At 48.9% G+C, this 57671-nt stretch carries 46 protein-coding genes, 16 tRNA genes, 3 rRNA genes, 2 pseudogenes and 2 other annotated features (2 of these 69 running past the window's edge); of the genes and pseudogenes, 56 read left to right on the top strand and 11 right to left on the bottom strand.

Annotated features, from left to right (window positions below):
- From NSQ19_RS11990 to trpA, 9 genes are all read left to right on the top strand, one after another.
- Nucleotides 1–409: the final stretch of a methyl-accepting chemotaxis protein gene (locus tag NSQ19_RS11990; RefSeq protein ID WP_340702895.1), read on the top strand. Its footprint begins 1568 nt before the window's first position; only the last 409 of its 1977 coding nucleotides appear in the window; its start codon lies beyond the left edge, outside the window; the stop codon is at nucleotides 407–409.
- A gap of 519 nt (nucleotides 410–928) precedes the next feature.
- Nucleotides 929–3340, top strand: a complete 2412-nt coding sequence (locus tag NSQ19_RS11985; RefSeq protein ID WP_340702894.1) for a glycogen/starch/alpha-glucan phosphorylase — start codon at nucleotides 929–931, stop codon at nucleotides 3338–3340.
- Between the two features lie 228 nt (nucleotides 3341–3568).
- A complete protein-coding gene (locus NSQ19_RS11980; protein ID WP_315958997.1) occupies nucleotides 3569–3994 on the top strand; it encodes an ABC transporter permease in 426 nt (141 codons plus the stop codon).
- A 272-nt stretch (nucleotides 3995–4266) separates the two neighbouring features.
- Nucleotides 4267–4509: a binding site (T-box leader), on the top strand.
- Nucleotides 4510–4554: 45 nt separating this feature from the next.
- Nucleotides 4555–4804, top strand: a binding site (T-box leader).
- A 172-nt stretch (nucleotides 4805–4976) separates the two neighbouring features.
- Nucleotides 4977–6359 (top strand): anthranilate synthase component I, encoded by a 1383-nt coding sequence (trpE, locus tag NSQ19_RS11975; protein WP_340702893.1) that lies wholly within the window; start codon nucleotides 4977–4979, stop codon nucleotides 6357–6359.
- Entirely contained in the window at nucleotides 6340–6939 is a 600-nt protein-coding gene (locus NSQ19_RS11970) for an anthranilate synthase component II (RefSeq protein WP_340702892.1), read from the top strand. The genes trpE and NSQ19_RS11970 overlap by 20 nt, the downstream gene beginning before the upstream one ends.
- The gene (trpD, locus tag NSQ19_RS11965) at nucleotides 6923–7948 is read left to right on the top strand and encodes an anthranilate phosphoribosyltransferase (protein ID WP_340702891.1); all 1026 of its coding nucleotides are present in this window, start codon (nucleotides 6923–6925) and stop codon (nucleotides 7946–7948) included. Before NSQ19_RS11970 ends, trpD begins: the two co-directional genes overlap by 17 nt.
- Nucleotides 7949–9373 carry a bifunctional indole-3-glycerol-phosphate synthase TrpC/phosphoribosylanthranilate isomerase TrpF gene (gene trpCF / locus NSQ19_RS11960; RefSeq protein WP_340702890.1) on the top strand — a complete coding sequence of 475 codons (1425 nt, stop codon included), beginning with the start codon at nucleotides 7949–7951 and terminating at the stop codon, nucleotides 9371–9373.
- On the top strand, nucleotides 9351–10556 hold the full coding sequence (gene trpB / locus NSQ19_RS11955; RefSeq protein WP_340703186.1) for a tryptophan synthase subunit beta: 1206 nt from the start codon (nucleotides 9351–9353) through the stop codon (nucleotides 10554–10556). The genes trpCF and trpB overlap by 23 nt, the downstream gene beginning before the upstream one ends.
- Nucleotides 10557–10687: 131 nt before the next feature.
- Nucleotides 10688–11479 (top strand): tryptophan synthase subunit alpha, encoded by a 792-nt coding sequence (trpA, locus tag NSQ19_RS11950; RefSeq protein WP_340702889.1) that lies wholly within the window; start codon nucleotides 10688–10690, stop codon nucleotides 11477–11479.
- Nucleotides 11480–11738: 259 nt separating this feature from the next.
- Here the strand turns inward: trpA and NSQ19_RS11945 are convergent, their stop codons facing one another.
- Both NSQ19_RS11945 and NSQ19_RS11940 read right to left on the bottom strand, forming a co-directional pair.
- The gene (locus NSQ19_RS11945) at nucleotides 11739–11921 is read right to left on the bottom strand and encodes a YfhD family protein (protein ID WP_061566697.1); all 183 of its coding nucleotides are present in this window, start codon (nucleotides 11919–11921) and stop codon (nucleotides 11739–11741) included.
- Between the two features lie 79 nt (nucleotides 11922–12000).
- The gene (locus tag NSQ19_RS11940) at nucleotides 12001–12123 is read right to left on the bottom strand and encodes a YfhE family protein (protein WP_073193833.1); all 123 of its coding nucleotides are present in this window, start codon (nucleotides 12121–12123) and stop codon (nucleotides 12001–12003) included.
- Between the two features lie 87 nt (nucleotides 12124–12210).
- Between NSQ19_RS11940 and recX the strand changes: the two genes are divergently transcribed.
- Both recX and NSQ19_RS11930 read left to right on the top strand, forming a co-directional pair.
- Nucleotides 12211–13026, top strand: a complete 816-nt coding sequence (gene recX, locus NSQ19_RS11935; RefSeq protein ID WP_340702888.1) for a recombination regulator RecX — start codon at nucleotides 12211–12213, stop codon at nucleotides 13024–13026.
- Nucleotides 13007–13324: a YfhH family protein gene (locus NSQ19_RS11930; RefSeq protein WP_013860285.1), complete on the top strand. Its 318-nt coding sequence runs from the start codon at nucleotides 13007–13009 to the stop codon at nucleotides 13322–13324. Before recX ends, NSQ19_RS11930 begins: the two co-directional genes overlap by 20 nt.
- Nucleotides 13325–13533: 209 nt before the next feature.
- Here the strand turns inward: NSQ19_RS11930 and mutY are convergent, their stop codons facing one another.
- A complete protein-coding gene (gene mutY / locus NSQ19_RS11925; RefSeq protein ID WP_328014284.1) occupies nucleotides 13534–14652 on the bottom strand; it encodes an A/G-specific adenine glycosylase in 1119 nt (372 codons plus the stop codon).
- 177 nt (nucleotides 14653–14829) lie between these two features.
- On the opposite strand from mutY, the gene NSQ19_RS11920 reads away from it, so the two are divergent.
- The 5 genes and pseudogenes from NSQ19_RS11920 to NSQ19_RS11900 form a co-directional block, all read left to right on the top strand.
- Entirely contained in the window at nucleotides 14830–15810 is a 981-nt protein-coding gene (locus NSQ19_RS11920) for a metal-dependent hydrolase (RefSeq protein ID WP_328014283.1), read from the top strand.
- An 86-nt stretch (nucleotides 15811–15896) separates the two neighbouring features.
- A complete protein-coding gene (locus tag NSQ19_RS11915; protein ID WP_014097362.1) occupies nucleotides 15897–16055 on the top strand; it encodes a small, acid-soluble spore protein K in 159 nt (52 codons plus the stop codon).
- Between the two features lie 582 nt (nucleotides 16056–16637).
- Nucleotides 16638–16964 carry a phospholipase A2 family protein gene (locus NSQ19_RS11910; RefSeq protein WP_328014282.1) on the top strand — a complete coding sequence of 109 codons (327 nt, stop codon included), beginning with the start codon at nucleotides 16638–16640 and terminating at the stop codon, nucleotides 16962–16964.
- A gap of 33 nt (nucleotides 16965–16997) precedes the next feature.
- A complete protein-coding gene (locus NSQ19_RS11905) occupies nucleotides 16998–17252 on the top strand; it encodes a hypothetical protein (protein WP_003352739.1) in 255 nt (84 codons plus the stop codon).
- A 154-nt stretch (nucleotides 17253–17406) separates the two neighbouring features.
- Nucleotides 17407–17589: pseudogene (locus tag NSQ19_RS11900) on the top strand (IS1380 family transposase); the annotation flags it as partial.
- Between the two features lie 270 nt (nucleotides 17590–17859).
- Here the strand turns inward: NSQ19_RS11900 and NSQ19_RS11895 are convergent.
- Together NSQ19_RS11895 and gltB are read right to left on the bottom strand one after the other, a co-directional pair.
- On the bottom strand, nucleotides 17860–19317 hold the full coding sequence (locus NSQ19_RS11895) for a glutamate synthase subunit beta (protein ID WP_340702887.1): 1458 nt from the start codon (nucleotides 19315–19317) through the stop codon (nucleotides 17860–17862).
- 289 nt (nucleotides 19318–19606) lie between these two features.
- Nucleotides 19607–24172 carry a glutamate synthase large subunit gene (gene gltB, locus NSQ19_RS11890; protein WP_340702886.1) on the bottom strand — a complete coding sequence of 1522 codons (4566 nt, stop codon included), beginning with the start codon at nucleotides 24170–24172 and terminating at the stop codon, nucleotides 19607–19609.
- Nucleotides 24173–24305: 133 nt separating this feature from the next.
- Between gltB and NSQ19_RS11885 the strand changes: the two genes are divergently transcribed.
- From NSQ19_RS11885 to NSQ19_RS11840, 10 genes and pseudogenes are all read left to right on the top strand, one after another.
- On the top strand, nucleotides 24306–25211 hold the full coding sequence (locus tag NSQ19_RS11885) for a LysR family transcriptional regulator (protein ID WP_206691610.1): 906 nt from the start codon (nucleotides 24306–24308) through the stop codon (nucleotides 25209–25211).
- 187 nt (nucleotides 25212–25398) lie between these two features.
- Nucleotides 25399–26148, top strand: a complete 750-nt coding sequence (gene fabL, locus NSQ19_RS11880) for an enoyl-[acyl-carrier-protein] reductase FabL (RefSeq protein WP_013860274.1) — start codon at nucleotides 25399–25401, stop codon at nucleotides 26146–26148.
- Nucleotides 26149–26243: 95 nt separating this feature from the next.
- Nucleotides 26244–26474, top strand: coding sequence for a gamma-type small acid-soluble spore protein (locus tag NSQ19_RS11875; protein ID WP_017551407.1), 231 nt, complete (start codon nucleotides 26244–26246; stop codon nucleotides 26472–26474).
- Between the two features lie 147 nt (nucleotides 26475–26621).
- Nucleotides 26622–26876 (top strand): YgaB family protein, encoded by a 255-nt coding sequence (locus tag NSQ19_RS11870; RefSeq protein WP_207368572.1) that lies wholly within the window; start codon nucleotides 26622–26624, stop codon nucleotides 26874–26876.
- A 154-nt stretch (nucleotides 26877–27030) separates the two neighbouring features.
- A complete protein-coding gene (gene ntdP, locus NSQ19_RS11865; RefSeq protein WP_061566747.1) occupies nucleotides 27031–27561 on the top strand; it encodes a nucleoside tri-diphosphate phosphatase in 531 nt (176 codons plus the stop codon).
- A 101-nt stretch (nucleotides 27562–27662) separates the two neighbouring features.
- Nucleotides 27663–29411 (top strand): ABC transporter ATP-binding protein, encoded by a 1749-nt coding sequence (locus tag NSQ19_RS11860; RefSeq protein WP_340702885.1) that lies wholly within the window; start codon nucleotides 27663–27665, stop codon nucleotides 29409–29411.
- 475 nt (nucleotides 29412–29886) lie between these two features.
- Nucleotides 29887–30966, top strand: coding sequence for a MupG family TIM beta-alpha barrel fold protein (locus NSQ19_RS11855; RefSeq protein WP_340702884.1), 1080 nt, complete (start codon nucleotides 29887–29889; stop codon nucleotides 30964–30966).
- Entirely contained in the window at nucleotides 30957–31844 is an 888-nt protein-coding gene (gene murQ / locus NSQ19_RS11850; protein WP_019721552.1) for an N-acetylmuramic acid 6-phosphate etherase, read from the top strand. The genes NSQ19_RS11855 and murQ overlap by 10 nt, the downstream gene beginning before the upstream one ends.
- An 18-nt stretch (nucleotides 31845–31862) precedes the next feature.
- A pseudogene (locus NSQ19_RS11845) lies at nucleotides 31863–33331 on the top strand (PTS transporter subunit EIIC).
- Nucleotides 33331–34197, top strand: a complete 867-nt coding sequence (locus tag NSQ19_RS11840; protein ID WP_340702883.1) for a MurR/RpiR family transcriptional regulator — start codon at nucleotides 33331–33333, stop codon at nucleotides 34195–34197. Before NSQ19_RS11845 ends, NSQ19_RS11840 begins: the two are co-directional and overlap by 1 nt.
- 153 nt (nucleotides 34198–34350) lie before the next feature.
- Here NSQ19_RS11840 and NSQ19_RS11835 read toward each other — a convergent pair whose 3' ends face one another.
- Nucleotides 34351–35430 (bottom strand): aromatic acid exporter family protein, encoded by a 1080-nt coding sequence (locus tag NSQ19_RS11835; RefSeq protein ID WP_234969646.1) that lies wholly within the window; start codon nucleotides 35428–35430, stop codon nucleotides 34351–34353.
- Between the two features lie 236 nt (nucleotides 35431–35666).
- On the opposite strand from NSQ19_RS11835, the gene NSQ19_RS11830 reads away from it, so the two are divergent.
- On the top strand, nucleotides 35667–35942 hold the full coding sequence (locus NSQ19_RS11830; protein WP_340702882.1) for a YqhV family protein: 276 nt from the start codon (nucleotides 35667–35669) through the stop codon (nucleotides 35940–35942).
- A 218-nt stretch (nucleotides 35943–36160) separates the two neighbouring features.
- Here the strand turns inward: NSQ19_RS11830 and NSQ19_RS11825 are convergent, their stop codons facing one another.
- On the bottom strand, nucleotides 36161–36541 hold the full coding sequence (locus tag NSQ19_RS11825) for a hypothetical protein (RefSeq protein WP_327077038.1): 381 nt from the start codon (nucleotides 36539–36541) through the stop codon (nucleotides 36161–36163).
- Between the two features lie 130 nt (nucleotides 36542–36671).
- Between NSQ19_RS11825 and NSQ19_RS11820 the strand changes: the two genes are divergently transcribed.
- On the top strand, nucleotides 36672–37304 hold the full coding sequence (locus NSQ19_RS11820) for an MFS transporter (RefSeq protein ID WP_328014285.1): 633 nt from the start codon (nucleotides 36672–36674) through the stop codon (nucleotides 37302–37304).
- A gap of 416 nt (nucleotides 37305–37720) precedes the next feature.
- Here NSQ19_RS11820 and NSQ19_RS11815 read toward each other — a convergent pair whose 3' ends face one another.
- Nucleotides 37721–39013 carry a glutamate-1-semialdehyde 2,1-aminomutase gene (locus NSQ19_RS11815; RefSeq protein ID WP_013860259.1) on the bottom strand — a complete coding sequence of 431 codons (1293 nt, stop codon included), beginning with the start codon at nucleotides 39011–39013 and terminating at the stop codon, nucleotides 37721–37723.
- Between the two features lie 143 nt (nucleotides 39014–39156).
- Here NSQ19_RS11815 and NSQ19_RS11810 point away from each other — a divergent pair, with 143 nt between their 5' ends.
- From NSQ19_RS11810 to NSQ19_RS11795, 4 genes are all read left to right on the top strand, one after another.
- On the top strand, nucleotides 39157–39561 hold the full coding sequence (locus NSQ19_RS11810; RefSeq protein WP_013860258.1) for a potassium channel family protein: 405 nt from the start codon (nucleotides 39157–39159) through the stop codon (nucleotides 39559–39561).
- Nucleotides 39562–39878: 317 nt separating this feature from the next.
- Complete coding sequence (locus NSQ19_RS11805) at nucleotides 39879–40433, top strand: cob(I)yrinic acid a,c-diamide adenosyltransferase (RefSeq protein ID WP_061566713.1); 555 nt, start codon at nucleotides 39879–39881, stop codon at nucleotides 40431–40433.
- A gap of 202 nt (nucleotides 40434–40635) precedes the next feature.
- Nucleotides 40636–41091, top strand: a complete 456-nt coding sequence (gene perR, locus NSQ19_RS11800; RefSeq protein WP_017551387.1) for a peroxide-responsive transcriptional repressor PerR — start codon at nucleotides 40636–40638, stop codon at nucleotides 41089–41091.
- A 446-nt stretch (nucleotides 41092–41537) separates the two neighbouring features.
- Nucleotides 41538–42065: a Crp/Fnr family transcriptional regulator gene (locus NSQ19_RS11795; RefSeq protein WP_340702881.1), complete on the top strand. Its 528-nt coding sequence runs from the start codon at nucleotides 41538–41540 to the stop codon at nucleotides 42063–42065.
- A 46-nt stretch (nucleotides 42066–42111) separates the two neighbouring features.
- On the opposite strand, the gene alsR is transcribed toward NSQ19_RS11795, so the two are convergent.
- The gene (gene alsR / locus NSQ19_RS11790) at nucleotides 42112–42999 is read right to left on the bottom strand and encodes an acetoin biosynthesis transcriptional regulator AlsR (RefSeq protein ID WP_013860250.1); all 888 of its coding nucleotides are present in this window, start codon (nucleotides 42997–42999) and stop codon (nucleotides 42112–42114) included.
- A 191-nt stretch (nucleotides 43000–43190) separates the two neighbouring features.
- Between alsR and alsS the strand changes: the two genes are divergently transcribed.
- Complete coding sequence (alsS, locus tag NSQ19_RS11785) at nucleotides 43191–44879, top strand: acetolactate synthase AlsS (RefSeq protein WP_029713893.1); 1689 nt, start codon at nucleotides 43191–43193, stop codon at nucleotides 44877–44879.
- 81 nt (nucleotides 44880–44960) lie between these two features.
- Nucleotides 44961–45710, top strand: coding sequence for an acetolactate decarboxylase (budA, locus tag NSQ19_RS11780; RefSeq protein ID WP_019720807.1), 750 nt, complete (start codon nucleotides 44961–44963; stop codon nucleotides 45708–45710).
- 123 nt (nucleotides 45711–45833) lie between these two features.
- On the opposite strand, the gene NSQ19_RS11775 is transcribed toward budA, so the two are convergent.
- Nucleotides 45834–46190 (bottom strand): YgzB family protein, encoded by a 357-nt coding sequence (locus NSQ19_RS11775; RefSeq protein WP_201029395.1) that lies wholly within the window; start codon nucleotides 46188–46190, stop codon nucleotides 45834–45836.
- 142 nt (nucleotides 46191–46332) lie between these two features.
- Between NSQ19_RS11775 and NSQ19_RS11770 the strand changes: the two genes are divergently transcribed.
- The 19 genes from NSQ19_RS11770 to NSQ19_RS11680 all read left to right on the top strand — a co-directional run bounded on the left by NSQ19_RS11770 (nucleotide 46333) and on the right by NSQ19_RS11680 (nucleotide 54192).
- A complete protein-coding gene (locus NSQ19_RS11770; RefSeq protein WP_013860246.1) occupies nucleotides 46333–47205 on the top strand; it encodes a nucleotidyltransferase-like protein in 873 nt (290 codons plus the stop codon).
- Between the two features lie 216 nt (nucleotides 47206–47421).
- Nucleotides 47422–48977, top strand: a 16S ribosomal RNA gene (locus NSQ19_RS11765).
- 319 nt (nucleotides 48978–49296) lie between these two features.
- Nucleotides 49297–52228: ribosomal RNA gene (locus NSQ19_RS11760) — 23S ribosomal RNA — on the top strand.
- A 568-nt stretch (nucleotides 52229–52796) separates the two neighbouring features.
- A 5S ribosomal RNA gene (gene rrf / locus NSQ19_RS11755) occupies nucleotides 52797–52912 on the top strand.
- The 16S, 23S and 5S rRNA genes sit together here with 15 tRNA genes alongside, the layout of an rRNA operon.
- Nucleotides 52913–52919: 7 nt before the next feature.
- A tRNA-Asn gene (locus NSQ19_RS11750) sits at nucleotides 52920–52994 on the top strand.
- A gap of 4 nt (nucleotides 52995–52998) precedes the next feature.
- Nucleotides 52999–53088: transfer RNA gene (locus NSQ19_RS11745), tRNA-Ser, on the top strand.
- Between the two features lie 13 nt (nucleotides 53089–53101).
- Nucleotides 53102–53176 (top strand) — tRNA-Glu (locus tag NSQ19_RS11740).
- Nucleotides 53177–53187: 11 nt separating this feature from the next.
- Nucleotides 53188–53263 (top strand) — tRNA-Val (locus NSQ19_RS11735).
- 9 nt (nucleotides 53264–53272) lie between these two features.
- Nucleotides 53273–53346, top strand: a tRNA-Met gene (locus NSQ19_RS11730).
- Nucleotides 53347–53358: 12 nt separating this feature from the next.
- A tRNA-Asp gene (locus NSQ19_RS11725) sits at nucleotides 53359–53434 on the top strand.
- Nucleotides 53435–53454: 20 nt separating this feature from the next.
- Nucleotides 53455–53530, top strand: a tRNA-Phe gene (locus NSQ19_RS11720).
- A 3-nt stretch (nucleotides 53531–53533) separates the two neighbouring features.
- Nucleotides 53534–53609: transfer RNA gene (locus NSQ19_RS11715), tRNA-Thr, on the top strand.
- 8 nt (nucleotides 53610–53617) lie between these two features.
- Nucleotides 53618–53699, top strand: a tRNA-Tyr gene (locus tag NSQ19_RS11710).
- Between the two features lie 7 nt (nucleotides 53700–53706).
- A tRNA-Trp gene (locus NSQ19_RS11705) sits at nucleotides 53707–53780 on the top strand.
- An 8-nt stretch (nucleotides 53781–53788) separates the two neighbouring features.
- A tRNA-His gene (locus NSQ19_RS11700) sits at nucleotides 53789–53864 on the top strand.
- 8 nt (nucleotides 53865–53872) lie between these two features.
- Nucleotides 53873–53944 (top strand) — tRNA-Gln (locus NSQ19_RS11695).
- 3 nt (nucleotides 53945–53947) lie between these two features.
- A tRNA-Gly gene (locus tag NSQ19_RS11690) sits at nucleotides 53948–54022 on the top strand.
- 5 nt (nucleotides 54023–54027) lie between these two features.
- Nucleotides 54028–54101 (top strand) — tRNA-Cys (locus tag NSQ19_RS11685).
- 9 nt (nucleotides 54102–54110) lie between these two features.
- Nucleotides 54111–54192: transfer RNA gene (locus NSQ19_RS11680), tRNA-Leu, on the top strand.
- A gap of 242 nt (nucleotides 54193–54434) precedes the next feature.
- On the opposite strand, the gene NSQ19_RS11675 is transcribed toward NSQ19_RS11680, so the two are convergent.
- Nucleotides 54435–54899 (bottom strand): DUF421 domain-containing protein, encoded by a 465-nt coding sequence (locus NSQ19_RS11675; RefSeq protein ID WP_237348454.1) that lies wholly within the window; start codon nucleotides 54897–54899, stop codon nucleotides 54435–54437.
- 176 nt (nucleotides 54900–55075) lie between these two features.
- Between NSQ19_RS11675 and NSQ19_RS11670 the strand changes: the two genes are divergently transcribed.
- The 3 genes from NSQ19_RS11670 to NSQ19_RS11660 form a co-directional block, all read left to right on the top strand.
- Nucleotides 55076–56095, top strand: a complete 1020-nt coding sequence (locus tag NSQ19_RS11670) for an LLM class flavin-dependent oxidoreductase (protein ID WP_133537495.1) — start codon at nucleotides 55076–55078, stop codon at nucleotides 56093–56095.
- Nucleotides 56096–56212: 117 nt separating this feature from the next.
- A tRNA-Leu gene (locus NSQ19_RS11665) sits at nucleotides 56213–56294 on the top strand.
- 391 nt (nucleotides 56295–56685) lie between these two features.
- A protein-coding gene (locus NSQ19_RS11660) for a zinc-dependent alcohol dehydrogenase family protein (protein ID WP_133537497.1) crosses the window boundary here: on the top strand, nucleotides 56686–57671 show its 5' portion. It continues 142 nt past the right edge of the window; 986 of the gene's 1128 nt are visible here — the first part of the coding sequence; it begins with the start codon at nucleotides 56686–56688; the stop codon falls past the right edge of the window.

The following is a 57671-nucleotide window of genomic DNA, read 5'->3' as shown; positions in this document are numbered from 1 at the left end:
GCAAAACTCGACCAAAGAAATTGAAAAGCTGATTACGCAAATCCAGCATGATACGGAAGATTCCGTCCGCGAAATGGAACAAGTGTCCAAAGATGTGGAAACCGGCGTGTCACGTTCCAAAGATTCGATCGGAAAATTTGACACGATCATGAACGGGATGAAAGAGATCACACCGCAAGTGGAAGAAATGGCGGCGATCTCGGAAGAAATTTCCGCCTCCGTCCAGGAAGTGACCTCGACTGCGAACGAACTTGCCCAAATTGCTGAAGAAAATGCGGCGGCAACCGAAGAAATGGCCGCTTCCATTGAAAGCCACCTGAAATCGATGGATGACATCAGCGATTCGGCCAGAGCGTTGTCCTATCTGGCGGAGTACTTGCAGGAAATGGTGAAGAAATACAAGTTTTAAAGAAGAAGCGCCCAAAGCAGGAATCTAGGCTTTGGGCGCTTTTTTTGGCGCATGGATTCAACTGAAAACGGGTTCCGCCCGGGCAAAGCAAAAGGCAATGCAAGTGCGGGAATTTTGGGGGATGAATTTTGCCCGCCGCACAACGGCCGTGGCAGTTGCCACGAGAGAAAACGATGGAGCAGCGGCCACAAAAGGGCTTCGGAGCGCCGGCAAAATATTTTCGGTGACAATGGCTCCGGCGTCCTTTAAAATAAAACTATGAAGCGGATGAACAAATTTTTTGAAAAAGGAAATGACCTTATATGGGGGGAGAGAAAAGCATGCATCAATATGTCAATTGGCCTGATGTGGTTTTTCAGTTGGGCTGGCTTATTTTTCTCTGTGCCGCCGGATTTGCGATTTATAAAATCTTGAAAATCAGGAAAATGAAGAATCAGCATTTGAAAAAATAGTGCAGGAACGGCTCTGGGCCTCTCCGGAGAAAGGGCTGCAGGACGGGCAAAAACGGGAGGAAATGGGATGGAACTCACAAAGGAACAATTTAAGGCCGATTTCGAAAGGATGCTGTCGGACTGCTTCACAATGGATGTGGAAAAATCTGATTTGACAGAACAGTATGTTACACTCGGAAAATTGATCGGTTCATATGCAGCGAAAGAATGGCGGAACACGAATCAGCGTTACTTGGAAAAAGGGGAGAAACAAGTTTACTATTTTTCAATGGAATTTTTGCTCGGCAGGATGTTGAAAAGCAATTTGTTCAACCTTGGCATTCTCGATACAGTCCGGGCGGGGCTTCAAGAAATGGGGATGGAACTCGAGGCATTGGAACAGGTGGAACTGGATGCCGGGCTGGGAAACGGCGGCCTTGGCCGGCTGGCAGCTTGTTTCATCGACTCAATGGCGACACATGCGATCCCCGGGCACGGAAACGGTATCCGTTTTAAGTACGGGCTTTTCAGGCAGAAGTTTGTCAACGGCTACCAGGTCGAACTGCCTGAAAATTGGCTGCGGAATGGCAATGTGTGGGAGACCCGCCGGCTGAACAAGGCGGTAAATGTGCGGTTTTACGGCAACGTCCGGCTTGAGAAAGACGCATCGGGACATTTTGTCCCCCATTATGAAAATGAAGAAACGGTGCTTGCCGTGCCGTATGATACCCCGGTAATCGGTTACGGGGACAACACGGTCAACACTTTAAGATTGTGGTCGGCAGAAATGCCGCTTGAGGATGCGAACACGGAGTACCATGCTTTTATTCAGCAGCAGAGCCGGATCGAAAGCATTTCCGAAGTGCTGTATCCGGACGATTCCAATTATGAAGGGCGCCTGTTGCGTTTGAAGCAAGAATATTTTTTCGTCTCGGCCGGCATTCAAAGCATTATCCGCACCTATAAAAAACTCGGCCTGCCGATTGCGCATCTGGCCGAAAAAGTCGCCATCCACATCAATGATACACACCCGGCATTGTGTGTCCCCGAACTGATGCGCATTTTACTGGATGAGGAAGGGATGGGCTGGGAACCGGCATGGGATGTGACGGTAAAAGTGCTCAGCTATACCAACCATACCATTATGTCCGAAGCGCTGGAAAGCTGGCCGACAGATATGATGGCACAGCTTTTGCCGCGCATTTATCAAATCATTTGCGAAATTGACCGCCGCTATATAGAGGATATGGCCCGTTTGTATGACCGGGATAAGATTGAGCGGACAAGGGTGATTTCGGACGGGAGCGTGAAGATGGCACACCTTGCGATCATCGGGAGCCACAGCATCAACGGGGTGGCAAAGCTCCATACGAATATTTTGAAAGAAAAAGTGCTTCGTGACTTCTATCACATTTTCCCGTCCAGATTTAATAATAAAACAAACGGCATTACCCATCGGCGCTGGCTGTTGCTTTCCAACGAACCGCTGAGCAGTTTTATTGACAGCAAAATCGGCAAGGAGTGGGCGACGAAGCCGACAGACCTGAAAATGCTGGAGCCATTTCGCCGGGATGAAAGCGTCCTGCGGCAACTTGCGGAAATCAAACAAATCAATAAGCAGCGGCTGGCAGACTATATTAGGAAAAGGACAGGGCTCACCGTCCGGACAGATGCCATTTTTGATGTGCAGGTCAAACGTTTCCATGCTTATAAAAGGCAGCTTTTGAATCTTTTGCATATTTTAAGCTTGTATTTTAAATTAAAGGATGATCCGGGAGCAGATATTTACCCGCGCGTTTTCATCTTTGGCGGCAAAGCGGCACCGAGCTACACTTACGCCAAGGAAATCATTAAGTTGATAAACGCCGCAGCGGATCTCATTAACCATGACCCGGCAGTCAGGGATATGCTGAAGATCGTTTTTATCGAAAATTACGGTGTGTCGCTGGCCGAGCGGATCATCCCGGCGGCTGACGTGAGCGAACAGATTTCACTCGCATCCAAGGAAGCGTCCGGGACGAGCAATATGAAATTTATGCTCAATGGCGCGGTCACATTGGCCACGCTGGACGGTGCCAATGTCGAAATCCGCGATCTCGTCGGGGAGGACAATATTATCCTCTTCGGGTTGACCGATCAGGAAGTTTTCCAATATTACCATGACCGTTCTTATCATTCTTATGATTATTATAAGAACAATCCGGTGCTGCACCGTGTGCTCGATGCGCTGATTGACGGCTCGATTCCCGGGGCGCAGGCGGAAGGGCGAGATGTCTTTGATTCCCTGATTAAATACGGGGATGAGTTTTTTGTATTAAGAGATTTCGAGGATTACGCGCTGGCGCAGAAAAAAGTGGACAAGCTTTACCGCGAGCCGCTCAAATGGCAGGAGATGGCACTCGTCAATGTTGCCAATGCCGGCGTATTTTCCTCTGATTATACCGTGCTCAAGTATGCCGGCGAGATTTGGAACGTGCATAGCAAAACAAGGCTTTTTTAACGGATTTCTGAAAGGCTTCCTGCAGGGGAAAACTCGAAAAGGACTGTTTGCTTTCAGCTGCTGCATACTGCCCGGAATTCTTCCGCTAAAAAGCAGCCGGCAAGGGCCGGGCTTTTCATGGGGGGACCGGGCATCCAGCAGCATAAGCCGTTTTCCGAAATTAAATTTTGTCCGAATTTTTGCTTTTCTGCAGGAAAAGATGCCGGCTTGGCGAGTATCATCCAATAGATTTCCGGCAGGAGGGGCTTAAACGGCATTGGATCAGTCATTAACAGTTTAACCTACTTCATTAGCGCAATTGCCGGGATTTCGCTGTTTATTGCTGGGATTGGGGTAATGAACATGATGTATATTTCTGTCTCTGAACGTACCCGGGAAATTGGCATTCGTCTCGCTATCGGCGCAACCCCAAAGAATATCTTATTCCAGTTCCTTTTGGAAGCGGTGTTGTTGACGGGAATAGGCGGCTTGATTGGTTTTGGGATAGGTGGTGGACTCGCGTGGCTCATTTCGCTCTTCTTACCTTTCCGTGCCGTGATCGGTGTAGGAAGCTTTTTACTCGCTTTTTGCGTCTCTACCTTTGTCGGCATTCTATTTGGCATATTGCCGGCTAAAAATGCAGCCAATAAGAACTTGATCGATATTTTGCGTTAGGATGTTGATTGGAAGAATACAGTGGTCTAAACAATGATGAATGTGCAAAGTAAAATGTCCTAACCGGACCCCTTCTTCGAACGAAGTGGCCATGCGTGCCCTTTCGCGTATTTTTTCCCGGGCAGGCTAAGCCACTTTTTCACAAGAAAGACAAGGTTTGTCCGCCAAATGTTACTTGGAAAAATGGGCTGAAAAAAATAAAAAATTTTTTGAAATGAAGGTTGACAATTCTTATTTTCAGCATTAAGATAATAATCAATCAATGAAACATTTTTCAGGCGATGAAGAAGAAGAGTAACCTGTATGGATTCCGAAGAGAGCCGGTGGGTGGTGCGAACCGGTGATGACGTGCAGGCGAATGGGCTTCCGAGCTTTCAAACCGAAACGATTCCGGAGTAGGCTTTGGCGAATGCCTTATCGTTACAAAAGGCAGGTATTACGGTTTTTCCCTGATACCGTCAAAGCCGGGCTGATCAAGCCAATAAAGGTGGCACCGCGGGTTCCCCGTCCTTTACATGGATTGGGAACCCTTTTTGCGTTCCGTTAAAAAATTCCATAAAAGAAAATCGCTGAGTAAGAAGAGTATGCAAATGGCAAGCGTTCCAGAGAGCCGGCGCGGGTGGGAGTCCGGCACGAACTGCCTTTGCAGAATGGGCTTACGAGAGGTTTCCTGAACGGTGCAGTAGGGAAATACGGCTTCCCCCGTTACAGGGATAGGGTATAAAGAGTGGCTTGCTCCGTACCCGAATGAGCGGAAAGGTTTTAAATCCTTTCAAGAGAGGTGGCACCGCGTTGGAAAACGTCCTCTGTCCTGCAGCATCTAGCTGCGGGCAGAGGACGTTTTTTATTTAGCCGGGACCCGGGATCTGTGATCGGAACCCGCCTGTTAAGCGAAGGATATACAGCCGGTGCAGAGGTGAAGAGCCGGAGCGCGAAAGACGGCCTGCTAGTTACCATTTCAATAAAAAAGGAGAGCGGACGGATGCAATACAAAATGGTTAAGCTAAACGGTGATGTGTTAACGCCGGTCATGATTTTTACGAGGCTGAGAGGAAAATGCAAGTTTTTGTTCGAAAGTTCGCTGCCAAATGACAGCAACGGCCGGTTTTCTTTTATCGGGGCTGATCCGGTAAAAGCGTTCATCGGGCGGGACGATGAGCTGGAAGTGATTGACCGGATGACGGGGCGGCGCGAAATAAAAAAAGGAAAGCCGCTCGATCTTGTCAAAGATCTGTTGCCGCGTCTTGGCATTCAGCTTCCTTTTCCGTTTTACGGCGGGGCGGTCGGCTATATCGGCTATGACGCCATCCGCCAGTATGAAGAGATCGGCTATGTGCCGGAAGATGAAACAGGAATTCCGGATCTGCATTTGATGCTGTACCAAAACATAGCTGTTTACGACCATAAAAGCCAGACCGTCTACCTTGTTTCAACCGGGGAAGACGGAGAAGCAATAGAAAAAAATCTTGCGGCAATGGAAAAAGCGATTCGCCAGCAGACGAGCGCAGAACCATTTGTCGACTATGGCCCGGTTGATTTTGCCCCGGCCATTCAAAAGCAGGCATTTATGAAGATGGTCGAAACCGCAAAACAGCATATCGAAAACGGGGACATTTTCCAGGTTGTCCTGTCACAGCGCATGAAAGGGACGCTCTCACACGACCCGTTCTATTTTTATCGGAAGTTAAGGAAAGCGAACCCGTCCCCGTATATGTTTTATCTCGACTTCGGCGGCTATGTCGTCCTCGGGGCATCGCCGGAAAGCCTGATCAAAACGAAGGGGCGTGTGGTATATACGAACCCGATTGCGGGAACGTGCCCGCGCGCCAATGCCTTAGAAGAAGATGAGCGCCTTGAAAACGAGCTTTTACACGATGAAAAAGAACTTGCCGAACATAAAATGCTCGTTGATTTGAGCCGGAACGACCTCGGCCGGGTGTGCGAGCCCGGAAGCATCCGGGTGCAAAAATATATGGAAGTCGAGCGGTTCCAGCATGTGATGCACATCGTTTCGGAAGTACGAGGAAAATTGCGGGACGGTTTTAGCGGAATTGACGCGCTCATCTCCTGTCTCCCGGCCGGCACGGTATCAGGTGCGCCGAAAATCCGCGCGATGCAAATCATCAACAGTCTGGAAAGCTTGAAGCGCGGCATGTACGCGGGAGCGGTCGGCTATATCAACCTGAACGGCGACATTGACTTTGCGCTCGCCATCCGCTCGCTCCTGATTAAAGACAACACCGCTTATTTGCAGTCGGGCGCGGGCATTGTGTACGATTCCGATCCGGAAAAAGAGTATGAAGAAACGCTCAACAAGGCGAGATCGATTCTGGAGGTACAGACGCATGATTTTATTGCTCGATAACTATGATTCGTTCACTTACAACTTGTACCAGTATTTATGCGAACTTGGGGAGGAAGTAAGGGTGTTCCGCAATGACCGGATCACCATAGATGAAATCAGAAGGCTCAAGCCGGAAGCGATTGTACTGTCACCGGGGCCCGGCGTGCCGGAAGATGCCGGCATTTCCATTGAAACTGTCAAAACATTTTACCGGCAAATCCCGCTGCTCGGCGTCTGTCTCGGCCATCAGGCAATTGCCGCAGCTTTCGGGGCAGGGATCACAAAAGCAAAAGAAATCAAACATGGCAAAACTTCCCTTGTACGCCATGGCGGGAAAGGAATTTTCAGCGGGCAGCCGGATCCGGTCGAAGTGATGCGCTACCACTCGCTTGTCATGGACCGGACAAAGATCCCGGAAGTTCTGGAAGTGGTTGCCGAGTCTCTTGATGACGGCGAAATCATGGCCATTCAACATCAATCCGCCCCGTGTTTCGGCGTCCAGTTTCATCCCGAGTCGATCGGGACGGAAACCGGTAAACAGATGCTTGAAAACTTTTTACGCGAAATCAGAAAGGATGAGAAAGTTGAAACCGTATCTTGAAAAAATTTTGGCACAAGAAGGGCTGACGGTTGAAGAAATGCGGGAAGCCTCTCGCGCACTGTTTTCTGATGAAGTGACAGAAGGGGAGATGGGCGCATTTTTAGCCGCCTTGAAATGTAAAGGCGAAACGGCGGAAGAAATTGCCGGGCTGGTCGAAGTGATCCGTGAAAAAGCCGTGCCGGTTCCATGCAACGTTCCAGGGCTTATGGACAACTGCGGGACGGGCGGGGACGGCAGCCACAGTTTTAACATCAGCTCGACCTCCGCGTTTGTGCTGGCGGCAAGCGGCGTGAAAGTTGCCAAACATGGCAATCGCAGCGTCTCAAGCCAGACCGGGAGCGCCGATGTCCTAGAGAAGCTCGGGATTTCCTTGTCTTTCCCGGCGGAAGAAATTGAAGGCTTGCTGAGAGAAATCGGCATCGTCTTCCTGTTTGCCCCGAATGTCCATCCGGCCCTCGGAAAAATGATGAAAATCCGGAAAGATTTGCGGATTCCGACGATTTTTAACCTGATCGGCCCGCTCACAAACCCGATGAACCTGGAAACACAACTGCTCGGGCTGTACCGACGCGATATGCTCAGGACAATGGCAGAAGTACTCGGCCGCCTTGGCAGAAAACGCGCGCTCGTTGTCAATGGCGCCGGCTATCTTGATGAAGCATCTTTATCGGGGGAAAACCATTTTGCGCTGCTCGACGGCGGGAAAATTACCACGTTTACGCTGACGCCGGAACAAGTCGGTTTGCCGTATTACCCGCTTGAAGCGATCCGCGGCGGCGATGCGCAAAAAAACAGCGATATTTTGCTGTCAGTATTAAAGGGGGAAAAAGGTGCTTATCGTGATACGGTGCTCTTCAATGCCGGGCTTGCGCTCTTTGCTGCAGGGCGGGCAGAGACGGTAAAAGAAGGGATCCAAATTGCGGAGCAGGCAATCGAATCGGGCGCGGCACTTGAAAAACTGCACGCGCTCATTGAAGCGAGCCTGAAACTCACACAGGAGGCGATTTAAATGGCATTTTTAGAAAAGATTTTAGCCGAAAAAGAAAAAGAAGTGGCCCGTATCAAAGCTGCAGGAAAGGCTTTTGCCCCAAACGCGCGCAAAGCCCCTTCTCTTTATGAAACATTTATGCAGGCCGAAAAAACAAGCATCATTGCTGAAATCAAACGGGCCTCCCCATCAAAAGGGGATATCCGAACGGGCGTGGATCCCATCGGGCAGGCGCTTGCCTACGAAAAAGCAGGCGCCGGCGCCATTTCCGTTTTAACGGACGAAATCTTTTTTAAAGGATCGGTGGAAGATTTGAAAGCCGTAAGCGATGCAGTCCGGCTTCCGGTTCTCTGTAAAGATTTTATCATCGACGAAATCCAGATCGACCGGGCAAAAGCATATGGTGCAAGCGTAATTCTCCTGATCGCAGCGGCTCTTTCCCCCGAAAGGCTCCGCCAGCTGTACGATTATGCCCGGGGCGCCGGCCTTGAAGTGCTGCTTGAAGTGCACAATGAAGCGGAACTGGAAACCGCTGTTAAAACTGGGGCCCGGATCATCGGCATCAACAACCGCAATTTAAAGACGTTTGAAGTTGATCTCGGCGTTGCCGAAAAGCTTGCGCCAAAAATCTCAAATCCGGATGTACTGGTGATCAGTGAAAGTGGCATCCGCACCCGGAAAGATGTCGTTCGCGCTGAACATGCCGGGGCAAAAGGGATTTTAGTCGGAGAAACGCTTATGCGCACAAACGACCCGCAAACGGCAATGAAAAAGCTGGCCGGTGTCCCGGAAAAAAGGAAGGTAAAGATTTGCGGCATTCGCACGCTTGAAGCGGCCCGGGCGGCTGTCTGCGCGGGGGCGGACATGATCGGCTTTGTCTTTGCCGAAAGCAAACGGAAGATTACACCAGAAAAGGCGGCACAGATTGCAAAAGCGTTGCCGGAACATGTCGAAAAAGTGGGCGTATTCGTTAATGAATCTCCCGAAAAAATGGCGGAAATTGCAGAGCGGGCCGGGCTCGATTACCTGCAGCTGCACGGCGATGAAACAGCAGAGGACGCCGCGCAAATGCCTTATCCGGTGATCAAGGCTTTCCCGGTAAGGACAGATGCTGATCTCGAAGCGATACACCATTATCGGTGCGATCTGGTGCTTTTGGACGGTGCCGGCGGCAAATACCGCGGCGGTAACGGAAAGGCGTTTGACTGGGAACTGGCAAAGGCGCTATCGGATGAGCGGGCGGTAGTGCTTGCCGGCGGGCTCACACCGGAAAATGCCGAAGCCGCGATCCTTGCTGTCCGGCCGCATATCGTCGACGTTTCAAGCGGGGTGGAAACAAACGGGGAAAAAGACCCGGATAAAATCAAAGCCTTTGTGCAAGCAGCAAGAAAAGCATTTCAAAAATTAGAGGAGCGTGACAATGATGCAAACATACAAACTGCCTGATACAAACGGCCGTTTCGGGACTTTCGGGGGGAGATTCGTGCCGGAAACCCTGATGCCGGCTGTAAACGAACTCGAACAGGCTTATCATGAAGCCATGAACGACTCGGCTTTTCATAGAGAATTGGAGAAACTGCTAAAGCAGTATGTCGGCCGTGAAACCCCGCTTTATTTTGCAGAAAACTTAACAAAGCTTGGCGGCGGCCCGAAAATTTTCCTGAAACGCGAAGATTTGAATCATACCGGCGCGCATAAAATCAACAACACAGTCGGCCAGGCACTGCTAACGCTTAGAATGGGAAAAAAGAAAGTCGTTGCTGAAACGGGCGCCGGCCAGCACGGGGTGGCAACAGCAACCGTGTGCGCATTGCTCGGGCTTGAATGCATGATTTTTATGGGGGAAGAAGACATCCGCCGGCAAAAGCTCAATGTATTCAGAATGGAATTGCTCGGCGCAAAGGTCGAAAGTGTGGCGCAGGGCAGCGGCACATTGAAGGATGCGGTTAACGAGGCACTCCGCTACTGGGTTGCCCATGTGGAAGACACGCACTATATTATGGGGTCAGCAGTCGGCCCTCATCCGTTTCCGCAAATTGTCCGCGATTTCCAAAGTGTGATTGGAAAAGAAACGAAAAAACAGATTACAGAACAGACAGGCAGACTTCCCGATGCAGTTGTCGCCTGTGTCGGCGGCGGCAGCAATTCGATCGGCATGTTTTATCCGTTTGTGGAAGATAAGGCCGTAAAATTGTTCGGTGTGGAAGCGGGCGGTGCCGGCCTTGGAACCGGAAAGCACGCGGCGTCTTTAAGTGACGGCAAACTCGGCGTGCTTCATGGCATGAAAACGTATTTGCTGCAAAATGATGACGGGCAAATCCAGGAAGCTTATTCGGTATCGGCCGGGCTTGATTATCCGGGAGTCGGGCCGGAACACAGTTATTTAAAAGAAACGGGCCGGGTTACGTATACGTCTGTGAACGACGATGAAGCATTAGATGCATTTCGCCTGCTTTCGAGAACAGAAGGCATTATCCCGGCACTCGAAAGCGCACATGCCATCAGTTTTGCGCTGAAAGTGGCAAAAACAATGGGGAAAGACGAAACGATCGCCGTTTGCCTGTCAGGGCGCGGGGACAAAGATGTAGAAGCGGCCAGCCATTTGCTTGGAGGGAAAAACAATGGGTAAAATTCCGGAACTGGAAAACGTATATGCCACCGATTTTGCGCCGAGACCGGCAAAAACGTTTACCGTTTGCCTGTCAGGGCGCGGGGACAAAGATAGATAAGCGGCCAGCCGCTTGTTTGGAGGAGAAAACAATGGGTAAACAAAAATTGGAAGCACAGTTTGAATCGGTTCTTGCACGCGGTGATCAAGCATTTGTCCCTTATATTATGGCGGGGGACGGCGGAATGGAAGAGACGGAAAAAAGGCTTGCATTTTTAGAAGCTTGCGGGGCAACGGCAATTGAACTTGGTATCCCGTTTTCCGACCCGGTCGCGGACGGCCCGGTCATCCAGGCGGCTGGACTCCGCGCTTTTAAAGCAGGCACAACCATGAAAAAAGTGCTGGGCCATTTAAAAACCCATCCGAGGCAAGTTCCGGTTATTCTCATGACGTATTTTAACCCGGTTTTTGCCTTTGGTCTGGAAAAATTTGCAGCAGACTGCGCGGATGCCGGTGTTGACGGGCTGATTATTCCGGATTTGCCAATCGAGGAAGAAGAGGTAATTGCCGGAGAACTGGCAAAATGCGGCCTGGCGCTCATCCGGCTGGCTGCGATTACAAGCCCGAAAGACCGGCTTAAGAAAATCGCCTCCCGCTCTGAAGGGTTTCTGTATGCTGTTACGGTCACCGGCACAACCGGCACCCGCACAAGTTTTCACGACAATATCGAGGATTACCTGGCTTTCTTATCAAGCATCAGCCGGGTACCTGTTCTCGCCGGCTTTGGCGTTTCCAGCCCGGGGCAAGTCCGCCGTTTAACCCGCTACTGCAGCGGCGTTGTGGCCGGGAGCAAAATCATCGAGCTCTTCCAGCGCGGGGAAACGGAAAAAATCCGTGCGCTTGTGGAAAGCGCAAAGCAACAAGCAGCACCAAACCAGCTGTAAAAATGCCTGGACGCACGCGCCGAACCGGTTGCGCACACAGGCGTCCATGCTGCAACCGGGTTTCCCACAGGTTTATACACATCCCGGGCAGGTAAAGAAAAGGGATTTTGCTGGTTATCCACAATATCCACATTTTATACACGAAAAATGTGCACAAATTTATGCACATCCAATCGTATTGGCAATAAAGGCATTGAAAGGTTTATGCACATCATCCACAAAAAACGGGGGCCTCATGGAAAGGCCGCCCGTTTTTATGTTACCGCCTGTTTTTCGCTCTTTTTTCCGCAGCCTCGGAACGGGCCTGTGCTTCCAAGTCTTCCCCGTCTGCGAGTTCCCTCGAATATTCAATGTCTTTCCCGTCTATTTTCATGTTCTTCGGTACTTGCGGCAATGTTGCTTTATTTTTATCGCGTGTTTTATGCTGATGCCCGCGGCCCATTTAAAAAACCCCTTTCAAGCAGTTTGCGGTTTTCCCGCAAAACTATTTTTTGCGCAAAAGGTTTTTTTTAAACAGGCAATTATTTGCGGCCTCTGTCTGTGTATCCTCCGGCCCGGTCGGCTTTTTTAAATTCGTGCTGGTAAGTCACTTCCTGCATGCTTCTTAATGTGCTTTTCGTCTGAACTTTTTTATCTTTCGGCATTCGCAAAACCTCCTTTTTTGGATTATTGTTCCCGGTAATACCGCTTTCTACACTTTCAATGGTAAAATAGACAAGGGAGGGTTGCGTGTGCCGGTCATTACAAAAATCTCGGTTCAAAAAAACAATAAAGAACGTTACAATATTTTTCTTGACGGCCAGTACCGGTTCAGTGTTGATGAAGAAGTGCTGGCACGGTACCAGCTTTTAAAGGGGAAAGAATTGGATGAGCTTGATATTGAAGCAATCCTTGCCGAGGATGATATCCGGAAAGGCGTCAATACCGCCATCCATTTTCTTTCCTACCGGATGCGGTCGGAAAAAGAAGTGCGTGATGATTTGATAAAAAAGGAATTTGCGCCGGAAGTCATCCGGAGTGTCATATTAAAGCTTTATGAAATGCAGTATCTTGATGATGCGGAATTTGCCGCAAGTTTCGTGCGGACACAAATGAATACAACCCATAAAGGGCCTGTTGTCATTGAAAGGGAACTTCAGCAAAAAGGCATTCCACCGGAGCTGATCGAAAGGGCGCTTGAAATTTTTGATGCTGATCAGCAAGTGGAACACGCCCTTGTCCTGGCAGAAAAGCTTTCCAGGCAGCATGCCCGGTTGTCGGAGAAGCTTTTAAAACAAAAAGTGAAGCAGGGGCTTACAGTAAAAGGCTATCCGCCTGAAGTGATTTCCGCTGCGATGGCGGCGCTTCATGTTGAAAAGGATGAAGAAGCAGAGTGGGAAGCCCTTCTTCAGCATGCGGAAAAAGCAAAGCGCAAATACGGAAAGTTTTCGGGATCCGCCTACAGGCAAAAAATGAAGCAGTTTTTATACCGGAAAGGGTTCCCGGTTGATTTAATAGACCGCTACTTGCGGGAAGAGGGGGATGGAGATGGAAAAAAGATACAGTGAAATGAGCGAGTATGAGTTAAAGCAGGAGATTGCACAATTGACGGAAAAAGCGCGCAAGGCCGAACAACTTGGTATTGTGAATGAGTTTGCCGTGCTCGAGCGGAAAATTGCGATGGCAAAGTCGTATTTGCTGGACCCGGCTTCTTTTCAAAAAGGGGAAATTTATGAAATTGAAGGAGACCCCGGCGCCTATTTTAAAATTGATTATATCGACGGCGTCTTTGCCTGGGGTTACCGGGTCAGCGGCGGCAAACCGATCGAAGCCCTCCCGATTTCGATGCTGAAACTGGTGGATTGAAAGCTTATTGGGCGTCTTTGCCGCCGGCTGGGAGGTCGTTTACAGGGTTAAAAGGGGGCGCGTTGCCGGGCGAAATGGTTTTAAAGGATTTAAGGGCCAACAGCGCGCTTGTCGCGGGAATGTCTTTTTACAGAGGTGCAAAAAGACGAAAGTGTGCTCACCCCCTTTTGTCTTTCATCCCGGTTATGAAAGACATTTTGAAACGAAGCCTATCCTTTGATGTCCTTCACCTTTTCGCTTTTCACCTGTTCCCGGAAGGCTTTCCAAATTTTTTGATGGGGCACAGGAAATGCAAACGTTTCAATCTCCCTTGGAGGCACACATTTTAATTCATCCGTTTCCTGCACCTGGTTTAATATTCTCCCGCGGTACACCCGAATATCCCAAATTAAATGGGTAAAAACATGGCGTATTTCCGTAAAATGTTCGGTTTCAAGCGCTGCTTCAATTTTAAAAATTTCTCCAAGATAGTCCTTCAGCACCTGTCTTGCCGGCAAAACGGCACTTTCTTCCACTTGAACAAATTCCCACATATTTGCAAGCAGCCCTTTATCCGGACGCTTATGGATCAAAATGCGCCCGTCTTCATCTTGCAAAACGGCTGCCTGAAGCCGGATCTGTTTCTGCTTTTTCCCTTTTGATTTCACAGGCAGCTCATCAATGGTTCCCTCTGCAAACGCCCGGCAATGCTCCCGGACCGGGCAAAGTAGGCATGACGGCGATTTCGGCGTGCAAACGAGCGCCCCGAGTTCCATTAAAGCCTGATTAAAAAAAGACGGATTCTCCCGGGAAATCAGCTTGCGGACGGCTTCTTCAAAAACCTTTCTTGCAGAAGGCTTTGCAATGTCTTCCCATATTGATAAAATTCTTGCCAGCACCCGCATCACATTGCCGTCCACAGCCGGTTCCGGCAAGCCGTATGCAATGCTCAAAATCGCTCCGGCCGTATATGGCCCTACGCCTTTTAGCTTTGAAACTTCTTCCGGCGTGTCCGGAACCATGCCGCCGTAATGTTCCTTCACTTCTTTTACAGCAGCGTGCAAATTCCGGACGCGCGAATAGTAGCCGAGCCCTTCCCACGCTTTTAGCACTTCGTTTTCACCGGCATCCGCCAGCGCTTCAAGTGTCGGAAATTTTTCCATAAAGCGCCGGAAATAGGGGATGACAGTGTCCACCCTTGTCTGTTGCAGCATGATTTCCGATACCCAAATTTTATACGGGTCGCGGTCCTCCCGCCACGGAAGTTTCCGCTGTTCCCTCTCAAACCAGGAGATCAGATCCTCTTGAAAAGATTGTATATCAAAGTCGTCGATTGGCAAATTTTTCAATGTTTAACTCCCCCAAATGATTGCTATAACATTTATGAACGGGAAAAATACAATTAGGAAATCCTGAATGGCCGCTTTTGTCTATTGCAATTCTTTTTAATTTACCATATGATGAAGGCATATGAAAGAAATAAGCGCTTTAACAAGGAGCCAGAACCATTTTTAGGAGGAATAAGATTGGATACAGGAACCCATGTTGTTATGGGATTTGCACTTGGAGGTTTGGCAACGTTGGACCCTGTGGTCGCACAAGATGCGGTTCATTTTCACAGCGTTCTCATTGCCACGGTTTTAGGTTCACAGGCACCAGACATCGATACTTTGCTTAAATTTAAAAATAATGCGGTTTATATTCGCAACCACCGCGGCATTACACATTCTGTTCCCGCCGTCTTGCTGTGGCCGCTTGCCATTACAGCTGTGCTCAGCATCTTTTTCCCTGGAACGGATGCGCTTCATTTATGGCTTTGGTCTTTTTTGGCTGTTTTTCTGCATGTGTTCGTCGATATCTTTAATGCGTACGGGACACAGGCATTGCGGCCGTTCTCATATAAATGGGTCGCGCTCGGCGTGATCAATACATTTGACCCTTTCATTTTCACCATCCATGTGATCGGCATTGCCGCCTGGTTGTTCGGGGCGCAGCCGGGGCCGACTTTTCTGGCCATGTACATCTTCATATTTTTATATTATATCGCCAGATTCGCGGCACGTCACGATGTAAAAAAAGCCGTGCTGGCCAGGATTCCGGATGCGGAAAGAATCATTATTTCCCCGACTGTCCGTTTTCACCAATGGAAGATTGCCGTAAGAACGAAAGATGCCTACTATGTTGCATCCGCATTTAAGTCGGCGGTCACCATTCTGGACAAATTCAAACGGCTTCCGGTACCGGAAAATGAAATTATTGAAGCGGCAAAGCAGGATAAAAATTTGTCAGCTTTCTTAAGCTTTTCCCCTGTCTATAACTGGCAGATCAAAGAGCTTGATAACGGCTGGGAAGTCCGCTTTACTGACCTCCGCTACCGGAAAAACGGGCATTATCCGTTTGTTGCTGTTGTGAAATTGAATGAAGATCTGGAAATAACCGGTTCTTATACCGGCTGGATTTTTAATAAAGAAAAGCTGAAGAAAAAACTTGATGTTGTACCAAGATAAGGCGCGGGTTTTCCGTCTGAAAACGCGCAAAATAACCGGTGCGGGGGCCATTCCCCACCGGTTATTTTGTTAAGGAGGGCGTTAACATGCGGAATAAAGAAAAAGGGTTCCCGTACCATCATGACAATGTATATGAAGGCAAGCCGCGGGCAAAAGCTGAATATGCTTCGAAACGCGCGGACGGCACAACCAACACGCACCCGCAAGAACGCATGCACGCATCCGGCCGCCGCGGAGAGTCTTGACAGAAAGGGGCTGCCGGGATTGTACCGGCAGCCTCTGCTTTTTCAAAACAATAGCGTTGTAAATGGCATTTCGCCCGGGGACCGCACTCCTTTTGGCCACTGGCTGCAAGTTTTTTACTAAGGATAAAAGCCAAAATGGCACGTGCTTGGATTTATTTTTATGCAATAACTAAAAACATGTTATTAAATTCACTATTAAAAAAATTCTTGACAGGAAAAATCTCGTAGACTATAATTTTTATCGAAAGCACTTACACTGTAAAAAAACCGCATAAGTCGATAATCCAAAATGTTACTCAAACCCCACAGTAATGCAGATAATATCACTCAATTCATTTCCCAAAAAAAGAGACCTGAATCCGTGACGAAATTTTCTCTCAATGTCAAATGGTTTCCTTAAATTGGAAGGCATTTGTTTGAATGAATGTTTGTTTTTTTACATATACTATTAGGAGGATAAGAGGACAAGAAAGGGGATGATGGTTAATTGAAAGATGTAAAACTTGTAATCTTTGATATGGATGGGCTGCTGTTTGATACGGAGCGGCTTTACTATTCGGCAATGAAGCAGGTATAGGTACCATGGTTAATCAAATAAGTGATCAAATGATTAATTATTCCGATGATCAAACAAACGAGAAAACGATTAAAAAAGCTAAAATAAGTATACCAGTTTGGGGAAATTGGTGTGGACCTGGTTATGGCAGTGGTAAACCTAAAGATGTACTAGATGCTGGTTGTAAAGCACATGACAAATGTTATGGTGACAGACATTATTTCAGCTGCGCTTGTGATAAAGCTCTTGTTAATTATATAGATAAGCACTTTAGTAAAATGAAGCTTAAAGAAAAGGCTGCTGCTGTTGCAATAAAAACCTATTTCAAAAATACTCTTTGTGTTCCTATTTAGTGAAAGGTAAACGTATAAGCAAGGAGGGAGTATATGGATACTATTATTAAAATTCTAGCTACAATTACGATAATTATTTCCTTATTGCTTTGGGTACCTAATATTGTATTTCAACAACCATCATTTTTATGGATTTTAACATTTGTTTTTTCCGGTATTGGGCTTCTTCTCGCGGTAAGTATAAAATCTAAAGTTTTAATCATAGGTAATACCATAACATTCTTTAGTTTTTTTCTAGTAATGTTTTTTGGTTATCTTTTAGATTTCTTAACAACTCAATTATTTTAGTTTTTGAGAACACACTTAAGTAGAAGTGTGTTCTTTTTGTTTTCCCTTGTTTTGGGGAGGTAGCTGGCTAGTCGTGTGGGGGCTAAACCTTTGCGATGCAAAGTGTGGGCTCTGCGAGGCTCTTTCGGCTCCGCCGAAGCACGCTAAAGCGTGCATCAAACCGTGGCTGGATTCCAATCTCATTCTTGACTTTGATTCAAGTGTCGAAACGGTTTATGGAAACCAGGAGGGAGCGAAAATCGGGGTGAACCCCCATAAGCCGGGCAGAAAAAGCTACCACCCCCTTCTCGTTTTTGAAGGAAAATCCCATCTTTGCTTAAACGGTGTGCTAAGCCCAATTTATGATTGGATTCCAATTTATAAAAGTCCGCAATTTAACTTAATATTTGTTATATGGAGCGCTATTTTGATCATAGATGGTCTGATTAGGATGTTGCCTAGACGTCAGACTTATTCACGATGAGAATTAATATTTGAATTGGCTTTATGAAATTTATGCCCCTTTTACGTTTAACCGCTATGAAGGACAAAAAAACAGGAACCGTAAGGCATAAAGCCATCCATACAACTCAACAAAAAACCCCAAGCTTTTGCTTGGGGCCATTTTTTATGCAGATGGCTGGCAGGCCGCCTTGTTTTTTTCTGAGAGATACAGGTCTATTTCTTTTGCGGCTTTTTTGCCTTCCTGCATTGCCCAGACAATCAGGCTTGCGCCGCGTTTCGCATCGCCGGCGGCAAAAATGCCTTCCCGGTTTGTCCGGAAACTCCCGGGCAAGGTGTGTATCAGCCCGTTTTGAAGTTCGATGCCGGCTGATTTGGCATCATCGACACCCTGGAATCCGATCGCGATGAGCACAAGATCCGCATCCCATACCTGCTGTTCCGCTCCCCGCTGATCTGAAAACGGCACGGTGGTAAGCCCTGTTACTTCGCCGTTATCATTACCGAGAAATGCTGTGGTTTGGATATAGTATTGCCGCGGATCTTCTCCAAACACTTTAAATGATTCTTCATATGCATAATCCAGCGTGAACAGGGAAGGGTTCACCGGCCATGGTTCGTGTTCCGGGCGTTCTTTCGGCAGTTCTCCGTGTTTTCCGAACTGTACAACGCTCTTGCACCCTTGCCGGATTGCGGTTGCCACACAGTCTGCGCCGGTATCGCCGCCGCCAATGACAATCACTTTTTTTCCTTTTGCCGATATTTGCGGTTCGCCGTTTTCCCCATGGTCAAGCAGGTGTTTCGTATTGGCTTTCAAATATTCCATCGCCGGGTAAATGCCTTTTAAATCGCGCCCCGGGATGTCCATGTCACGCTGTTTTTCCGCGCCGATGCAAAGCAGGACGGCGTCAAAAGCAGACTCCAGTTCTTTAAGCGTGATGTCTTTGCCAATTTCTGTATTGGCTTTAAACGTGATCCCTTCCGCCTGCAACAGGCCTACTCTGCGCTCTACGTACTGTTTTTCAATTTTCATATTCGGAATGCCGTACATGAGCAGCCCGCCAAAACGGTCTTCTTTTTCAAAGACGGTAACATCGTAGCCTGCCTGGTTTAAATCGTCAGCTGCCGCCAATCCGGCTGGCCCGCTTCCGACAACGGCTGCTTTTAAACCGTTCCGTTTCAGCGGGATTCTCGGTTTGATCCAGCCTTCTTCCCAGGCACGGTCAATGATGGCTCTTTCAATGCTTTTAATGGTGACAGGTTCACTGACCAGCCCGGCTGTACACGAGCCTTCACATGGAGCCGGGCAGGCGCGTGATGTAAATTCAGGGAAATTATTGGTTAAAAGCAGACGCTGGTAGGCCTCTTCCCATTTTCCCTGGGCGGCAAGGGTGTTCCATTCCGGAATTAAATTATATAAAGGGCAGCCGCTCGTTTGCCTGCCGATCAGTTCCCCCATCTGGCAAAATGGGGTTCCGCACTCCATGCAGCGGGATGCCTGCGTTCTCAATTTTTCTTCCGGGAAAGGCTGCACATATTCTTTCCAAGTAGCCACCCGCTTTGCGGCATCCAGTTCTTTCGGTTTTTCGCGTTTCTGTTCAATAAAATCTGTCGTTCCGCGCATGTCTCACACTCCTCACAAATCACCCGGCCGCTGCCGGAGGGATATAGATGCCGTACAATTTCAGCTTTTTTCTGTTTTGGATAAAACCTGCTATTACGAAAATGGCCCGGGCAGTACAATCCGGCTTTCTTCCGGAAAATTTGCGTGCGATGCCTTTTTCTTAAAAAGCAGCCATCTTTGTGCTTCTTATCCGGCCGCTGCCGGGACATGATAGGTCTCCGTTTTTTTCGTTTCAATCCACACACAATCCTGTAAATCCATCCGGACGCTTCCTGATGGATTTACCCGTCTACTTTACTTCTGTCGGGAAAGCTTTTTCTTTTTCAATTTCCGGCAGATGCTTTCCGGATTTTTTATATTCAAAAGCGGCAAGCCTCGCTTCATCAAGCGGCATTTGCTGATCCAGAAAGTACTGGATGAGTTCCATCATCGCTTTGTATTCGCGTGGAACAATCTTGATAAACTGATGCAGGGACAGCTCCCAATTTTTCAAAATCCGTTTGGCAACAGGGCTGCCGGTGTATTGATAATGTTTCTGGATCATATGATAAAGTTCGCGCATATCTTCATCAGAATCCACACCTTCAATGCTGACAAGTTCCTGGTTGATCCGGGATAAAACTTCATCTTCGCCCATTGCGCCGGTATAAATGTAGGCAATCCCGCCGGACATCCCGGCCGCAAAGTTTTTGCCGATCGGGCCGAGCACGGCAACGCGTCCGCCGGTCATGTATTCGCAGCCGTGGTCTCCGATGCCTTCGACAACGGCATGTACGCCGCTGTTACGGACACAGAAACGCTGGCCGGCTGTTCCGCGGATATACGCTTCGCCCGATGTGGCCCCGAAAAAGGCGATGTTTCCGATGATGGCCTGTTCTTCGTGCCGGATCCATCCGGCAACCGGCTTCACAACGATTTTTCCGCCCGATAATCCCTTTCCAACATAGTCATTGGCATCTCCTTCAAGGTTCAGTGTTAGGCCTTTTGGAATAAAGGCGCCGAGGCTTTGCCCTGCTGAACCGTGCAGATGAATGTGGATAAAATCTTCCGGCAGCCCTTCGTCACCGTATGTTTTTGTAATGATATGGCCCAAAGTGGTACCGATTGCCCGGTCGGTATTGCGCACAGGCAAGGTGACCGCTGTTTGCTGCCTGTTCCGGACGGATACGGATAAATGGTCCAATTCACGGCTGTCAAAGCGTTCTTCCAGTTTATGGTTTTGCGCCGTTTTGCCTTGCACAGCAAATGGTGTATCACCCGCTTTAAACAGTAATTTATCAAAATGAAGCTGTTTCGCTTTCCAATGGTTTTTAACCTCATCTTTCACTTTCAGCAAGCCGGTTTCGCCGACAAGTTCATCAAGGCTGCGGTAGCCGCATTCAGCCAATATTTCGCGGACCTCTTCTGCGATGAACCGCATATAGTTGACAACATATTCCGGTTTGCCCATGAATTTGGCGCGCAGCTTCGGATTTTGCGTGGCCACGCCGACCGGGCATGTATCAAGATGGCAGGCGCGCATCATGATACAGCCGAGGACAACAAGCGGGGCAGTGGAAAACCCGAATTCTTCGGCGCCAAGGCAGGCGGCGATGACGACATCACGCCCGGTCATCAGTTTACCGTCTGTTTCCAGTACGACACGGTCACGCAGGCCGTTCAGCGTTAGCGTCTGATGGGTTTCTGCAAGGCCGAGTTCCCATGGCATGCCGGCATGTTTGATGCTCGTTTGCGGGCTCGCCCCGGTGCCGCCGTCATGGCCGCTGATTAAAATCGTATCGGCCAGGCCTTTCGCTACACCGGCCGCGATGGTCCCGACGCCTGACTTTGCCACCAGTTTTACCGAAATGCGGGCGCGCGGGTTGGCGCTTTTCAAATCGTAAATCAGCTGCGCCAGGTCTTCAATCGAGTATATATCATGGTGCGGAGGAGGCGAGATTAAACCGACGCCCGGAGTGGAGCCGCGGACTTCGGCAATCCACGGATAAACTTTCGAGCCCGGAAGCTGGCCGCCTTCGCCCGGTTTCGCACCCTGAGCCATTTTAATCTGGATTTCGTCCGCATCTGTTAAATACAGGCTGGTGACGCCGAAACGGCCGGATGCCACCTGTTTAATGGCGCTCCGTCTTGAATCTCCGTTCGCATCAGGCGTGTAGCGTTCTTTTTCTTCGCCGCCCTCGCCGCTGTTGCTTTTTCCACCGATGCGGTTCATCGCAATCGCGAGTGCTTCGTGCGCTTCTTTGCTTAATGCCCCGTACGACATCGCGCCGGTTTTAAACCTTTTCCAAATCGATTCGACCGGCTCCACTTCATCCAGCGGAACAGGTTTCCGGTTGCTCTCGATGGCCAGCAGGCTCCGGATCGTGGCGTACGGCCCGTGGTGGTACGTTTCCGAAAATTTGCGGTACAGTTCCTTGTTGTTCGTTCTGGCTGCCTGCTGCAAAGTGTACATCATTTGCGGGTTGAACAAATGGTATTCGCCGTCTTTCCGCCATTGCAGCTCGCTTCCCGGATCAAGCGCTTTGTTGTGCTGGAAAAGCAATTTCTGCGCTTTTTCAAAACGTTTCAATGATTCCTGGCCGATTTCCGCGAGCCCGATCCCGCCAAGCTGCGAGACGGTGCCGGTAAAATAGCGGTCGCAGACGCTTTCCGCAATGCCGAGCGCTTCAAAAGTTTGCGCCCCGCGATAGCTTTGCATCGTCGTAATCCCGACTTTCGACATGATTTTGACGACGCTTTTCTTAAGGGTGGTTAAATAGTTTTCACTTGCTTTTTTATACGGCAGATCGATATGCCCTTCGCCGATTAAATTTTGAATCGTTTCAAGTGCGAGATACGGGTGTACCGCATCGGCACCGTAGCCCAATAGAGCGGCCATATGGTGTGAATCCCGCGGTTCACCGGAATCCAGCACGATGCTTGCTTTCGGCCTTGTGCCGGAGCGGATCATATGCTGGTGCAGGGCTGAAACGGCAAGCAGGGAAGGGATCGGCACGGCACGATGGCCTTGCGCACGGTCGGAAAGAATTAAAATTTCCACACCTTCCCCGATTTTTTCGTCCGCTTCCCTGAGCAATTGTTCCAGCGCCTGGTCAAGGCTGATATCCGGCGAATGGTACGCAGGAAGAAAAGCCGTTTTCATTCCCTGGTTTAAAATGGCGTTAAATTTGGCCGTGCTTAAAAACGGGTGTTCCAGCCGGATTTTTTTATGGGCGGTATCGTCATGGCCGTCAAGCGATACTTGCGGGCCGAGCCAGGTAACCGTAGATATGACGTATGCTTCGCGAATGGAATCAATCGGGGGGTTCGTGACCTGCGAGAAGCTTTGTTTGAAATAATGGAACAAAAGCTGCGGGCGCTCCGATAAAACTGCAATCGGTGTATCGACGCCCATTGCCCCGATCGGTTCATGCTTTTCCTGCGCCATTGGCACGATGGACTTTGTGCATTCTTCATAAGTGTAGCCGAATAATGTCTGCCAATAAGCCAGTTCATTTTTTTCAAGACAGGATGCAGCCGGGATAAAGTGGCTTTCCTCCAGGTCTATCACTGAATCTTCGAGATGCTCTGCATACGGTTTTTCAAGGCTGACCTGTGCTTTTAGTTCGTCGCTCGGGATAAGGGCCCCCTTTTCAAGATCCACGAACAACAGCTGACCCGGTTTTAAATGGCGCCGTTCTTTGACGTTTTCCGGCTCCACATCGACGACGCCGACTTCAGATGCAAAAATGATTTTATCATCATGGGTAATGTAGTAACGGGCCGGGCGCAAGCCGTTTCTGTCAAGCACCGCCCCGATTTGTTTTCCGTTCGTAAACTCGAGCGCCATCGGTCCGTCCCACGGTTCCATAATCTGGCTGTGGTATTCATAAAATGATTTTAAGTAAGGCGGCAGGTCTTCGTTGTCTTCCCACGGCTCCGGCACCATCATCATGATCGCATGTGGAAGGGAGATGCCGTTTGTTGTTAAAAATTCAAGGACATTGTCAAAAATCGCCGAATCCGAACCGTTTTTGTTGATCACAGGTTGGATTTTTTTCAATGTGCCAAGGTCCAGTTCGTTTGCAAACAATTCGATTTTTGCATTGAACCAGTTGACGTTCCCTTTGATGGTGTTGATCTCCCCGTTGTGGGCGATCATCCGGTTCGGGTGGGCCCGCTCCCAGCTCGGAAACGTATTGGTGCTGAACCGCGAGTGGATCAGCGCAAGGGCCGATTGAAACCGTTCGTCCGCAAGATCAGTGTAGAACAGAGGGAGCTGTTCCGCCGAAAGCATGCCTTTATATACAATTGTCCGGTTCGAAAAACTGGCGGCATAAAAAGAGGAACCGAATTTGTTCTCAACCAGTTTCCGCAATATATAGATCTTTCTTTGAAAAACCGCTTCTTCCGTGTTATCGTTTGAAGAAGAAGAAACGAAAATCTGAACGATGTGCGGCCGCGATTCTTCCGCCTGGCGCCCAAGAACTTCCGGATTTACTGGAACTTCACGGACACCGGGCACTGAAAGGCCGAGTGATGCAGCCTGGATGCGGAATTCATTCAGAATGTCCTCCGCAGCATGCGGATCATGCGGCAGAAAAAGCATTCCCACTGCATACTCCCCTTTTTTTGGAAGGGTGAAGGAGCATACGGCCTCAAAAAACGCGTGCGGGATTTGCATTGAAATACCGGCGCCGTCGCTCGTTGTCCCGTCGGCATTTTTACCGGCGCGGTGGTCCAGCCTTCTCAGCATCTCCAAAGCAGTGGTGATGATCTTATGAGACGCGCGGCCCTTGATGTCCGCGTAAAAGCCGATGCCGCATGCATCATGTTCAAATTCAGGTCGGTAAAGTCCATAATGTTGATTATTCATTGCTTCACATTCCTTCCATCATCAGGTCGAGTCCGAAAAGTAAGATTATTTTAAATTTTACCCTCTTGTGATTCTTTCTTACAATATATAGTTAAGATGAAATTAATCTCAAATTGAGAATGGTGTGATTCGCATGGAGTTAAGACAGTTAATTTATTTTATTGAAGTCGCCAAAAGGGAGCATGTGACACACGCTGCAGATGAGCTGCATGTCGCCCAATCCGCCATCAGCCGGCAAATTTCCCTTTTGGAAGCCGAACTTGGCGTTTCCCTTTTTTGGCGTGAAGGAAGGAATGTCAGGCTGACGCCGATCGGAAAAGTTTTTTTAGAACACGCTGAAAAAGTCGTGCTCGAAATTGATAAAGCCAAGCAAAGAATGCAGGAATTCCTCGATCCGGATAACGGGACGGTCCGCCTCGGTTTTTCGACCGGGTTATCGGTCCAGACCTTTTCTTCCCTGTTGGCACAGTTTCGCGAAAAACATCCCGGCCTCGAGTACCAGTTTGTGCAAGGGACCCCCGGCTATTTGATCCGGTTGATTGAAAACGGGGAACTTGAGCTGGCGCTTGCCTCTCCTGTGCCGGATGACCATCCCGGGGTTAGCGGTGAAATTTTATACATGGAAAAGCTCATGCTGCTTTTCCGCCGCGACCACCCGCTTTCCGGGCAGGAAATGATCCGGCTCGCCCAGCTGAAAAACGAACGTTTCATTACATTCCGGGAGGGCTTTTCGATTCGTGAAATTCTGTTCTCCGCCTGCCGGAAGTCCGGTTTTGAGCCTGCGATTGCATTTGAAGGCGAGGACATGGAGACGATTAAAGGCCTTGTTGCAAGCGGAACGGGTGTTGCAATTCTGCCTGAGCCTGCGCTATTATTTAATCTGTCTGAAGAAATCGTAAAAGCGGAAATCAGCGATGTAGAACTGATGCGTCCGGTCGGCGTGATGATCCCGAAAAAAAGGGAAATGGCGGCTTCAGAAAAAGCCCTTTATGCATTTTTAACATCATTTTATGACAGGCTGAACCGGTTCCAAAGATAAGCCAGCGGAGCGCCGCGCAATCCGAATCGGTTCCGGAACAAGGGACAGCCGCGTTTCTGTAAACCGGGCTTCAGGCAGGCGTGGAAAATGCCGCATTCCAGGGTGATAAGGAGCAGGATGCATCGCGGCTTTTTGAAAAAGGGAGAGCGTTGCAAAAATCATAAAGAAAACGGAGAAGGTGGAATCATTGGCAAATAAGGTGGCACTTGTAACCGGATCAAGCAAGGGGCTGGGCCGGGCGATTGCGCTCGATCTTGCAAAGAGCGGCTATGATCTGGTCATCAATTATGCGCGCAGCCGGCCCAAAGCCGAAGAAGTGGCAGCAGAAATTGAAAAGCTGGGGCAAAAAGCGCTTCTGATCAAAGCAAATGTCGGGGACGTGAAAAAAATAAAAGAAATGTTCGCGCAAATCCGGGATACATACGGCAGGCTTGATGTGCTTGTCAATAATGCCGCTTCAGGTGTCGAGCGCCCGGCAATGGAGCTGGAAGAACGCCATTGGGACTGGACGATGAATATTAACAGCAGGGCGCTCCTGTTTTGTGCGCAGGAAGCCGCCAAACTGATGGAAGAAAACGGCGGGGGAAAAATTGTGAGCCTCAGTTCGCTCGGTTCGATCCGCTATATCGAAAATTATACGGCGGTCGGTGTGTCGAAAGCAGCGCTTGAAGCTTTAACCCGCTATTTGGCAGTTGAGCTGGCGCCGAGTATTTGTGTGAATGCAGTTTCGGGCGGCGTATTGAATACGGATGCGCTCAAGTCTTTCCCGAACCGCGAAGCACTACTGGAAGACGCGCGGAAACATACGCCGGCAGGAAGAATGGTTGAGGTCGAGGATATGGTGAACGCCGTGCGCTTTTTAATTTCAGACGAGGCGTTTATGATCCGCGGCCAGACGATCATTGTGGACGGCGGCCGCTCGCTTCTTTTAAGTTGAGCACGCCAACTTTGAGTTCCTTTATTTTCCAGTTTTTATGGGAAGGATAAATCGTTGCGCCTCTGGTTACATTAATACCCGTGGAGGTGATAACGATGGCAAACAACAACAACTTCAATAAAGCTGCCAAAGGAAATTTTGGTTCTGAATTTGCCAGCGAAACAAATGCGCAGGAAGTAAGAAAGCAAAATGCGAAGTCTGCTTCCGGCCAAGGTTCTTTCGGTTCTGAATTCGCAAGCGAAACGAACGCACAGGAAGTAAGAAAACAAAACCAGCAATCTGAAGCGAAAAAATCGCAAAACGCCGGGCAATTCGGCCAGCAATAACCGATAGAAAGAGGTTTCCCGAACCGGGGGCCTCTTTTTTCTTTTAAGGCTTTCGGAGTTCGACAAAAGAAGTCAAAGGATTTTGCCCTTCCATCGAGAATATGTGTGAATGAAAAGTTCAATTCATCCTTTAGGGGGTAAAAAACTTTGATGGAAGAATTTAATCGGCTTGTGGCACAGCAAATGGACACGATGGATAGGCTGCTGTTTTTGCAATCGGAAATGGAGAGATGCAACGAAGTGAAAAGCGAACTGTTGAAGTTGCAGGAGGAACCAATGGCGGAAGATATCCTTGATGAAATCGGCCGGATGAATAAAGAATTGCAGGAAATTGAAAAAGTTTTTGAATCGCAGACGGTTGAACTGATCCGGGTTTATCGCAGTTCAAAAATTTGCACATAAACAATCCTATTTCAAATAGGATTGTTTAGTTTTAATCGCGTTCAGAAACCGTTATAATAGATAGAAAACAGATCGTTTGATTACATAAGTTTCATTCCGGCACATAACGGGCACAGGTTTACATATAAACAATCATGAAAGTGGGCATGAGATGATGGGAATCCCGGCAGAAGGTGATAAAATCCAAATCCAAAGTTATAAGCATAACGGCCATATTCACCGGATATGGGAAGAAACAACCGTTTTGAAGGGCACAAAAAGCCTGGTGATCGGGGGAAACAACCGGACTTTGGTAACCGAATCGGACGGAAGGACATGGATTACGAGAGAACCTGCAATCTGCTACTTTCATGCCGACCACTGGTTCAATGTTATCGGCATGATCCGTGAAGACGGCGTCTACTACTACTGCAACTTGGGGTCGCCGTTTGTTTATGACAGTGAAGCGTTAAAATATATTGATTATGATCTCGACATCAAAGTCTATCCGGATATGACGTTTACGCTGCTGGATGAGGATGAATATGAATACCACCGCAAAAAAATGGGCTATCCCGATGTCATCGACCATATTTTAAAGCGGAACGTGGACATTCTCATCCACTGGATCCGGCAGCGGAAGGGCCCGTTCAGCCCCGACTTTATTGATATTTGGTACGAACGCTATCTGACCTATTTGCGTTAAGCAAACCGCCTGTTGAACGCCAACAGGTTTTTTGTATGCGTAAATTTTGAAAAAATGAGGGAAATAAATGGTACGTTTTGTTTGCTCAGGAGGTTCAATGCATGGGTAGTGTGAAAAGATACATGAAATTTGTAAAGCCGTATTGGTTTCAAATCGTTGCGACGATCATCATCGGGATCATCAAGTTTGCGATCCCGCTTTTAATCCCGCTTTTGATTAAATATGTGATCGATGATATTATCGGCAACCACGGGCTTTCACCGGATGAGAAGCTACATAAGCTTGTTTGGGTGATGTCGGCCATGCTTGCCATTTTTGTCATCGTCCGGCCGCCCGTTGAATATTACCGGCAATATTTTGCGCAGTGGACGGCAAGCAAAATCTTGTATGATATCCGCGGCCGCTTTTTTACCCATCTTCAAAAATTAAGTTTCCGGTTTTATGCCAATACACGCGGAGGGGAAGTCATTTCCCGGGTGATGAATGATGTCGAGCAGACGAAAGATTTTGTCATTACCGGGCTGATGAACGTCTGGCTCGACATGACAACGGTCGTGATTGCAATTGTCATGATGTTTATGATGGATGCCCGGCTGACTTTGATTTCACTCGCCGTATTTCCGTTTTATATTTTTTCGGTCAAATATTTTTTCGGCAATTTGCGTTTTTTGACGAGAAAACGGTCGCAGGCGCTGGCGGAGGTGCAGGGCTATCTCCATGAGCGGGTGCAAGGCATGGCGGTTATTAAGAGTTTTGCCATTGAAGACCATGAGCAAAAGCAGTTTGACAAGCATAACCGCAATTTTCTGGAAAAAGCGCTGGCACACACGAGCTGGACGGCTAAATCGTTTGCGGTTGTGAACACCATTACCGATATTGCGCCGCTGTTAATTATTTTTGTTTCCGGCTATCTCGTAATTAAAGGCAGCCTTACCGTCGGCACGCTCGCGGCGTTTATCGCTTATATTGATAATTTGTACAGCCCGCTCAGAAGGCTCGTCAACTCCGGCACGACGCTGACGCAGGCATTCGCTTCAATGGACCGGGTGTTTGAACTGCTGGATGAAAAATATGACATTGATGACCGGCCGGGCGCGGTAGAGTGCCGGAATGTACGCGGAAATATCCGGTTTGATGGCGTCGAATTTCGGTATGATGATGAAAAAGAGCCGGTGTTAAAAAATATCAATCTTGAGATCAGGGCAGGGGAGACGGTTGCCTTTGTCGGGATGAGCGGGGGCGGCAAGTCTTCCCTTGTGAGCCTCATCCCCCGGTTTTATGATGTGACAAAAGGGGTGGTTTACCTGGACGGTCAGGATATCCGCACGTTTAAAGTACAAAGCCTGCGCGATAAAATCGGAATGGTGCTGCAGGACAATATTTTGTTCAGTGATTCGGTGAAATCCAATATTTTGCTCGGGAATCCGCAGGCGACGGACGAGGAAGTCGTACAGGCGGCAAAAGCGGCGAACGCCCACGGCTTTATTCTGAATCTTCCCGACGGGTATGAAACAACGGTGGGCGAGCGAGGCGTTAAACTGTCCGGGGGGCAGAAGCAGCGGATTGCGATTGCGCGCGTATTTCTGAAAAACCCGCCGATTCTCATTCTCGACGAAGCGACATCCGCGCTTGATTTAGAAAGCGAGCATCTGATCCAGGAAGCCATTGAAAAACTGGCGCGCAACCGGACAACTTTAATCGTTGCCCACCGGCTGTCCACCATCACCCACGCAGACCGCATTGTCTTAATTGAAAACGGGGAGATCAAAGAAACCGGCACCCACGAACAATTAATGGAAAAACAAGGGCTCTATTACAACCTATTCCAAATCCAACAACTGGATGATTAGAAAAGCAGAGGCGACTGTACAGCGGCGTACGGATTTTGTAGTCTTCGACCGAGATAAAGGAAACACGATGAGCCGATAGGCGAATCGATGTTGACTTATCGAAAGGAGAAGACGTAAAAATCCGCTAGCCGCTAGGAGCCGGAGCTGGACAAAGAAAAGCGGAGGGCGCTTGCCCGTCGGCGTATGAATTTCATAGTCCCCGAACTGAGATAAAGGAAACACGATGAGCCGCAGGCGAATCGATGCCCGCTTATCGTAGGGGAGGGGACTGGAAATTCACTAGCCGACAGCGCCCGGAGCTGGACAAAGAAAAGCGGAGGGCGCTTGCCCGTCGGAGGGATCCCGTTTCAACGACGGGGTCTCCGGTTTTTTTGTCAGGAAATGAAACAAAATTTCCTTTATAAATATAATAATAAAAATATGTTGAAATATTGTTTCAAGATGCATATAATAGTATGAAAGGAGGGATGCATGATTGCTTGGATTTTCAATATACTTGAATGAAGACTGGTCAGAAGGGAAGGAAGCCTGCATTCGCCAAATGGCAGCAATTGGAATGGAAGGAATTTTTACATCCCTGCAGCTTCCGGAAGATGACCCGTCCCAATACCGGAAAAGGCTTGCTCCGCTCTTAGAGGCTGCAAAACGGAACAAGATGAAAGTCATGATCGATGTCTCCGGAAACGTGCTCCGCCATATCGGGCTGTCCATTGATGATCCTGTACGCATTATTGAAAGCGGTATCAATGGCTTGCGCATCGATGCCGGGGCCAGCTGGGAACAGGTTGCCCGCCTGTCGAACACGATGACGGTCGGATTAAACGCCAGCACATTAACGGAACAGGATTATGAGCAGCTGAAACAGCATGACGCTGATTTCAGCCGGCTGGAGGCCTGGCATAATTATTACCCGAGGCCCGGAACCGGACTGGATGAAAATTGGTTTTACGAAAAAAACAAATGGCTGAAAAGCAAAGGATTCAGCATTACGGCATTTGCACCCGGCGATGGAAAACTAAGATTTCCTTTATATGAATCCCTGCCGACATTGGAAATCCACCGCCATCAAAATCCGCTGGCAGCCATCTGCTCGCTGTTAAGGGATTATGCGGTTGACCATGCTTATATCGGGGATCCGGAGTTAACGCCGCAATCCCGCAGCCAGATCAGGGAATTTTTTTGCCATGATACCATACTGCTTCATGCAACGGCTGCAGGGCCGAAATGGCGCCCGTATATTTTCAAAACCCACCGGAACCGGCTGGATGTGGCAAAGGACGCCATCCGCAGCGAACAGTCGAGAACATGCAATCAAAAGGACGATATCGGGCCTGAAAACAACATTCCCTGCCACAAAGGGAGTATTACGCTCGACAACAACCTGTACGCAAGATACAAAGGGGAATTGCAAATCACAAAGCGGAGCCTGCCTGCCGATAAAAAAGCAAACGTTATCGGGCAGATTGCCGGCCGCGACTTGCCGCTCCTTGATTTTATTGGTTCGGGTACACGGTTTAAAATGACGGACAATGAAGGTGAAAACGAATGGACTTAGAAAAACTCGCCACAGAACAGCGCAACGAAAAAACAATGGATCTTGATACGTTGTCAACAAGGGAAATTTTGCAATTGATGAACGAGGAAGACCAAACGGTTCCAATCCGTGTTGGGAAGGAACTGGCACAAATCGAAAAAGTGGTAAAGGCTGTTATCCGTTCTTTTAACCAGGGTGGACGTTTGATCTATTGCGGAGCAGGTACAAGCGGTCGGCTCGGTGTTCTCGATGCTGTCGAATGTGTACCGACATTCAGTGCGGACCCTTCCATGGTGCAGGGGCTGATCGCAGGCGGCAGTGCGGCAATGACGGTTGCCGTTGAAGGGGCGGAAGATTCGAAAGAGATGGGGGAAGAAGATTTAAGGCGCATCCATTTATCGGAAAAGGATACAGTAGTCGGTATTGCGGCAAGCGGCAGAACACCGTATGTGATTGGCGCGCTGGACTACGCGAAAAAAACCGGTGCTGTGGCGGCGTCGCTTTCCTGCAACAAAAATGCTGAAATCAGCCGCCATGCCGATATTCCGATCGAAGTGGAAACCGGGCCTGAAGTATTGGCGGGATCAACCCGGCTAAAAGCAGGCACCGCCCAGAAACTCGTATTGAATATGATTTCAACTGCTTCAATGGTCGGAATTGGAAAAGTATACGGGAATTTAATGGTGGATGTAAAGCCGACAAACGCAAAACTGGTGGAGAGATCGAAATCGATTATTATGCAGGCTTCCGGATGCAGCTATGAAGCAGCTGAACAGGCTTTTTACGCAGCCGGCAAAAATGTGAAGCTGGCCATTGTAATGTTGTTAACCAATCTTTCCAAGGAAGAGGCAGAGGAGAAAATGGCACAGGCAAATGGTTTTATTAGAAAAATCGTTTAAACCGGGGGATGAAAAAAAATGACCGAAACGAAAGAACAAAGACTGGCAAGGGAAATTTACGAAAATGTCGGCGGCATGGGAAACGTCGAAAAGATCATCCATTGCATGACAAGAGCCGGCTTACCATTGCGGATTACAGCAAAGTCAATATCGAAGGCCTGAAAGCGGTTGATGGCGTGCTCGGCGTCGTGGAGGATGAAACGCTCCAGGTCGTGCTTGGCCCTGGTATCGTCAACAAAGTCGCCAACCTTATGGTACAGCAGGCCGGTGTAAAACTTGGGGAAAATTTTCCGAAGGCTACGGGCCATCAAGATGCCGGGCGGTCAAACCGCGAAATGGTGGAAGCCAAAGCGGCCGAAGTAAAGGCAAGGGAAAAGGCGAAACATAAAAGTAACGGTTTCAAAAGGGCTTTAAAATCGATTTCCAATATATTTGTACCGCTTATTCCGGCTTTTGTCGGCGCCGGGATTATCGGCGGGGTTGCCGCCATTTTCCAAAATATCATGGCTGCGGACTCCTCAGCCCTCAGCCAGAACTGGGTGTCCGTTATTACGACATTAAACATTATTAAAAACGGATTGTATCTCTATTTGGTCATTTATGTCGGGATCAATAGCGCAAATGAGTTCGGGGCGACACCGGGCCTTGGCGGGGTCATCGGGGCTGTGACGATGCTGACCGGCATGGATCCGAAAAATCCGCTTCCAAATATTTTTACCGGAGATGCCCTTTCCCCTTTACAAGGCGGGATCATCGGTGTTATTTTTGCAGTATGGATTTTAGCGCTTGTTGAAAAAAGGCTGCATAAAATTGTTCCAAATTCTGTGGATATCATTGTGACGCCAACGATTGCATTATTAGTTGTCGGACTTTTTACTATTTTTATTGTCATGCCGGTCGCAGGCGCGGTATCAGGCGCTCTTGTCGGGTCGATCACGTGGGTGTTGAAAGTCGGCGGCGCTTTTTCAGGATTTATACTGGGGCTTGTCTTCCTGCCGATGGTTATGTTCGGCCTGCACCAGATTCTCACCCCGATCCATATTGAAATGATCAATAAGACAGGGATGACCCCGCTGTTGCCGATCCTTGCAATGGCAGGCGCAGGGCAGGTTGGCGCGGCGATTGCTTTATGGATCAGATGCCGGAAAAATAAAAAACTCGTGCAGTTGATTAAAGGGGCATTGCCGGTTGGCATTATGGGCATTGGCGAACCGTTAATTTACGGTGTGACTTTGCCGCTTGGGCGCCCGTTTATTACCGCGTGCATCGGCGGCGGCATCGGCGGGGCAGTGATTGCAGGCATCGGCAATATCGGCGCGATTGCGATCGGCACAAGCGGGATTGATTTAATTCCGCTGATTGCGCACGGGCGCTGGCTCGGTTATATCGCAGGCTTGGTTGCCGGCTATATTGGCGGCTTCGTTGCCACCTATTTCTTCGGCGTCCCGAAAGATGCCATGAAGGCGACAAACGCAGATCGTGAGTGATGGAATTGGAAGAAAATATTATTTTGCAGATTAAATCCAAATTAAGCAGTCTGTCAAAATCAGAAAAAAAGCTCGGGAAGTATATTCTCAGCCACGCTGTGGAAACGGTCAATGACAATACGAGCGAGCTTGCGAAAAAAGCAGGCGTCAGCCCGGCCACCGTTGTCCGCTTTTGCCGGTCGATCGGGCTTTCCGGCTTTTCACAATTAAAAATCAGATTGTACGCGGATGCATCCGGGCTGGATCGGGAAATTTATACGGATATCACATCAAATGAAGATATTGCAATGATTGCTGATAAACTGGCTTTGCGGTTTAACCAGTCCATCACACAAACTGCAAATCTTCTCGAGACCGGCTGCATTGAAAAGATAACGGCCATGATGGATAAAAGCCCGGCCATATACGTATACGGAATCGGCGCCTCCCATGTGGCGGCTGAAGATTTCATGCATAAGTTTTCAAGAATCGGCAAGCCGGTGGTCCACACGCTGGATCACCATCTGCTCGGTTCTTCTTTAATCAACGCCTCCAAAGACTGTATGTTTGTGGCCATTTCAAATTCAGGCGAAACCAATGAAGCCATCAAACTGACGCTGATTGCCAAACAGAACGGGCTTTTTACAGCGGGCATCACACAAAAACGGGACAGTACGCTTGCCCGTATCGTGGATGTGCCTTTGATCCACCATGGCGGGGAAGCGGTCCTGCTGAGAAGCGCGGCAACCACATCCCTTGCAGCACAACTGTTCACGATTGATGTTTTGTACTTCGCCTATGTTGCGCGGCATTATGAGGAAATCATGCATCGCTTAAAAAACTCAAAAATCAATATCCAGACCTTTTTCCGCAAAGAAAACAACTAAAAGCCGGCCCTTAAGCCCGGCGTGAAAAGCGCAGCAAACAAAGCGGCCGTTTTGGAAACGGAAAATCTTTGCTAAAAAGCGAAAACAGAGTAGCGCCGGCCCGTATGGGAACAGGGCGGTGCATCCAATAGGGGACGGCAGGCCTGCCGTCCCCTATTGGTCTTCCAGTTCATCAAGATTGAGTTCTGATTGTTCGTGGTGATAGGTTTGGGACACGGTGATCAATTTTTCCAGATGTTCAAGCTCTTCCTGGTAATCCACAAGCAGTGCCAGCAGGTTCATCACGTGGTAAGACTGGAGATCGGTGCGGAAAGTCTCATCTTTTAAGTTCTGCAGAAAAATGTCCATCAGCTCATTCCGCTGTTTGTCGGCCGTATCGCATTTTTGCGCATGGGCTTTGACCTTTCCAAGAAACATGAGCAGCATTTTTTCATGTTCGTTCACAAGATATTCCATTTGTTCCTGGAGCATGCTCCGGAACGTTTCCGGCAGCCCGGCAATATCCGCCTTGTACTGCTGCAGCCGTTTTAAAATAATATAGCTTAAATTCAAAATGGCCACCATTTCTTTATACAGTACCACTTTCCGCTGCCGCTCGATCCTGTTGCTTTTCCCGTAAATTTTTTCCTCTTTAAATAAAGTGTACAGCTGCTCCACTTTGTACACCCGCTCTTTAATGCCGGGAAGTTCTTCTTTTAAAAGCTGGTAATCGGCTTCCTGGCGCGCCGCAATCCGGATGAATTTGAGCAGTTCTTCTGTCACATGGGTGAGGCGGACATACAGTCGCGCCTCGTATTTCGGCGGCAGAAAAATCAAATTCACAAGAAACGAGCTGAAAATCCCGATAAACAATGTCGCAAAACGGATCCCAGCCGTCTGCAGAAAATTGTCACTTGGTGTTTCCATAATGACAATCATGGTCACGAGCGCAAGGCCGACCGTGTCATCGAGCTTTAGTTTCAACATTAAAATGATGATCAGCACGGACCCGAGGCCGACGACGAGAAAATGGTTGCCGAAGGCCATGACAAAAATGACGGCGAGCAGAGCGCCGATCAGATTGCCCTGGACCTGATCGATAATGGACCGGTAAGACCGGTATATTGTAGGTTTAATCGCAAAAGTGGCAGCGATCCCGGCAAACACCGGGGACGGCATTTTTAATAATTGCGCGATAAACAGCGCGATAGTAATAGCAATTCCTGTTTTGACAATGCGGGCTCCAACCCTCATATTGGCAATTCCTTTCTTCCTTGCAAAGATATTTAAATGATATGTTCCAAAAGGCTGCATTAAACTATTTCCGTCCGAAAATTTTTTTAAACGGCAAACCTTTGATTTTGTCATTATAACATGTTTGCCGGAAGACGTGTGGGGATGCGGCCGGAGAATTTGTCCTATTTTTGCCCGGCACGGAATATACATGGAGTAAATGAATCCAAAATGCGCGTATGAAGAGGGGAAACAATTTGTGGCTGATTGAAAAACATGTGCTTAGCATGGCTGCGCTCAGGCTGATCTCAGGAATGATCGAAATTTCCGCGGCCATTTTGATGCTCAAATACAATCAAGTGGAAAAGGCGCTTCTCATCAACAGTTCTCTTGCTATTGTCGGGCCTGTTGTTTTAATTACGACAACGGCGATCGGGGTGATCGGCATTTCCGATAAAATCTCGTTTGCCAAAATGCTGTGGATTCTGGCCGGGGTAGGCTGCATTTTGTACGGGATCAAAAGCAACGGGTAAGCTTTGTTAAAGGGGAAGTGATTGAGCAACCGGCCGGCTTGTGGGGATGGCAATGCTGGGTACTGCGGGGGTCTTTGCCGAGGGGAACGCCGCAATCGAAAGCCCCGTTTTATCATCCGGGCTATAAATCCCTGTGCCTTTAGGCTGGAACGCATCTAATGAGGGAGGAGAACCCTGCGGCTCCCTGTTTTTCAACCCCCTGAAGCGGCAACCCTTCTTTATTGCGGGCAAGTGCCGATCGTTTGCTTTAGTTCTTTAAGCAAATGCCGGATTTCGCCGCCTTCCATCAGGTTGACATGGATTTCTTTCAATGCCGTTTCCCTGACCGTCTCCATCATCTTTTCTCCGGATCCATCTTTTTCGATCACAGCCCGGTTCCCGGTTTGGTTCAGCACCCAGAACGTATACTGCAGTTTCGGATGGTTTTCGGGGAAACTGAAAATCAAAGCATAATAAATGTCAAATCCGCCGTCGAAAAATTGCATCACGCCGCGAATATAATTTTGTTCGTCTTTCTTTTGCGATAAAGAGACCTTGTAACCTTGCTTCATCCCGATCTTTTCGATTTCCTCCAAAATGTATTCCATAAATAATTTCACGTGTTTTCCTCCTTGCGTAACAGGTAACCATATCCTTCCTGTAATTGGCTGCAGTATTCCTTTGGGCAAAAGAATAAAATGCTTGCTTCCGGATAATCTAACAGAGCAAAAATTGAAATCCCGGGAGGATATTATGGCAAGCAAACAACCTTCTGTGATGGCAGTGGCAGCAATCGGCTCCATTCCGTTAATTATGACGCTTGGCAATTCCATGTTGATTCCTGTCCTGCCGAAAATGCAGTCTGAACTTCACTTGACCTCCTTTCAGGCAAGTTTGACGATCTCTGTTTTCTCCATTGTGGCCGCCGTGTTCATCCCGGTGCTCGGCTATCTTTCCGACCGCTTTTCCCGGAAAGCCGTAATTTTGCCGGCATTGTTTTTATACGGGGCAGGCGGCATCCTGGCGGGAATCGCAGCCGCTTTGTTTTCCCATGCTTTCGCCTGGATCATGGCAGGCCGCACGCTTCAGGGAATCGGGGCAGCCGGGACAGCGCCGATCGCCATGGCCCTGACCGGGGATCTGTTTAAAGGCGACAAGGAAAGCCAGGTGCTCGGCCTTGTGGAAGCATCAAACGGGTTCGGCAAAGTGCTGTCTCCGATATTGGGGGCGCTGATCGCATTGCTTGTATGGTACGGCACGTTTTTTGCTTTTCCGGTTGTGGTCGCTGTCTCCATTTTTTTAACATGGGTCTTTATTAAGAGCCCTTGCCAAAATGCTATATCCCCTGAAACTGTGAGCAGTCAGACAATTAAAGGTCGTTGATTTATTCCACTAAAGAAAAAAGACGTTTGTAGGAACATTATGACAAATGTAAAAAGAAATTGTGAGTTTTTGATTTTAATGGGGTAAATTTATTTATTATAAGTGTCTAAATTTTTCCACTTTGGTCGGTTTTGGGCGGGTTTCAATAGATTAAGCTACTCATTCCTGTGGTAAATATTGTAAAACGGAAAAGGATGATTTTTTTGAAAAAAAAGAGCCATGAAAGCCACTCCTTTGTTAAGATATAAGTACGACCAAATATCCAGGGAGTGATTTCATGACTATTTCTATTCTAACACAAACCAGAGACTTTTCAATACAACAAAGAGTTATAAAAAGTTTCCCATATCTATTACGGTATTAGTTAAAATTACACTGTCCCATTTCTGGGACAGTGTAATTTTTAAAGAAGGTGATTATCCTTTTAAATGTGAAAAAGCATGGTCAACGGCTTTGATTGTTTCTGCGATATCTTCTTCCGTATGCGCGGTTGTGAGGAACCAGGCTTCATATTTTGACGGGGCAAGGTTAATGCCTTGCTCGAGCATCAGTTTGAAAAATTTCCCGAACAACTCGCCGTCGGATGCTTCAGCCTGCTTGTAGTTTTCGACTTTTTCGCCCGTAAAGTAAACGGTAAAGGCGCCGACTACGCGGTTAATGGTAATGGTGACGCCGTGTTTTTCAGCTGCTTCCAAAATGCCTTTTTCAAGCATGGCACCGAGACGGTCGAGGTTTTCATACACGCCCTTTTCCTGGAGCACTTCAAGGCAGGCAATTCCGGCAAGCATTGAAGCCGGGTTGCCTGCCATGGTTCCGGCCTGGTAAGCAGGGCCGAGCGGTGCGACTTCTTCCATAATGTCTTTGCGGCCGCCGTATGCCCCGATCGGCAGTCCGCCGCCGATGATTTTGCCCATGGCGGTTAAATCCGGGGTAACGCCGAGCATGTTTTGCGCGCCGCCGTACATAAAACGGAAAGCGGTGATCACTTCGTCGTAAATGACAAGGGCGCCGGCTTTGTGCGCCAGTTCATTAATGGCTTCCAAAAATCCCGGTTTCGGCGGCACAATGCCAAAGTTGCCGACAATCGGTTCAACCAGTACGGCGGCAACTTCATCGCCCCATTTTTCGAGTGCCTGTTTAAAAGGTTCCACATCATTATAAGGGACGGTGATGACTTCGTTTGCGATGGCTTTTGTTACGCCGGCTGAGTCCGGCATGCCGAGCTGCGACGGGCCTGAACCCGCTGCGACAAGCACGAGGTCAGAATGGCCGTGGTAACAGCCTTCGAATTTAATGATTTTGTCGCGGCCCGTGTAGGCGCGGGCAACGCGGATCGTTGTCATGACCGCCTCTGTTCCCGAGTTGACAAAGCGGACTTTGTCCAGGGACGGGATCGCTTCTTTCAGCATTTTTGCGAATTGCACTTCATACGGGGTCGGCGTGCCGAACAAAACGCCGTTGTCGGCTGCTTTTTTAATGGCAGCAGCAATATGCGGATGGGCAAAGCCGGTAATGATCGGGCCGTATGCCGCCAGATAATCAATGTAGCGGTTGCCGTCCACGTCATAAAAGTACGCGCCTTTTCCCCTTTCCATGGCAACTGGGGCTCCGCCGCCCACCGCCTTATACGAGCGGGACGGGCTGTTTACGCCGCCGACAATATGCTCAAGTGCTTCTTTATACAAGCTTTCAGATTTTGAAAAATCCATTTATCGTTCCCTCCTCATTGGCATTGGCCAATTCCACCATTCTATTGTAGCCTTCCATTTTCTTCCCGTAAAGACTGTCATAAGCCGGGCGGCGGGGGCATACAATGGAAGGACAAACTTGAAAGGCGCCGGGGGTATCGGGCATGTTTTATTTTCTCGGCATATTGGTTGTCCTTTGTATTGTGATGAGCCTGCGCACCTTGTTTTATCCGGCATCCTGGCGCGCGAAGCAGCTTTCATTTGAACGTTTTCTCTTTCTTGCTTTTACGTACACCAATATCATGATCGGGTTCGGGTTGTTGTTTTTACTGCTCGATATGATGGGATTCCAAATTGCGCTCCATCACGGAAAGCTGTTGGAAGGGCATGATTTCCGCACACTGCTTGATTATATGTATTTGAGTGCCGTCACGCTGTTTTCGGTCGGGTACGGGGATATTGTTCCGATCGGGGCCGCACGGGTTCTTATTATCATTGAAGCGTTAATCGGCTATACCATCCCGGCGGCGTTTGTGGTAAGATCCGCTTTTGACTCGGAAAAAAAATAGCCTGGCAGGGGATTCCCGCATGCCGGCCGTTGTCCGCCAGGGAAGATCAAAATGCGGCCGGCGCCTATTTTTGTATCCGGGGCGGCTTTTGTCCACGCGGATTTGCCGCGGGTTCATAGTGTATATTACCTCCTCAAAAAAATAACGATATCTTTGAGCCGACTTGTTCGGTTTCTTTTTTTATGGCAATTTTTTCGAATTCGTGATACAAAACTAATATATGGTTTTACAGGGAATCCCTTTAAAGGGCAGATTGAAAAAATAGCGCGGCGGCGTTTATATAGGCTGATCCATCAAATTGATGCGGAGGGGACAAGATGAGAATTTATACAAGGTCCGGTGATAAAGGGACGACATCGCTCGTTTACGGGGTAAGAGCAGCGAAAAACGATCCGCGTGTTGAAGCTTACGGAACAGTGGATGAGGCGAACTCGGCGATCGGCGTTGCGCTCAGTTTTTTGCACGGCGAACAATTTCCGGAAAAAGAAGAATTGGAACAATGTTTCAGCAGGGTCCAGACGATGCTGTTCCATGCCGGTGCGGAGCTTTCCACGCCCCAGGGAAAAGAAGTGCACTGGAAATTGAAACAGGCTTATATCGATGAACTTGAGGCTTTGATTGATAAATGGGATGGAAAACTGGAACCGTTAAAAACCTTTATTTTGCCGGGCGGGCATCCGGCAGCAGCGGCGATGCATGCGGCGCGCACAGTTGCAAGAAGGGCGGAGCGGGCAAGTGTTGCGGTCGATGGCGTAAATCCGCTTGTGCTGTCGTTTTTAAACCGGTTGTCCGATTTTCTGTTCGTTGCGGCAAGATATATCAATCACTGTCTTGGGGTGAAAGACCGCCCGCTCCAGCCGCTTGAGGAATAGCCGGGGTATTGCTTTTACATACTCCCGGCTGAAAAAAGCCATCCTAATGAACGAATTTCCTTTTTTTTGAGCCTGAAGAGCGTGGGAATGGGAAATTCCCGGCGCATTGAGTTGCTAATTTGTTTGACAAAACAGGGGTTTATTTTGTAAACTTTTTATAAAGATTATAAATTAAGAATGATAATTGTTAGAAAAGAGGTGCATGGCGGTGTCCGAGCAGCAGTTGAATAAAGCACTGGAGACCTTGAAACAGTCGGGCGTTCGTATTACCCCTCAACGTCATGCGATATTGGAATATTTAATTGAGTCCATGTCACATCCAACCGCCGATGAAATATATAAGGCTCTTGAGGGAAAATTCCCGAATATGAGTGTGGCCACCGTTTACAATAACTTGCGCGTTTTTAAGGAAATCGGATTGGTACAGGAACTGACTTACGGAGATGCTTCAAGCCGCTTTGATTTTGTCACATCAAACCATTACCATATTATTTGCGAAGACTGCGGAAAGATTGTCGACTTTCACTATCCGGGCCTGGATGAAGTGGAACAGCTTGCCGCGCATGTGACCGGTTTTAAAGTAAGCCACCACCGTATGGAAATTTACGGTACCTGTCCGGAATGTATGAAAAAGCACAGTTATCTGGAAGCAAAATAAAACGCAGACGCCGGCGAAACGGGTTCGTCCGGTTCTTTTTTTGCGGCTTTAACCCAGGCCCTGATACACCGAAAGGATTTTTTAAAAGTTTTAGCAGTGCAACTTTATACACTTCTATGCAATCAATCCGGCTCCCCTTTCGTTGGGAGGCCGGATTTTTCATTGTATTTATGCAACCGCCTACATTTTTAGAAATGAAAGTGTGATGAATTTCACACTCCGCGTGTGGGCTTTTCCACAGTCTGCTCTGGCGCAGGGCGGGATGATCAAGATGTACAGAAGATATCCTTCATGAAGGAAATTTAATCATATGTACCGGAAGGAGCCATGGAAAATGAAACCGTTATCCAGTACAGCCGCCGTAAAGCCAAAAACAAAGATGAAGTACCCGCTTCACATTACGTCGGAAATCGGCGAGTTAAAGACCGTGCGAAAGAATTTATTTGTTGCTGGATGGTTATATCAAAATTGACAAAATGGACGAAAACGCCGCTTCTTTTTACGGCGATTACATTAAGCCGTACGAACTTTTTCCGTACGGCGGCTTGTTTAAAGATGAAAATTATCATTATACTGCATACGCTGTCACGGATATCGAACTGTTTTATATTCCGACGGCAGGATTTGAAAAAATTGCCGAATCAAATAACACGTTGCTGCTCCATATTATTGAGCATCTCTCCGATATTTTAATCCTGCATGAATCGAGGCTGCAGCTTGTGACAAACAGCAATGCTTCCGAGCGGGTCCGCCACGTGCTTTGCCTGCTCCTTGAAGATCTCGGGATAAAGGATCACGGCAAAATCCGGATTCTTTGCCCCGTTACCGTCGCGGATATTGCCAAGCTTGCCGGAACATCAAGGGAAACCGCAAGCCATGTTCTGAATGACTTCAAACGAAATGGCACCATTTCGTTTGAGAAGCAGACCATTACCTTCCACAAACCGGATATGTTCCGCCTGCATCGATTGTAAACTGCACCCCTCCATCTAAGGGGTAAAGGCGCCTTTCAACAATCCGTTAAAATTCTGCTGCCACCTGGCCGGAAATGCTTAAGAAATTGGCAAGGGCCGGGTTTTGGTCCTCCTTCCGGTACGCAATGGACAAAACGGCATTTAACGGGTGCCCTTCAATCTCCCTGTACACAATATCGAGATTAAATAATTTTTCGGCTGTCCGTGGCAGCACCCCGATTCCGATTCCGGCTGTAACAAGGCCGACGACCATTTGGTACTCGGTTGCTTCTTGGACGATTTTCGGGCTGAAATCGGCATCCTTGAAAAGAGACAGGAATTCATCATAAAGGCCCGGCCAAATATCGCGCGACACAACGACAAACGGGACGTCCGCCAGATCCTCGATGCGGATTTTTTCTTTTTGGGCGAGCGGATGGCTTTTCGGCATGGAAAGGGCAGCCGCGCCTGTCTGGATTTCAGCTGTTTCAATTAAGGGATCATGGATCGGCGGATGGAGCAAGCCGACATCGATTTCTTTCCGGTGCAGCGCCCGAATCTGGTCCGGGGTTGACAACTCATGGAGGGAAACGGCCGTTTTTGGATATTTCAGCCGGAATTCCCGGACGATGGCCGGCAAAATGTCATAGGTCGCCGAGCCGACAAAGCCGACCACCACATTCCCGAATTCCCCCCGTTCAGCCCGCTGTGCATTTTCCACCGCCCTGTCCAGCTGCTCAAGCACCTGCTTGGCTTCTTTTAAAAAAACTTTTCCCGGGATCGTCAGTTCAACATGGCGTTTATTGCGGATAAACAGGTCCACCCCGATTTCTTCTTCCAGCTGCCGGATTTGCTGGGAAAGCGGCGGCTGGGTCATTTGCAGCCGCTCTGCCGCTTTTCCGAAATGCAGTTCTTCCGCGACTGTTAAAAAATAATGAAGATGGCGCAGTTCCATCTGTATTTCCTCCTTTCCATCACGATTAATATTTAAAATATATTATTTATAGCACAATAATATATTTTAAACATTTCCCCGTGTGGTGTAAAGTATAGATAGAAACAAGTTGGCTCAGCCTATAGATGAACGTTTTCCCCTGTAACAAACGGGGGAAGGTTTAAATAGGGCTGTCCTTGGGAGTGGGAACTGTGGAAAAAAAGAATTCAAATCCAACCAATACAACGGAAAAAACAGCTGCAGACCTGGTTGTCGACTGCCTTGAGAAGCAGGAAGTGCCATACGTTTTCGGCATCCCGGGCGCAAAAATTGATGCCGTATTTGATGTACTGAAAGAACGCGGCCCGGAATTGATTGTATGCCGCCATGAACAAAATGCCGCTTTTATGGCTGCTGCAATCGGGCGTTTAACAGGAAAACCGGGTGTCTGCCTGGTAACGAGCGGGCCGGGGGCTTCCAACCTTGCCACCGGGCTTGCCACTGCGAATACGGAGTGCGATCCTGTCGTTGCGATCGCAGGAAACGTGCCGCGCGCAGACAGGCTGAAAAAAACGCACCAGTCGATGGACAATGTATCCCTGTTCCAGCCGATTACAAAATACGCAGCGGAAGTTGTCCACCCGGATACAGTACCGGAAGTGATGACAAATGCATTTCGTTCTGCCGCTTCGGCACAGGCAGGGGCCGCTTTTATCAGCTTCCCGCAGGACGTGCTGAAGGAGCCGGCGTCTGTCAAAGCTTTGGGCCCGCTTAAAAGCCCGAAACTCGGGAAAGCAAATGAAGAAGCTGTAAAAGAAGCTGTAAAAGCGATCCAGCATGCCAAATTGCCGGTCATTCTGGTCGGGATGCGTGCAAGCCGCCCGGAAGTTGTGAAGGCGGTCCGGTCACTCCTGAAAAAAATTGCATTGCCGGTTGTTGAAACATTTCAGGCGGCAGGTTTGATTTCAAGAGATTTGGAAGATCGTTTCTTCGGCCGCATCGGCTTGTTCCGCAACCAGCCGGGCGATATTTTGCTTGAGCATGCGGATGTCGTCCTCGCGATCGGTTACGATTCTGTTGAGTATGATCCGAAGTTTTGGAACAGCGAAGGGGAAAGAAAAATCATCCATCTCGATGAAATCCGCGCCGATATCGACCATGATTACCAGCCGGAAATCGAACTTGTCGGCGACATTTCAGCGAGCGTTGATAGCATCAAAGAACAGCTGGCCCGTTTAAATATGAACGGCAAGTCCATGGAACTTTTGGAACGCTTGCGCAATCAGCTGAATTTGCGCGACGAACCATCGGAAAAGGCGGATAAAAATCTTGTTCACCCGCTCCAGTTCATTCACGATTTGCGTTCGTTGATTGATGACCATGTGACCGTAACATGCGATGTCGGTTCCCATTATATTTGGATGGCGCGCCATTTCAGGGTATATGAACCGAACCGCCTGCTGTTTTCAAATGGCATGCAGACGCTCGGGGTTGCGCTTCCGTGGGCGATTGCCGCAACGCTTGTCAATCCGGGTGAAAAAGTCGTATCCATCTCAGGGGATGGCGGCTTCCTGTTCTCCGCCATGGAACTTGAAACGGCCGTCCGTTTAAAATCGCCGCTTGTGCATATCGTCTGGCGTGACGGCACGTACGACATGGTGGCGTTCCAGCAGCAAATGAAATACGGGCGCACATCGGGAGCGGACTTCGGCCCTGTTGATATTGTAAAACACGCGGAAAGTTACGGCGCAAAGGGCTTGCGGGTGAATTCACCGGATGAACTGGTTTCCGTGCTGAAGGAAGCACTGGACTCGGAAGGCCCTGTCGTGGTCGATGTCCCGGTTGATTACAGCGACAACCTGGAACTGGCGAAAAAATTGCTGCCAAACCAATTGGTATAATCACTTGCTGCGGCGGCTCTGCCACGACCGGACCTCGCCGGCAAAAATTTTCAGGATACAGATAGAAAGAAGGGGTTTACCATGCGTACTGCTGCAGAAAATCAAAATGCAGAGCAAATTTCAACAAGCCGGACCGATGAAGTATACCAATTGTCCACAATGACATCACTTCTTGACGGCGTATACGAAAGCGACAAGACGTTTGCTGAATTGAAAAAGTTCGGCGATTTCGGCATCGGCACTTTCAACCATTTAGACGGGGAATTGATTGCGTTTGACAATGCATTTTATCAGCTGAAGGACGGGACGGCAAAACGCGTACAGCCTGAAGACAAGTCACCGTTTTGCTCGCTTGCACATTTTTCGGAGGATATCACCTATACAACTGAAGGCCCCCTTGCAAAACCGGAACTGGAAGACTTGATCAAAGACCTCGTCCGCAGCGAAAATTTATTTTATGCCATTCGTGTGGACGGTGTTTTTAAAAAAATGAACACAAGAACCGTCTCCTACCAGGAAAAACCAGTCCCCATGACAGAAGCGGTGAAATCCCAGCCGGTTTACTCGTTTGAAAATACAAAGGGAACGCTTGCCGGTTTTTGGACGCCGATGTTTGCGCAAGGAATCGCGGTAGCCGGCTTCCACCTCCATTTTATTGACGACAAACGCACCGGCGGCGGCCATGTCTTTGACTATGTGCTTGACTACGGGACAATCCGGATCAGCAAAAAAGCGCATATGCATCTGGAACTTCCGGAAACAGACGCTTTTTTAAATGCGAACCTTTCCCGCGCCAATCTGGCAGAAGAACTGGAAAAGACAGAAGGCTGAACAAAGGCGAAGACGGCCCGCATCCGGCGAAAACCGGATGCGGGTTTCTTCAAATGGGGCGGGTCTTTCCTGAATATGCCTGGGTTTTTTCTACCCGGCCTTTTCAGCTGCTAATCCGGCCTGTCACTTCTGCAACCGCTTACGGTTGTATGATTCGTCAAACGCTTTTCCCTCAAGCTCGGGATCCAGTGTCAGCGGCTCATTGCAATGCATGCAAATATCCACTCGTCCCAGCATTTTTGTCGGCTTGCCGCAGCCCGGGCATATAACCTGCACTGCTTTTGTCGAGAACATGCCGATCCAGAAATAAACCACTGTGCTCAATAAAATAAAGAACAGACCGAACAGCATAAAAAGGGTCACAACAACCGGATGTGCCCGGAAAAACAGCCCGGTATACATGACAATAAATCCGGCAAAAATCAAGCTTAAGGCAAATGTCCGAATTTTATTGATTTTGCTTGAATACTTCGCCAACACCATTCCCCCTTTCTTTTTAATATAACATAACTGGCGAAAAAAGAAGGAATGCAATATACTGAAATTTGTTGCGAAAATTTGCAGGGGATTCCCCGGGATTTGCAGAAATACGTTCATAGAAAGCATGATGGAGGAATGATGCATGAGAGACATTTTAAGGCCGATTTACCAGGAAAGGGCAAGCCTTCCGAATACCCTTTCCGTCCTGTATATTGAAAAAAAGCCGGATGAAGATGCTGCAACCAATTTGTTCGACGCCATTCTCTTCATCATTGTCAAAGAGCAGGACCAGCCGCTCTACGTCAAGCATTATCGCTATGAAGACAAAAAAGCCGCCTTATATGTCGTGGCAGAGGACCAGTTGAAAGAGTGGATGCTGTACGGGACAAACAACAATATTTTCGAATGGATTACAGAAGGGCTGATCTTATTTGACCGGAATGAGTACATGGCACGCTTAAAAGATGAAGTAAGGGATTTTCCGTTTCATGAACGAAAGGTCAAAATCGGAACGGAATTTGCCAAATTGATCCGCCGGTATTTAAACGGAAAAGACTTCTTCAAACAGCGCCAGTACCTCGATGCCTATAACCACATCATCCACGCCTTGCACCATCTCGCCAGGCTCGCGGTGATCGAAAACGGTTTTCACCCGGAAATAACCGTCTGGAACCAGGTAAAGCAAATTGATCTGCAAATCTTTAAGTTGTACGAAGAACTGGTAACAAGTGAAGAGTCGCTGGAAAAACGCCTGGAACTGCTCTTTCTTGCGAGTGAATTCCATATTTATTCGAAGACACCGTTTGGCGCCCAGCATTTACTGGAACTGATGGAAGAACGGGAAGAATGGACAATTGATGAACTGCTTTTCCACCCCGGCCTTCAATCGTACAGTATTGATTTGCCTGTTCTGCTTGAATTTTTAATTGAAAAAAATATGATTGAAGAAATTACAGTGCCGACAAAAGGGCCTGAAATCTTCCATAGGCGGTACCGGGTTCCAAAAAAACAATAAAAAAATATCAAATTTAGTATTGACGTATAATAAATAACTTGGTATAGTTATATACGTCGCTGATGAACTTGAAAGACCAACGACGAAAGGTAAAAAAGTTATTGACAAAGGCTTCATTATTATGGTACAATAATTTAGTCGCTGTTAAAACAGATTGTTCCTTGAAAACTGGACAAAACGAAACGTCAAATTCTTTTTGAGCTTTTATCAAACATCTTTACTGAGAGTTTGATCCTGGCTCAGGACGAACGCTGGCGGCGTGCCTAATACATGCAAGTCGTGCGGGCCTTGTTGAAAGCTTGCTTTTAACAAGGCTAGCGGCGGACGGGTGAGTAACACGTGGGCAACCTGCCTGTAAGACCGGGATAACGCCGGGAAACCGGGGCTAATACCGGATAGTTTTTTCCTCCGCATGGAGGAAAAAGGAAAGGCGGCTTCGGCTGCCACTTACAGATGGGCCCGCGGCGCATTAGCTAGTTGGCGGGGTAACGGCCCACCAAGGCAACGATGCGTAGCCGACCTGAGAGGGTGATCGGCCACATTGGGACTGAGACACGGCCCAAACTCCTACGGGAGGCAGCAGTAGGGAATCTTCCGCAATGGACGAAAGTCTGACGGAGCAACGCCGCGTGAGTGAAGAAGGCCTTCGGGTCGTAAAACTCTGTTGCCGGGGAAGAACAAGTGCCGTTCGAACAGGGCGGCGCCTTGACGGTACCCGGCCAGAAAGCCACGGCTAACTACGTGCCAGCAGCCGCGGTAATACGTAGGTGGCAAGCGTTGTCCGGAATTATTGGGCGTAAAGCGCGCGCAGGCGGCTTCTTAAGTCTGATGTGAAATCTTGCGGCTCAACCGCAAGCGGTCATTGGAAACTGGGAGGCTTGAGTGCAGAAGAGGAGAGTGGAATTCCACGTGTAGCGGTGAAATGCGTAGAGATGTGGAGGAACACCAGTGGCGAAGGCGGCTCTCTGGTCTGTAACTGACGCTGAGGCGCGAAAGCGTGGGGAGCAAACAGGATTAGATACCCTGGTAGTCCACGCCGTAAACGATGAGTGCTAAGTGTTAGAGGGTTTCCGCCCTTTAGTGCTGCAGCTAACGCATTAAGCACTCCGCCTGGGGAGTACGGCCGCAAGGCTGAAACTCAAAGGAATTGACGGGGGCCCGCACAAGCGGTGGAGCATGTGGTTTAATTCGAAGCAACGCGAAGAACCTTACCAGGTCTTGACATCCTCTGACCTCCCTGGAGACAGGGCCTTCCCCTTCGGGGGACAGAGTGACAGGTGGTGCATGGTTGTCGTCAGCTCGTGTCGTGAGATGTTGGGTTAAGTCCCGCAACGAGCGCAACCCTTGACCTTAGTTGCCAGCATTGAGTTGGGCACTCTAAGGTGACTGCCGGTGACAAACCGGAGGAAGGTGGGGATGACGTCAAATCATCATGCCCCTTATGACCTGGGCTACACACGTGCTACAATGGATGGTACAAAGGGCTGCGAGACCGCGAGGTTAAGCCAATCCCAGAAAACCATTCCCAGTTCGGATTGCAGGCTGCAACCCGCCTGCATGAAGCCGGAATCGCTAGTAATCGCGGATCAGCATGCCGCGGTGAATACGTTCCCGGGCCTTGTACACACCGCCCGTCACACCACGAGAGTTTGTAACACCCGAAGTCGGTGAGGTAACCTTTACGGAGCCAGCCGCCGAAGGTGGGACAGATGATTGGGGTGAAGTCGTAACAAGGTAGCCGTATCGGAAGGTGCGGCTGGATCACCTCCTTTCTAAGGGGAAAAGCGTAGGGCGCTCGTTCATCGGCGTACGGATTTCGAAGTCTTCGACTGAGATAAAGGAAACACGATGAGCCTTAAAGGCGAATCGATGCCCGCTTATCGTAGGGAGAAGACGTAGAAATACGCTAGCCGATAGCGCCCGGAGCTAGACATAAAAGGAAAACCTTCGGTTTTCCGAAATTAAGTTTGGCGTTTCCGTTTTGTTCAGTTTTGAAGGTCCAATCCTTCAGTATGTGTTCTTTGAAAACCGGATAGGAGAAATAAACCAAGTAAACCGAGAATCGCTTATTTTTGGATTTAAACCTTTTATGGTTAAGTTAGAAAGGGCGCACGGCGGATGCCTTGGCACTAGGAGCCGATGAAGGACGGTACAAACACCGATATGCTCCGGGGAGCTGTACGTAAGCTTTGATCCGGAGATTTCCGAATGGGGAAACCCCCTGTCTTTAATCGGACAGGATTCCTGCCTGAATCCATAGGGCAGGAAGGGCACACCCGGGGAACTGAAACATCTCAGTACCCGGAGGAAGAGAAAGCAATTGCGATTTCCCAAGTAGCGGCGAGCGAACAGGAAACAGCCCAAACCGGAAGGCTTGCCTTCCGGGGTTGTAGGACACTCATATGGGAGTTACAAAAGAACGGGGTAAGTGAAGCGGCCTGGAAAGGCCTGCCGGAGAAGGTAAAAGCCCTGTAACTGAAACTTCGTTCTCTCCCGAGTGGATCCTGAGTACGGCGGGACACGAGGAATCCCGCCGGAATCCGGGAGGACCATCTCCCAAGGCTAAATACTCCCTAGTGACCGATAGTGAACCAGTACCGTGAGGGAAAGGTGAAAAGCACCCCGGGAGGGGAGTGAAAGAGATCCTGAAACCGTGTGCCTACAAGTAGTCAGAGCCCGTTAACGGGTGATGGCGTGCCTTTTGTAGAATGAACCGGCGAGTTACGGTCTCATGCAAGGTTAAGCTGAAGAAGCGGAGCCGCAGCGAAAGCGAGTCTGAACAGGGCGAAAGAGTATGAGGCCGCAGACCCGAAACCAGGTGATCTACCCATGTCCAGGGTGAAGGCAAGGTAACACTTGCTGGAGGCCCGAACCCACGCACGTTGAAAAGTGCGGGGATGAGGTGTGGGTAGCGGAGAAATTCCAATCGAACTTGGAGATAGCTGGTTCTCTCCGAAATAGCTTTAGGGCTAGCCTCAAGCGGAGAGTTTTGGAGGTAGAGCACTGTTTGGACGAGGGGCCCTCATCGGGTTACCGAATTCAGACAAACTCCGAATGCCAAAAACTTATGCTTGGGAGTCAGACTGTGAGTGATAAGATCCATGGTCGAAAGGGAAACAGCCCAGACCGCCAGCTAAGGTCCCAAAGTATACGTTAAGTGGAAAAGGATGTGGCGTTGCTTAGACAACCAGGATGTTGGCTTAGAAGCAGCCATCATTCAAAGAGTGCGTAATAGCTCACTGGTCGAGTGACGCTGCGCCGAAAATGTACCGGGGCTAAACGTATCACCGAAGCTGCGGATGGACACCGTTTGGTGTCCGTGGTAGGAGAGCGTTCTAAGGGCGTTGAAGCCGGACCGGAAGGACCGGTGGAGCGCTTAGAAGTGAGAATGCCGGTATGAGTAGCGAAAGAAGGGTGAGAATCCCTTCCACCGAATGCCTAAGGTTTCCTGAGGAAGGCTCGTCCGCTCAGGGTTAGTCGGGGCCTAAGCCGAGGCCGAAAGGCGTAGGCGATGGACAACAGGTTGATATTCCTGTACCGCCTCTTCACCGTTTGAACGATGGGGGGACGCAGGAGGATAGGGCAAGCGCGACACTGGTTGATCGCGTCCAAGCAGTTAGGCCGGTGCGGAGGCAAATCCTTCGCGCCAAGGCGGAGCTGTGATGGCGAGGGAAATTAAAGTACCGAAGTTCCTGATTCCACACTGCCAAGAAAAGCCTCTAGTGAGGTGAAAGGCGCCCGTACCGCAAACCGACACAGGTAGGCGAGGAGAGAATCCTAAGGTGAGCGAGAGAACTCTCGTTAAGGAACTCGGCAAAATGACCCCGTAACTTCGGGAGAAGGGGTGCTTTTTGGGGTGTATGCCCCGGGAAGCCGCAGTGAATAGGCCCAGGCGACTGTTTAGCAAAAACACAGGTCTCTGCGAAGCCGCAAGGCGAAGTATAGGGGCTGACACCTGCCCGGTGCTGGAAGGTTAAGGAGAGGGGTTAGCCGCAAGGCGAAGCTCTGAACTGAAGCCCCAGTAAACGGCGGCCGTAACTATAACGGTCCTAAGGTAGCGAAATTCCTTGTCAGGTAAGTTCTGACCCGCACGAAAGGTGTAACGATCTGGGCACTGTCTCAACGAGAGACTCGGTGAAATTATAGTACCTGTGAAGATGCAGGTTACCCGCGACAGGACGGAAAGACCCCATGGAGCTTTACTGCAGCCTGATATTGAATTTTGGTACAGCTTGTACAGGATAGGTAGGAGCCTTGGAAACCGGAGCGCCAGCTTCGGCGGAGGCATCGGTGGGATACTACCCTGGCTGTATTGAAATTCTAACCCGCACCCCTTACCGGGGTGGGAGACAGTGTCAGGCAGGCAGTTTGACTGGGGCGGTCGCCTCCTAAAAGGTAACGGAGGCGCCCAAAGGTTCCCTCAGAATGGTTGGAAATCATTCGCAGAGTGTAAAGGCATAAGGGAGCTTGACTGCGAGACTTACAAGTCGGGCAGGGACGAAAGTCGGGCTTAGTGATCCGGTGGTTCCGCATGGAAGGGCCATCGCTCAACGGATAAAAGCTACCCTGGGGATAACAGGCTGATCTCCCCCAAGAGTCCACATCGACGGGGAGGTTTGGCACCTCGATGTCGGCTCATCGCATCCTGGGGCTGTAGTCGGTCCCAAGGGTTGGGCTGTTCGCCCATTAAAGCGGTACGCGAGCTGGGTTCAGAACGTCGTGAGACAGTTCGGTCCCTATCCGTCGCGGGCGCAGGAAATTTGAGAGGAGCTGTCCTTAGTACGAGAGGACCGGGATGGACGCACCGCTGGTGTACCAGTTGTCTTGCCAAAGGCATCGCTGGGTAGCTATGTGCGGAAGGGATAAGTGCTGAAAGCATCTAAGCATGAAGCCCCCCTCAAGATGAGATTTCCCACAGTTTAACTGGTAAGATCCCTGAAAGATGATCAGGTTGATAGGTCCGGGGTGGAAGCGCGGCGACGCGTGCAGCTGACGGATACTAATCGATCGAGGACTTAACCAAATAGAAAAGTGAAGGGCGCTCGCTCATCGGCGTATGAACTTCAAGGCCCCCGCCTGAGATAAAGGAAACACGACGAGCCCTAAAGGCGAGTCGATGCCCGCTTATCGTAGGAAAGGGGGACGGGAAGTTCACTAGCCGATAGCGCCCGGAACTGGACAATAGAAAAGCGAAGGTGCCTTGTTTAGCCCCGACAAGCGAATGTTCTGACCGGCATGGAGCCGTCTTTTGGCTCCGTGACGGGCAGGTTATTCGACCTCGAGGGGCTAGGCACCGGAGCTAGACAATAGAAAAGCGGAAGCGCCTTGGTCATCGGCGTATGAACTTCAAGGCCCCCGCCTGAGATAAAGGAAACACGACGAGCCCTAAAGGCGAGTCGATGCCCGCTTATCGTAGGAAAGGGGGACGGGAAGTTCACTAGCCGATAGGCGCTGGAGCTGGACAATTCTCAAAGTTAGAAACCAAAGCTATTCTCCGTTTACAGTTTTTCTCCCATCCGGTTTTCAGGGAATCACATAATTCCTGTTGATAAGCAATGAAAAGTTTGTTATAATGATTTTTGTCATTGAGGTCCGGTGGCGATGGCGGAAAGGTCACACCCGAACACATCCCGAACTCGGAAGTTAAGCTTTCCAGCGCCGATGGTAGTTGGGGGTTTCCCCCTGCGAGAGTAGGACGCTGCCGGGCCCGATATTCCGCAGTAGCTCAGTGGTAGAGCAATCGGCTGTTAACCGATCGGTCGTAGGTTCGAATCCTACCTGCGGAGCCATAATGGAGAGCTGTCCGAGAGGCCGAAGGAGCACGATTGGAAATCGTGTAGGCGGCTAAAAGCTGTCTCAAGGGTTCGAATCCCTTGCTCTCCGTCATGATCCATATGGCCCGTTGGTCAAGCGGTTAAGACACCGCCCTTTCACGGCGGTAACACGGGTTCGAATCCCGTACGGGTCACCATTTACATATTTGGAGGATTAGCTCAGCTGGGAGAGCGTCTGCCTTACAAGCAGAGGGTCGGCGGTTCGATCCCGTCATCCTCCACCATTTTATCATCGCGGGGTGGAGCAGTCTGGTAGCTCGTCGGGCTCATAACCCGAAGGTCGCAGGTTCAAATCCTGCCCCCGCAATTTACATATAAAGGTCCCGTAGTGTAGCGGTTATCACGCCTGCCTGTCACGCAGGAGATCGCGGGTTCGATTCCCGTCGGGACCGCCATCTGTATTTTACATAATCGCGGCTCGGTAGCTCAGTCGGTAGAGCAAAGGACTGAAAATCCTTGTGTCGGCGGTTCGATTCCGTCCCGAGCCACCATTGGCCGGTCTAGCTCAATTGGTAGAGCAACTGACTTGTAATCAGTAGGTTGGGGGTTCAAGTCCTCTGGCCGGCACCACGCAATATGGAGGGGTAGCGAAGTGGCTAAACGCGGCGGACTGTAAATCCGCTCCCTCAGGGTTCGGCGGTTCGAATCCGTCCCCCTCCATTTTTAAAGGGGCATAGTTTAAAGGTAGAACAGAGGTCTCCAAAACCTCCAGTGTGGGTTCGATTCCTACTGCCCCTGCCATTATGATGGCGGTTGTGGCGAAGTGGTTAACGCACCGGATTGTGGCTCCGGCATTCGTGGGTTCGATTCCCACCATCCGCCCCATATTTGATTGGGCCATAGCCAAGCGGTAAGGCAACGGACTTTGACTCCGTCATGCGCTGGTTCGAATCCAGCTGGCCCAGTATGCGGAAGTAGTTCAGTGGTAGAACATCACCTTGCCAAGGTGGGGGTCGCGGGTTCGAATCCCGTCTTCCGCTCCATTGATGGCGGCATAGCCAAGAGGTAAGGCAGAGGTCTGCAAAACCTTTATCACCGGTTCGATTCCGGTTGCCGCCTCCATCATATTGTGCCGGTGTGGCGGAATTGGCAGACGCGCACGACTCAAAATCGTGTTCCTTCGGGAGTGTCGGTTCGACCCCGACCACCGGTATAACACAGTATTACATTGAAAGCTGATGCCAAACGGAACGCTTCTCAAGATAAAGAGAAGCGTTTTTTATTGCAATTATATTATTGAAGCCGAGGCCATTTAAGCAGCTGCTTGAAAGCGTACACTTGTGGGTATCTACAGTTTTTTAACTTGTACAAAAAGGGAATTGATCTAATAAGAAAGGTTTGGAAATACTATCTTAGATTTTCCTTTTATAATGAGTACAAGAGCTGGGCAGCCTACTATTTACTAGGGTTGTCTTTTCTTTTTTTCACCGTAACCGTCCCATCTTTTTCAAGATAGGCCTGGTCAATTTCATCAAGCGAAAATACGCCCTGCTTTCTCAATAACTCTGACAGTTGATTCATATCAATTTTATTTTTTTTTAGTACGACGTTGTTAATTTTTCCTTTATCGATAATCACCGTTTTATCCCCGATAAGGAATTTTTCCAGTTTGTCATAGCGGTAAATGAGGCTATCAAAAATGAGTTTAATGATGACCCAAACAGAAAGCATGGCGAGAATGTAGTACCATTTTACACTTGGGTCATAAAGGCCGTTGCCGACGATTTCAGACAGCATAATGCTCCAGATGAAGTCGATTGGCGTAAGGTTTGAAATACTTTTGGCACCGGTACATTTTAGACAAAAAATGAGCGCAAGAAAGCCCATGATCAATTTTAATAAATCTATACTGATTTGCATCGTTGAACCTTCTTTTTAGATGATTTTTTCTTTTGCATTTTCCCTTAAAATCAGTGTCATAAACGAACGTTCTAATCATGGGATACACCGGACAGGTTAGGCAAATCATTTTGTTTTGGGAATCTGTTATTTTACAATAGATCTATCTTCACGAGTAGAAGGAAAGGAAGCGGACAATGGGTAGTCAAAAAAAGTTAAATGATGTTGCATTTTCGGTTTTAGATTTGATCCCTGTTTTATCTGGAAAGACACCGGCAGATTCGTTTAAAAATAGCCTGAGCCTGGCACAGCATGTTGAAAATTGGGGCTACAAACGATACTGGCTCGCGGAACACCATAATATGGTTGGAGTAGCCAGCTCTGCAACGGCTGTTTTAGTCGGGTATATAGCGGCAGGGACGAAAACCATCCGTGTCGGGTCTGGCGGGGTGATGCTTCCAAATCATGCACCGCTTGTCGTGGCTGAGCAGTTTGGAACACTGGGTTCTATCTATCCAGGCAGAATAGATCTCGGCCTTGGCCGTGCGCCTGGTACGGACCAATTGACAGCTGCGGCGCTCAGAAGAAATTTAAAGGGCGGGGAAATGGATTTTCCGGATAATGTCCAAGAACTGATGAACTATTTTCTCTCGGATAAAGAACGCAGGACTTATGCACGGGCCGTCGTGGCAGAAGGGGTGGATGTTCCGGTTTGGCTTCTTGGATCAAGTACATACAGTGCCACACTTGCTGCGAGGCTCGGTCTGCCGTTTGCGTTTGCGAGCCATTTTGCACCAGCGCAATTGTTTGATGCTTTATACCTTTATCGGGAGAACTTCAAACCGTCCAAGTATTTGCAAAAGCCATATGTGATTGCGTGTGTGAATGGCGTAGCAGCTGACACAGATGCAGAAGCAGAAAGAATCGCAACAAGCCTGTACCAGTTTTTCCTCGGCGTTATCCGAGGCAAATCGCAGACGCTGCAGCCGCCTGTCGATAGCATGAACGGGATTTGGACCCCGTTTGAAAAAGAAGCGGCATTGCGTCAGCTTGAATATGCTTTTATCGGTTCAAAACAGACAATCAAAGAGAAAATGGAAGAATTTTTGGATGATACACAGGTCGATGAGTTGATGTTTGTATCGCATATTTACAACCATGAAGAGCGGCTGCGGTCTTATGAGATCCTAAGTGAACTGAAGGAAGGTCATGCCTGAAGAGGGAAGCTGTTTTGCTTCCCTTTTTCACAAAATGGTTATTGACATTTTTTACGATCTGGATATAATTATAAAAGTGACATAACAAACAGCTTTGTTTGCGGTTCATAGGATCATGCCGGTGTGGCGGAATTGGCAGACGCGCACGACTCAAAATCGTGTTCCTTCGGGAGTGTCGGTTCGACCCCGACCACCGGTATCAAAAGATCGCATTTCAGTTTTTCGGTGAAACGTTCCTTACAATACCGTAAGGAGCGTTTTTTCATTTTCCGGTAGAAGATACTCTCTTCAATCGTGTGAAGGGTAAAAGGAAAGGGATGAATTTCGGTTTGCGTTTACTAAAGGCTGTTTATTTGTTTTTTTCACGATTCAGCCGTAAAATAAAATAAAGAATTTGATAATAGTGAATGTATACACAAATCAGTACTCTTATCAAGGTTATGAAGTACGATACCCGCTAGTTCCGGGCGTTCCGGATTTGTTCAGCAATCCCAATTCGCCTTACACAAAGCATATAAGTGATATTCGTAGACTTTGAAAACCGTTCAAGTGCGCTGATACATAACGAATTTCAGAGGAGATGGGTGAGAGTGAAGATCAGAGCTGCTGTACTACGGGAATCAGGTGCTGCTATGCCATATGCAGCAAGCAAACCGATTAAAATTGAAACATTGGAGCTCGATGAACCGCAACAAGGGGAAGTGCTTGTTAAGATGAAGACGGCCAGTTTGTGCCACTCGGATTTATCTGTTATAAATGGCAGCAGACCCCGGCCTTTACCGATGGCTCTTGGGCATGAGGCTGCCGGTGAAGTGGTGAAAACCGGTGAAGGCGTGACGGATCTTGCACCGGGTGACCATGTTGTTTGTGTGTTTGTGCCAAGCTGTGGCGAATGCCTGCCGTGCAAGGAGGGACGCCCTGCATTATGCGAAACGGGTGCGGCTTCAAACGCGGCAGGCACTTTACCAGGGGGCGGCATCCGGCTGCATGCAAATGGTGAAGACATCAGGCACCATCTCGGCGTATCCGCTTTTTCAGAATATGCTGTTGTGTCCCGTCGTTCTTTGATTAAGATTGAAAAAGAGATTCCGTTTGAAAAGCTTGCCCTTTTTGGATGCGCTGTCATAACGGGAGTCGGGGCAGTCGTGAATACAGCCCGGATTAAGTTGGGTAGCACAGTTGCGGTTGTCGGTTTGGGCGGCGTCGGATTAAGCGCTTTAATCGGGGCTGTATCAGCAGGGGCGAGCCGTGTAGTAGCAGTAGATGTCAATGAAAATAAATTTGCGTTGGCAAAAAGGTTTGGGGCAACAGATGTATTTAATTCCAAAGATCCAGATGTTGTTGAGAAAATACGTGAAGCAACTGGCGGGGGACTGGATACTGTTTTTGAGACGGCAGGTGCAGTCCCGGCGATGGAAACGGCATATGGCATCACCAAGCGCGGTGGCACAACCGTTACGACAGGACTACCGGATCCAAAACATCATTTTTCTTTCCCTTATGTAACGCTGACGGCCGAGGAACGGACGCTAAAAGGTTCCTATATCGGTAGTTGTGTTCCGGAAAGGGATATTCC

The organism is Weizmannia sp. FSL W8-1119, assembly GCF_038008605.1.
Classification (GTDB): domain Bacteria; phylum Bacillota; class Bacilli; order Bacillales; family Bacillaceae_C; genus Weizmannia; species Weizmannia coagulans.
The sequence above is the reverse complement of the archived record's forward strand: the minus strand, read 5'-3'. Positions and strand labels throughout refer to the sequence as shown.

Bases quoted from the DNA above. Each gene is read 5' to 3' on its own strand.
- NSQ19_RS11985 (WP_340702894.1), top strand. From the start codon at position 929: ATGGAACTCACAAAGGAACAATTTAAGGCCGATTTCGAAAGGATGCTG.
- trpE (WP_340702893.1), top strand. From the start codon at position 4,977: ATGCAATACAAAATGGTTAAGCTAAACGGTGATGTGTTAACGCCGGTC.
- NSQ19_RS11970 (WP_340702892.1), top strand. From the start codon at position 6,340: ATGATTTTATTGCTCGATAACTATGATTCGTTCACTTACAACTTGTAC.
- trpCF (WP_340702890.1), top strand. From the start codon at position 7,949: ATGGCATTTTTAGAAAAGATTTTAGCCGAAAAAGAAAAAGAAGTGGCC.
- trpB (WP_340703186.1), top strand. From the start codon at position 9,351: ATGCAAACATACAAACTGCCTGATACAAACGGCCGTTTCGGGACTTTC.
- trpA (WP_340702889.1), top strand. From the start codon at position 10,688: ATGGGTAAACAAAAATTGGAAGCACAGTTTGAATCGGTTCTTGCACGC.
- NSQ19_RS11945 (WP_061566697.1), bottom strand. From the start codon at position 11,921: ATGGGCCGCGGGCATCAGCATAAAACACGCGATAAAAATAAAGCAACA.
- NSQ19_RS11940 (WP_073193833.1), bottom strand. From the start codon at position 12,123: ATGCCGAAAGATAAAAAAGTTCAGACGAAAAGCACATTAAGAAGCATG.
- NSQ19_RS11930 (WP_013860285.1), top strand. From the start codon at position 13,007: ATGGAAAAAAGATACAGTGAAATGAGCGAGTATGAGTTAAAGCAGGAG.
- NSQ19_RS11915 (WP_014097362.1), top strand. From the start codon at position 15,897: ATGCGGAATAAAGAAAAAGGGTTCCCGTACCATCATGACAATGTATAT.
- NSQ19_RS11910 (WP_328014282.1), top strand. From the start codon at position 16,638: ATGGTTAATCAAATAAGTGATCAAATGATTAATTATTCCGATGATCAA.
- NSQ19_RS11905 (WP_003352739.1), top strand. From the start codon at position 16,998: ATGGATACTATTATTAAAATTCTAGCTACAATTACGATAATTATTTCC.
- NSQ19_RS11895 (WP_340702887.1), bottom strand. From the start codon at position 19,317: ATGCGCGGAACGACAGATTTTATTGAACAGAAACGCGAAAAACCGAAA.
- gltB (WP_340702886.1), bottom strand. From the start codon at position 24,172: ATGAATAATCAACATTATGGACTTTACCGACCTGAATTTGAACATGAT.
- NSQ19_RS11885 (WP_206691610.1), top strand. From the start codon at position 24,306: ATGGAGTTAAGACAGTTAATTTATTTTATTGAAGTCGCCAAAAGGGAG.
- NSQ19_RS11875 (WP_017551407.1), top strand. From the start codon at position 26,244: ATGGCAAACAACAACAACTTCAATAAAGCTGCCAAAGGAAATTTTGGT.
- ntdP (WP_061566747.1), top strand. From the start codon at position 27,031: ATGGGAATCCCGGCAGAAGGTGATAAAATCCAAATCCAAAGTTATAAG.
- NSQ19_RS11860 (WP_340702885.1), top strand. From the start codon at position 27,663: ATGGGTAGTGTGAAAAGATACATGAAATTTGTAAAGCCGTATTGGTTT.
- murQ (WP_019721552.1), top strand. From the start codon at position 30,957: ATGGACTTAGAAAAACTCGCCACAGAACAGCGCAACGAAAAAACAATG.
- NSQ19_RS11840 (WP_340702883.1), top strand. From the start codon at position 33,331: ATGGAATTGGAAGAAAATATTATTTTGCAGATTAAATCCAAATTAAGC.
- NSQ19_RS11835 (WP_234969646.1), bottom strand. From the start codon at position 35,430: ATGAGGGTTGGAGCCCGCATTGTCAAAACAGGAATTGCTATTACTATC.
- NSQ19_RS11815 (WP_013860259.1), bottom strand. From the start codon at position 39,013: ATGGATTTTTCAAAATCTGAAAGCTTGTATAAAGAAGCACTTGAGCAT.
- NSQ19_RS11810 (WP_013860258.1), top strand. From the start codon at position 39,157: ATGTTTTATTTTCTCGGCATATTGGTTGTCCTTTGTATTGTGATGAGC.
- NSQ19_RS11805 (WP_061566713.1), top strand. From the start codon at position 39,879: ATGAGAATTTATACAAGGTCCGGTGATAAAGGGACGACATCGCTCGTT.
- perR (WP_017551387.1), top strand. From the start codon at position 40,636: ATGGCGGTGTCCGAGCAGCAGTTGAATAAAGCACTGGAGACCTTGAAA.
- alsR (WP_013860250.1), bottom strand. From the start codon at position 42,999: ATGGAACTGCGCCATCTTCATTATTTTTTAACAGTCGCGGAAGAACTG.
- budA (WP_019720807.1), top strand. From the start codon at position 44,961: ATGCGTACTGCTGCAGAAAATCAAAATGCAGAGCAAATTTCAACAAGC.
- NSQ19_RS11770 (WP_013860246.1), top strand. From the start codon at position 46,333: ATGAGAGACATTTTAAGGCCGATTTACCAGGAAAGGGCAAGCCTTCCG.
- NSQ19_RS11675 (WP_237348454.1), bottom strand. From the start codon at position 54,899: ATGCAAATCAGTATAGATTTATTAAAATTGATCATGGGCTTTCTTGCG.
- NSQ19_RS11670 (WP_133537495.1), top strand. From the start codon at position 55,076: ATGGGTAGTCAAAAAAAGTTAAATGATGTTGCATTTTCGGTTTTAGAT.